This is a genomic window from Galbibacter pacificus (assembly GCF_029603165.1).
Lineage (GTDB): Bacteria > Bacteroidota > Bacteroidia > Flavobacteriales > Flavobacteriaceae > Galbibacter > Galbibacter pacificus.
This window is the reverse complement of the sequence record NZ_JAQSVC010000003.1, coordinates 346,029-403,699: the sequence shown is the minus strand read 5'-3', so window position 1 is coordinate 403,699 and position 57,671 is coordinate 346,029. Positions and strand designations below refer to the sequence as shown.

Below are 57,671 nucleotides of genomic sequence, written 5' to 3'. Positions count from 1 at the left end.
ATGGCAACTCCTTCATTCTTTTTGCGGGTTAAAATGGCAATATCCTTAAAATTAAAGCCTTTGGCAATGCATTTGTTTATAGCGTCTAGGGTAATATTGCAATACGGATCTTCGTCGTTTTCGCTACCTTCCTCTTTATCGATAAAAGAAATATTGATATAGCCTCCCGGCTTATCGTTGGTTTGTTGTGTGCTCTTTTCTTTGAATAGGTCTCTATAAGTGTCGTTTTTTAAATTTTGGGAAATGTGCTTAAAAAACTCATTGTTAAACGTTACAATCTCGTCAAAGCTCCTGTAGTTTTTCGGCAGGTTTTCCACAAATTGTTCTGTTTGGAAGGGCTTGCTTTCTTTATTGTAAAGTGCTATAAATTGTTCTGCTTTCCCGCCCCTCCAACGGTAAATGGCCTGTTTTGCGTCGCCCACAATGAGCAGTGTTCCGGTTTTTTCGTTCGGTAGCATGGTCTCGAGCGCATTTGAAACCAATGGTTGTATGTTTTTCCATTGCATTGTGGAAGTATCCTGAAACTCGTCTATAAAATAATGTTTGTATTTTTCGCCAATACGCTCGTAAATAAACGGTGCGGGTTGGTTGGCAATAGCCGAAGAAATAAGCTTGTTAAACTCGGAGATCAATAAAAGGTTGCGGTCTTCTTTTATTTTATTTAGCTCTTGATTGATGGCACTCAACAATGAAAGCGGCACCAGGTTTTTATAAAAATCTTGTAAAAATTCAAGTTGAAATATTTCCTGTTTTATTTTTAAAAATGATGTGGCAATCTCCGGTTGAAGCATATCGATTAAAGTGGCCTTGCTGTCTGGTATCCTTTTTGGGTATAAAGGCTGGTCGGCTATGTTTTCTTGCCAGTTTGCGGTAAATTTTAAGTTGGAAAAGTCGTTTGAGGCAATTTTTCGTAAAAATTTTGGCAAGTACTTTCCTGTAAAATCGGTGTCTTCAAGCCCTTTTTCTGAAAAAGCATGCAACAATGCTGTTGCTTTATCAACAATACTTTTATGCAGGCTGTTGTTCATTTCCTTCAACTGAAGCCCTAGTTTTTTAAAATCTTCCAGGGTTTTATCTTCCAGCAATTGAACGTGTTCAATGTAATCTTCTTTTGTAAGCAATTTGGCAATGCCCCTTAAATCGCGGGAAATATCCCAGCTTTTATCGTCATCGGTTTTTTCTAATGCAAAATTTATAAGTATTTCGGTAAGCAGTTGGTTGGAACCTGCCTGAAAAATGAGATTGTCAACGGCTTCGTTTATAAGCGATTCCTCATCCAGTGAAACCTCAAAGTTAGTGGGAAGTTTTAAATCGAACGCAAATGTCCTAAGCAGCCTATGGTTGAACTTATCTATTGTAACAATATCAAAAAAGGCATAATTGTGCAAAATACGGGTAAGCACTTTTTTTGATTTTTTGTGCAATTCCATTGGGGAAACATTAAGCTCCTTAACAAGGCCTTCAAAAATGGGCGTTGGTTTTTCAAGAATGGTTTCGCCCGAAAACTCGTGCAGGTTTTTAAGCACCCTTTCCTTCATCTCGTTTACGGCTTTGTTGGTAAATGTAATGGCCAGCACCTGTTTAAAGGCATCCAAATTGTTTGAGCCCAATAAAATGGACAGGTATTTTTTTACCAGAGTGAAGGTTTTTCCAGAACCTGCCGAAGCATTGTATATTTGAAAGGCTGAAGAATTCAACATAAAAAGTTTATTGCAAAATAGGGAAACTCTATGAGTTATTAACAAATTATTATCATGTTTTCGGTTGCTTTTACTTAAATTTGGAATACTAAAATTATTAACTAAAAAAAGAAAGAAAAATGGCTTTTGATTTACCAAAATTACCGTACGCATACGATGCATTAGAACCACATATAGATGCGCGTACTATGGAAATACATCATACAAAACATCATCAAGGATATACAACAAAACTTAACGGTGCCATTGAAGGGACAAATTTAGAGGGAAAATCTATTGAAGACATCCTTAAAAACCTGGATATGGGCAACGGTGCTGTTAGAAATAACGGAGGTGGTTTTTATAACCATAGCCTGTTTTGGGAAATAATGTCTCCAAATGGAGGCGGAACACCTTCGGGAGAACTAGCTTCTGCAATCGATTCGGCTTTCGGTTCTTTCGATAAGTTTAAAGAAGAATTTACAACCGCTGCCGGAACCCGTTTTGGTTCGGGATGGGCTTGGCTTTGTGTGCACAAGGGAGGAAAACTGGAAGTTTGCTCTACACCAAACCAAGACAACCCCATTATGCCGGATACCGGTTGTGGAGGAATTCCAATTTTAGGATTGGACGTTTGGGAACACGCCTATTATTTGAACTATCAAAATAAGCGCCCAGACTATATTTCTGCATTTTTTAATGTAATAAACTGGAATAAGGTAGCAGAATTATATGCTGCAAACAAATAATGTTTTGGCCATGTGCCGGAATATTAATCCCGAAATTTCGGTTTTGGGATTGCTTAGTGAGTAAATAACGAGAATTTTATAGGTAAAAAAACGTTATTGAAAAACAGTCGCTCTTTTGAGTGGCTGTTTTTTTATAGCCCATATTTGTTTTCAATTTTATCTATTTTATCAACCCATTTTTTGGGGGCATCAAAACGGTAACCAACATGGAATTCCAAGAAGCTGTGCTGGTCTTTTAAATTATAACTGCTGTCCGTATTATGGTAAAAAGACCTATAGTTATAATGAATGCCCGTAAAAAAGCTGTCAATATTATAACCCAGCCCCAACTTAACATCGGCTTGGTAATTTATGCCACTGTAAGTTTCATGGCTCGCCTGCGAATGGGTGTTGGTATAGCCTATGCCGCCATGTACACCGCCAGACACCAAAAAACGTTTGTTAATAACCCAGTTGTAGAAATAAGAAGGCCCTATGGTTATATCAAAAGATTTGTCTTCTCCCGAGTCTTCCCCATTAGAGATTTCGGTATAAAAATAAGTTAATGTAGGCACAAAACTGCCTTGGCTTATACGTTGCCATTCATTTTGTTTAAAAATTGCCCTAAAGGAGAAAGAATCATTAAAGATATATGAAGTGGTTCCACCAATTCTAAAAATCTTAAAGTCGGGGAACAATACATTTTCATTAATTCCGGGAAGGTCTACATAATATCCCTTTGTACGGGACCACTCCAGGCTTTGCATCCATTTTTTAAAATAAAAACGCGTGCCAAGGTTAAAAAAGGTTGTTTTTCCCTTGCTATCGTTGTCGTTATTAAAATCAAGAAAAGAAGGGATAAAGCCAATATTTAATTCAATAAACCTAAACAATACCGAAAAGTTGGTTTTGAGCTCTTGATTGGGCTCTATGGTAGCACCAAACCCCGTAGAGGGGTCTTTAATTTCAAACGAATTAAAATCATTGTTCAGGGCAAGCCTAAAACTAATTTTGTTGGGATAAGTAATTATTGCCTTTTCTTGATTTGTATCACTACTGTCCGGCGTTTTTTCTTGTGCATAGGCACAACATACACTTGTATAAAAGAGTACAATACAATAAAATCTTTTGAAAAATAGAAGCATAGCGCAAACAATTTATCTTCTTTTTTCTAAAAATAAGAAGATAAACCATTATTTGTATTGCTGTTCTTGATAAATTGCTGCATTTACCTGCATTTTTTCAAGCAATTCAATTATAGATCGATGACAAATGGCCGAGGAAGATTCCACTCTCAAAATACGGTCGCAGTCTTCAAGGTCGAAATTTGCACTGTAATCCTTGAAAATAGTATGCAGTTCCTTGAGAACATGTTTTGCACTCGATTCGTTTGTGACATCTGTAACAAATATTTCAACCATACATGGGAAAGGTTTAATTTTTAGGAAACTTGGTCATATCGGCATGTATTAATTCCCATAAATGACCATCAACATCCTCAAAGCTTCGTTGGTATGTCCAACCATGATCTTGTGCAGGTTTGGGTTCATTCCCTCCAGCTTCGATTACTTTTTTTAAGAGCATATCTACTTTCTCCCTGCTTTCCACAGAGATGGCGTTTATAACTTCGGTATCGATAGAAGAATTGCAAACAGATTTATTGGTAAATGTTTCAAAAAAAGGAACTGTCAACAACATGGCGTATATATTGTTCCCCAAGACTAAACATGCTGCTTTTTCATCTGTAAATTGTTCGTTAAAAGAAAATCCTAAATGCTTAAAAAAAGTAATGGATTTGCTAAGGTCTTTCACTGGAAGGTTTAAAAAAATTTCTGTTACCATGAGTATTAATTAAATGATTTTTACAAAATTAAGGAATGCTTTTAGGATTTCTCAGGTGTCATTACGACAATAAAAAGGGTTGATTGCGACAGGGTAATTCAATACCTTTATAAAGGTAAAAAAAAGACAAAAACAAATGAAGCACATATCAATATTAATTCCAGAAGGAGATACCAGTTTGAGCAATTTAGAGGCCACTCACAAAATGTTTAGCATGACAAACAATGCCTTGCAGAAAATGGGAGAACCGCCTCTGTTTAAAATACAGCTGGTAGGCGCCACAAAAAAAAGTAGTCACAGTTACGGGATATTTAGCATCCATCCAGATATTACCATAGACCAGTTGAATAAAACAGACTTAATTATTATCCCGGCAATTCATGGCGACTACCGTAAAATTGTTGAGGCAAATTCGCTTTTTGTCCCTTGGATTATCAAGCAGCACCGTAATGGGGCCGAAGTGGCAAGTTTGTGTATTGGAGCCTTTTTATTGGCCAAAACAGGATTGTTGAACGGAAAAGACTGTACCACACATTGGCTGGCTGCCGAGGATTTTAAAAAAATGTACCCCGAAGTTAACCTGGTAGACGATAAAATTATTACCGACGAGCAGGGTATTTATACAAGTGGGGGCGCCTATTCCTCACTAAACCTAAATTTGTATTTAATAGAAAAGATGGCCGGACGCGAAATGGCCGTATTATCGTCCAAAATATTCGAAATAGACATCGATAGGGACAGTCAATCGCCTTTTATCATTTTCAAAGGCCAGAAAGACCATGAAGATAGTTGCGTTAAAAAAACGCAGGAATATATTGAACAAAACTACCATGAAAAAATAACCGTGTCAAAATTAACAAAGATCAGTGGCATAGGAAGAAGGAGCTTCGAGCGCAGGTTTAAAAAAACAACCAGCAATACCATTATCGAGTACTTGCAGCGCGTGCGGGTAGAAGCTGCCAAAAAAAAGCTGGAAAAAGGCATCAAAACAGTAAACGAAGTAATGTATGATGTGGGTTATTCCGACAATAAATCGTTTAGGGACATTTTTAAAAGAACCGTTGGAATGACGCCAGTTGAATACAAAAACCGCTACCGAAAAGAGCCTGTACTATAACATATGCAACAGGACCGGAAATTTTTAAACGGCTATCGGGAATTTACAGTTCCTAATATTTTGTTATAATTAACAGAAAACTGTTAACTCATTGCCAATCATTAGATATCATTTACTACAAATTTTTTATTTTTAAGATTGAAAGACTAATCCTGCTTACTAAAAAAGACTAATCCTGCTTACTAAATGTATGTTGATGGCTACTTTTTTTGAAAGAAGTCATTGTAAGAAAAATCAGCTACTCAAAAAGCATCGATGCTATGATGAAGAAAAGTAAGTACAGAAAATTTGCATTTCCTTTTTTTAAATGCATGTCAATAATTATGTTGGGCATAATGGTTTCCTGCGGAAGTCAAAAAATGGCACAATCAACCCCTGAAGGATTGTCGTTTACCCCCGCAGAACCATACGAGGAGGTAATTCCCGAAAACGCACAGACCAAAAAGGGGCTTTTTGACGTCCATAAGGTAAACGACCACTATTACTTTGAAATTCCAGACACCTTGTTAAGCCGTGAAATACTGGTGGTAACTAGGTTTGTAAAAACACCCGGCGGCGCTGGAAATTATGGTGGGGAAGAAATTGGAGAGCGAACCATTTTTTTTGAAAAAGGCCCTTCAAACAAAATTTTTCTCCGCATAGCAACATTTGTAAGCCATGCCGATAAAGACGATGCCATTGCAAAAGCAGTGCAGAACTCAAACATTACCCCGATCCTCGAAGCTTTTGACGTTAAAGCCAGAAATAAAGACAATAATGCCTCGGTTATTGAAGTAACCGATTTTATCAACAGCGAAAACAATCTTTTGGCATTAAGTTCGGGGCAAAAGGAAACCTACAACTTAACTTCATTAGAAAAGGATAAATCGTACATAAAAGAAATAAATACCTACCCAATAAATACCGAAGTAAAAACGGTAAAAACATACAAGGCAAAGGTTTCTCATGGAAACGATAAAAACTTACAGGCGGCAATTCTGTCGGGAGTTGTAACCGTTGAGCTCAACAACTCTTTTATTTTGCTCCCCAAAAACCCCATGCAAAAAAGGCTTTACGACCCCCGGGTGGGGTATTTTGCCAGTTCTTATCTGGAATATGGAGATAACCAGCAAAAGGTAAACAAAAATATATATATCCACCGTTGGCGGTTGGAGCCCCGGCCGGAAGACATGGAAAAATGGAAAAATGGCGAGCTGGTAGTGCCCAAAAAGCAAATAGTTTACTACATAGACCCGGCCACGCCAAAAAAATGGCGCCCTTATCTTATTCAGGGCATCAACGATTGGCAAAAGGCTTTTGAACAGGCAGGGTTTAAAAATGCCATTATTGGTAAAGAATGGCCGGTGAACAATGATACTATGAGCTTGGAAGATGCGCGCTATTCGGTTTTGCGTTATTTTGCCTCCCCTTCTAAAAATGCCTACGGACCAAATATTATCGATCCACGCAGTGGCGAAATCCTTGAAAGTCATATGGGGTGGTACCATAATTTAATGAACCTATTGCATAATTGGTACATGGTGCAGGCTGGAGCAGTAGATGAACGGGCGCGTAAAATGACTTACGACGATGAGCTTATGGGAGAGCTTATCCGTTTTGTGTCCTCGCACGAAGTTGGGCATACGCTTGGGCTGAGGCACAATATGGGCGCTAGCTATGCAACCCCGGTAGAACGTTTAAGAGATAACGATTGGTTAACCAAGCACGGGCATACCAGTTCGATAATGGATTATGCACGTTTTAACTATGTAGCCCAACCGGAAGACAGTGTTGAGGTTAAAAACTTAATGCCCCGTATTGGTGATTACGACAAATGGGCCATTCAATGGGGGTATTCAAAATTTCCAGTCAGCACAACATCAGAAGAAGAAAAAGAAATATTGAATAAATGGGTGATAGATAGCATTGCAGCAAACCCAAGATTGTGGTTTGGTGGCGAAGGAAGGGATTTCGATCCGCGCTCCCAAACAGAAGATCTGGGAGACAATGCCATGGTAGCTTCCTATTACGGAATTAAAAACTTACAACGGATATTGCCAAATTTGGCAGAATGGACCGAAGAAAAAGGAAGCGACAATTACCAAAACCTAGATGAAATATACCAAGACGTAATTAAGCAATACAACAATTACCTATTTCATGTGGCCAAAAATATTGGGGGCATTTACGTTACGCCAAAATCCCGGGAAGAAGATGGCGATGTTTACAGGCCTGTATCTAAGGCCAAGCAAAAAGAAGCACTTATGTTCCTTAATAAATATGTTTTTACCGAGCCTGCTTGGCTATTAAATGATAGTATTTTGAATAAGGTGGAACAACCAAAGACCAAGGATCCGGTAACGAACATGATGGAAAGCATGATGTTAACGCTTATTGGCGGAAGCCGGATGAGCAGGATGTCTTTTATTGCTGAAAGGTATAATTTTAACGACCCCTATACCCCAGAAGAATATTTAAACGATGTAAGCGCATATGTTTGGAGTGATCTGGATATTTTTTACAATCCAAGTGATTACGAACGGAAGCTTCAAAAAACCTATGTAGCCGACATGATTGCCCTGTACGATCCCGATAAAGCCCAAGGGCCCATAGCTGGTTTAATGGCAAGATTGTCTGAAGAAACCACGTCTAATACAGATATCCGTTCTTTGGCATTGAATAATTTAATTACCATTCAGCAAAAAATAAAAAGGGTTTTACCACGGGTTTCCAATAGTATGGCAAAAGCACATTTGCTGTACCTCGCCAAAGAAATAGATGACGTTGTTGGGGAAACACCTTCATTTGAAAGGGAATATCGACCCATAACCGATTAATTTTTTTGTAAGGGGTTTAGTTTTTAAACGACTTAAAATTTTTCATTTTAATTAAAAACGAACAAGTGCATGTCACATCAAAATACATTGTCCAACACTAAATTCTCTGTGTTGGACCTGGTTCCCGTTCCTCAAGGATCCCACCATAAAACGGCAATGAATAACAGTCTGGATTTGGCCCGACACGCTGAAAAATATGGGTATGAACGCTTTTGGGTTTCCGAACATCATAATATGGAAAGCTTGGTAAGCTCTGCAACGGTAGTTTTGTTGGGCTATATAGCACAAGGAACCACCAAAATAAGAGTAGGGTCGGGAGGAGTAATGTTGCCCAATCATGCCCCGCTTATCGTAGCCGAACAATTTGGGACCTTGGCTATTTTGTACCCAAACAGAATAGACCTTGGACTTGGAAGGGCGCCCGGGACAGACCAATTAACTGCGCAAGCATTACGAAGGGGCAAGCAGGAAAGTGTTCAGGATTTTCCTAACGATATAAACGAATTGCAACAATATTTTTTGGAAGAAAACGAGAACGAACGTGTCCGCGCCATTCCGGGGGAAGGATTGGAAGTTCCCATTTATTTATTGGGCTCCAGTACATTTAGTGCACAATTGGCCGCCCAAAAAGGACTTCCATATGCGTTTGCAAGTCATTTTGCGCCCGGACAACTATTCAGTGCCCTGGACATTTATACCGAAGGATTTAAGCCTTCAAAACAACTGGAAAGCCCATACCCAATGGCTTGTGTGAATGTAATCGCAGCCGATACCGATGAAGAAGCACAACGTTTGGCCACAAGCCTTTATCAATTTGCAATGGGCATCGTTACAAACCTTCGTAGGCCTTTGCCGCCACCAATAGATTCTATGGAAGGAATATGGACCCCAGAACAAGAGGCAATGATAAAAAACATGATGTATTTCACCTTTATTGGTTCTAAAGCCACTATAGAAAAAGAGCTTTCCAAATTTATTAAAACGACTCAGGTGAAAGAAATTATAACGGTTTCTCATATTTTCGACCATCGGGAGCGTATAAAATCGTATAAAATCTTAAGCGAAGTTTTTAATTCATAAGGGGGTATTATTCATCAACGAGTGAATTATTTTAAATTGTTGTTTTTCAAATTCGACCAAAATAAAATTTTTATGCCTTCAATTTTGTTTAATTGGTTAAAACTTATGCTATTTTAGTATCGATTAAACAACTTTTTAAAATTTATAATTACTCTCTTACGAATGATTTCAGCAAAGAAAATCGCTTTTCTATTGTTGGGCCCATGCATGTTTTTGATACTTCAGCTATTGGACGGCCCAAAGGGAATGCCCGAAAATGCATACGACATGCTTTCCATAGCCATATGGATGGCTATTTGGTGGATTACCGAGGTGATTCCCATTGGTGTGACGGCTTTGTTGCCCATTCTATTATTTCCCCTTACCGGGGCTGTAGATATTTCTGCCACAACAGCAGCTTTTGGGCACAAATATGTTTTTTTGTATATGGGTGGCTTTATATTGGCCATAGCGATAGAAAAATGGGGTCTTCACAAGAGAATAGCATTGCATATCATTAAAATAATTGGCACAAACGTATCCAAAATAATTTTAGGGTTCATGGTCGCTACCGCATTTTTGTCGATGTGGATATCCAATACAGCAACTTCTGTAATGATGTTGCCCATAGGCATGTCTATAGTTTTCCAATTAAAGGACAACCCACATACGGAAAAAAACGAGCACTTAATTTTTGGCAAGGCATTAATGCTATCTATTGCCTACAGTGCTTCTATAGGAGGCATAGGAACATTAATTGGGACTCCGCCAAATTTGGTATTGGCAGGATTTGTGGAAAAAACCTACGGCATAGAAATTACATTTTGGCAATGGGCAAAGTTTGGTTTTCCTATATCCATTGTTTTATTGTGGATAGCTTGGTATTATTTAACAAATGTAGCCTTTAAGTTTAAACAAAAAGAATTCCCTGGCGGGAGGGAGGAAATTAATAGGTTGGTAAGTAAGCTGGGGCCTATGAAAAAGGAAGAAAAGGTGGTATTGGCCGTTTTTTTTCTTACGGCATTTTTTTGGATTACGCGCTCTTTTATATGGCAAAGAATAATCCCGGGAATAGACGATACCATTATAGCTATTGCTTCTGGAATACTATTGTTTATATTGCCATCGACCAAAAAAGACGAGCCTATAATTAATTGGAAAGAGGCCGTTAAACTACCTTGGGGGATTATTTTATTGTTTGGGGGTGGAATGGCGCTTGCAACAGGATTTGAAATAACAGGGTTGGCCAATTGGCTTGGTGCCCAGGCAGGATTATTACAAGATCTGTCTTTATTGCTACTTATTTTTGTGGTAATAACGGTTGTGAATTTTTTTACTGAAGTCACCTCAAATTTGGCTACCACGGCCATGCTATTGCCCATTTTGGCACCCATTGCCATTTCTCTTGAGGTCAGCCCCTATATGTTGATGGTCGCAACTACGGTGGCTGCATCGTGTGCATTTATGTTGCCGGTTGCTACCCCGCCCAATGCTGTTGTTTTTGGTTCGGGTTACTTAAAAATTCCCGATATGATAAAATCGGGTTTCTGGATGAACGTTATCTCCATTTTGTTTTTAACGGTGGCAGTTTATTTATTGTTGCCTTTTGTGTGGAATTTTGCCCCAGAAAATTTCAGGAAATTTCTTGAAAATATAAGATAATAAAACTCAGGTTAATAATACAGGGGAGTGTTTTTATGGGCTTGCAACAGTAGTTTCATCTTCCGAAAAGATGTTTTCGTCTTCAGAAAAATCCAAGGTTTCTGCCTTTGGGACAAACGTTAAAATTTCATCGATGCCTTTCTCGAGCATCCGTTGGGTGGAGTACTTCCTGCTTGTCGCCAATACCAGTCCTCCTTTGGACAGCCTAAAGAAATATTTTCCCGACGGGGTGCTTTTTTTGGTAAAAGCAAACTGCTCAAGCGAATCCCTAATGGCAGCAATTATTAACTCGCAATCTGTTTTATGTTTACACGCGATGCTGGTAAAGATAGTTTTGCCCCTTTTGGAAGTAAAAACAAATTTATAATCCCCACTGTTACGTTTGCTAATTACAAACATATACTAATTTTAATTCCGGTTTTATTTTTGTTGAACAAAACTAAGGGAAAAATTCCTTTATTCTTATATGACTGAAGATTTCTTCTTTTTCTTTCGTCTTCCCCACCATATTAAAAATCCTGTTATGGGGAGCGATGTCGCTACGATGCCGGCTAAAAAAGTAGACAATTTGCCAAATTGCCCCCACCATTGTCCCATATGTAATTGCCATACAATATTTTCGGTAGTTTCGTGTTTTATTAACTTTTCACCTACGTTTATTTTTTCACCTGTATACCTGTTGTATATAGCCAAGTCGGCATTTTCTATACTCTTTAAACCTACTTTTCCCGAAGTAAATACATAGGCGCCCAGTTTTTGTTGGTCGTAATTCCAAATGCTTACCATTTGTTTATTGTTGTGCTCTTTTTCCAAAACTTCATACGCAAAAGGCACCATGTTTTTTGATACTTTGGTAGTGTCTTGTTTGGGCAAAACATCTGTTAAATGTGTTAATTCTCCTCCTGTAGCTTTAATGGTTAAATTGGATAACGAAGGAAAGAAAATAATAAGTCCCGTTACACTTAAAACCAGACATAAAAGCAAAGAATAAAACCCGTATACATTGTGCAGATCATAGTTGAGACGTTTGAATTTTGCTTTCCATTTTATGGTAAAGCTCGCTTGTCTGGTGGTTTTGTTCCAACGTTTTGGCCACCATAAAATAAGTCCGGTTATACAGCTAATTACAAAAATAATGGTTGAAATAGTTACGATCCAATGGCCAACTTCCCCGGCCAATAAAGAAGCGTGTAGATGAGCAGTTACAAAGAAGAAGTGAATGGTGCTGTCCTTTTTTAGAATTTCTCCGGTGTATGGATTCATATAAATCATTGCCAGACTCACTTCTTTTCTGTTAAAGGCCCTGATGCGAATACTTCTTTCGGGATCTTTAAAAAAAACATATTCAGAAATCATATAATCGGGATACTCTTTTTTTAAATTCTCAACAATTTCTTCTGAAGATATCCTGCTTTCTCCTGCCTCGACATATTTGGCATCACCTGCTGTAAAGTCCATAATTTCATCGCCATACACAATAATAGTTCCGGTGAGGCAAACAAATACCAAAATAATACCCGAAACAATGCTTGGCCATAAATGAATCCAGGCAACGATACGATTGAATAAACTCTTTTTTTTCTTCTTTTTTGACGTGGTTTTCTTCATTTTAATTTATAACTCTTGATTCATTTTTTGAAGTTGTTTGCTTTCAGGATACATTTGCAATGCATCTTTTAAAAGTTTTTTGGAACTTTCGCTTTGCCCTGTGCTTTTTGTGTATTGAATTAATTGATAGAAAAGAGATTCTTCAGGGATGAATTCAAAATCTAATTTTTTTGACAATGCTTTATAGGTTTGTTGTACCAATTCTGGGTTTTGTGGCACTTCTTTCACCGGTAATTGGATCCCGTCAAACAAAAACTTCAATGCATCAAGTGTTGCAGGAATGGGGATGTTTCCATGATCGTATTCGGGATAATACTTCCAGTTACTTATCAAATGGTTTTCAGGACTTTCAGATAAAATGGTTTCGCAAAATTTCCGGATTGTTTTTCCGTGTTCAAGACGATCTTTAGCATTTTCCTCCGACTCAAAAGCAAGCCCTACAAATAGCATTTTTCCTTTAAAATTAGCTGTTTTCCATTGCTCTTTTGCCGCTTTAAAAACATATTTTCCATCCCACCACAAGCTAGGGTCGATGGCCATATAACCTTGAAATAAAGCTGGCTTCTCCAACAAAGTATACAAGGTAAAAAGGCCTCCAAAAGAATGCCCTAACAAAATATTATAGCCATTTGTTCTGTATTTTGAATTGATAAAAGGCAGCAATTCATCTTGAAGAAATTGGATAAATTTATCAGCCCCTCCGCTATTTTCAAATCGTTTTTCTCCGTTAGGCCCTGTAATAGTTGCATTTGTTGGAGTGAAATCTCGCGTCCGGTCGGTGTTTCTAATTCCAACAACAATCATTTCTGGGTGTGGGCGGTATAAAAATTTAGTATCAAACCTTTCTAAAGCTGCTACAAATTGAAAATTAAAATCGCCATCGAGCACATACAAAACCGGATACTTTCCTTTGGCAAAATCGGCATTGCTATAATTTTTAGGTAATTGGATATCAATAGTCCGTTCTTCGTTTAAAATCGATGAATTGATTTTATACGAATTTCCAATGGTGATAGGCTCTTGTGCAAATAGTATGTTTACAAAGATGGGAGCAAGATAAACAAGTAATTTTCTAATCATAATCCACATATGAAAAAATCAAGCTGATGAGCAATTGAAAAGCGTCATCAGCTTGTTAGTATTTTTAATTAAAATCTAAATGTTAGATTTGCCAAAAAGGTTCTTGTTTGTTGTGGTATTGCCCAGTAGGTTGCTGTCCAGTATTCTTCATCGGTTAAGTTGTTTAACTTTAACCCGATTCTAAACTTAGGTTGTTCGTAAAAAACGGAAGCATCTAGCGTATGAAAACCTGAAACTGTAACAGTATTAGCATCATCAAAATAATAATCGCCTGTATAATTACCTCCAAAACCTAACCCAAACCCTTGTAAAGATCCTCTTGTAAATTTATAACTCGCCCAGTAATTTGCAGAATTCATTGGTGTAGCCAACGGATGATTTCCTTCAATCCCAGCCTGATTATCGCCAACTTTGGTATAACGACTATCGTTATATCCGTATCCAGCAATTATGTGGAATCCATCGAAAGGATTTGCAATCAAATCAAATTCTATCCCTTCACTGGTTTGTGCACCGTCTTGAACGCTTATCAATTCATCATTTTCATCAAAGACTGAACGAACTTTATCCTTTACTTCAATGTTATAATAACTTACGGTTCCATTTACTTTTCCATTGAGCAATTCAAACTTCACTCCTCCTTCTATTTGGTTAGCGTGCTCTGGTTTAAATACTTGTCTTGTATCATCCGAAAGCGTATTAGGGGCTACGTTTCTAAATCCGTTTTGATAGTTTACAAATGCTGAAAGTTGGTTTTCGATTACGTGGTATACCAATCCGGTTTTAGGCGACCAAGCTGTTTGTAAATAATCATTTGCCCTGTCGTGAAAACGATCTACTCGAAGCCCCATCATAATATTCAAGCGGTCGTAAAGCGTTACTACATCTGACACATACGCACTATAGGTTTGTGTGTCTCTTCGGTTGGCAGCCCGGCTTGTAGTAGCCAAACCTGCTTCGTAAGTGCTTACGTTTAACACGGGAGAATCTTGATTGATAACGGTAAACTGGTCGTTTGTAGGATCATCGTCTAAGCTATTCACATAAGCATCATAATCATTAATCATTGTTCGCGAGTCGGTTGTTTGTAATTGTGTATAGTCAACCCCGATAAGAAATTTATTATTGATGTTTCCCCAATTATGAATTCCGGTTACGTTTTGTTGTACTTGTATTGTATTGAAGTTACTTGGCAAATTCATCAAGCGTCTTTGAAGCAATCTTTCTCCTTCATAATCTCCTTCTCCAGCTTTTACCAAAAGAAATAAATAATTGGCATTGTTATCGGTATTCGAATAAGATACACGTGTATCAGATGTCCAATGTTCGTTTATCTTGTATTCGGCATTTGCAAAAACATTCAACACTTCTGCTTCGCTGGTAATGTCATTGGAGGCATATGAACGTTTAAAATCCCAATTCAAATCATCAAAATTTGTAATGTTTGCAGTGGGGGTCAACCCGACATAAGTAGAATTTCTATTCGATCTAAAAAACTCAAAATCCAGGTTTACGGTTAACTTCTCATTTACCAAATACTTAAATGCCGGAGCAATCATAAAAGTTCTATTGATTCCTTGATCCTGAAACGACTTCTCACGATGAATCGCCGAATTTATTCTGAATAAAAAAGTATTATCTTTATTTAAAGGCGTATTATAATCGATTGTGACACGCCCTAAACCATAAGCTCCTACGGAAAAGCCCACTTCTCCTTTTTCATAAGCCATCGGTTTTTTGGTAACGCGGTTTACCAGACCACCGTAAGATATTAAAGTAGAACCAAATAAAGTAGATGAAGGACCTTTGATGATTTCCAGACGCTCTAAGTTTACCGGATCTGATAAGGACACAAAATTCGTTGCCATTCCATTACGAATAGAACCTGCACCATCGGCCCCAGAAAAACCCCTCATGCGCATTGATAAACCTGTTCCTCCAGAGCCAACACCCAACATTACGTTGGTAACACCCGGCGATGACATTAAAGCACCACGAAAATCGGTTGCCATTTGTTCGTTTAGTAATTCTTTAGGGACTACGGTATATACTTGTGGGTTGTCCAGGTTCTTTAGCGGAAGCCTTGCCACCATTTCCGTTTTCTTTTCTGCAAAAATTTTAGCAGCCGACGTTAAGGTAATCCCTTCTAGCTCTTGGGTATTTTCACTTAATAAAATTTCGGGCACCGTTGTTGTTTGGTTTGATTCTACAGTAACTTGACGTAATTCGGTATGATATCCTACGTAAGACACTACTAAAGTATATGAACCCGGGCTCACTCTACTAAGCTCGTATGTTCCGGTTTCATCGCTTACAGTACCTATTCGGGTTCCTTTAAGACTGATAGTTACATGTTCTACTGGAACACCATCTAAAGTGTTTATATTACCAATAATAGTACCGGTACTTTGTGCTTTTACTCCTATGAAAGAAAACATCATAAGAATTAAAAAAGCCATTTTTTTTGCAGTCATATCGCTTCTTATTTTAATTTAGACTTAGTTTAAATAAATGCAAATGTAATTAAAAAAGACTTCTAAGAAAACAATATTCAATTTTTAACGAAATAGCTTCTAAAGTATAAAAACATAACCTTTTTACTTGGTTTTATTAGTATATGAATAATAAAAAAGACCGTCTAAAAGGCGGTCTTTAAGTTATAGTTAGTGATATATTTTCAAGTTAGTCCTGATAAAAATTAGGACCTGGCCAAGCATCGTTGGATGGGTTTACATCGGGCAAAACCTTATCAGGGTCAATTTCAATGCTTGTTGGAAGTACGTCTGTTTCCAACAAGAAACTCCATGTATCGCCACGTTGCCATATTTCAACAGGGAGTATTTTTTCTTCCGATGTCCCGTCGCGGTACGTAATTTTCATTTTTACGGGCATTGGTACTCCTCCTTTATTGGCAACAGTAACTATAAATGCCGTTTTTTCTTCATTTTGCCTTACACTTTCTATGGCCAAATCGATATTTCCGGTGCCGTAAAACCAATTTTTAAAGAACCAAGAAAGATTTTCACCACCAACATTCTCGATATGATTAAAGAAATCGGCTGGTTGTGGGTGCTTGTACGCCCAGGTTTTTATGTATGATTTAAAAGCATTATCAAATCGTTCAGGCCCTAAAATATACTCCCTTAAAAGTAAAAGTCCGATTGCCGGTTTCCGATAAGCTGTCATCCCTAAATTCCTCAAATTGGTTACATCCGGGTAAGTGTCGATTCCTTCTCGCGTATCGCTGTTAAACCAGCCTGTCATGTTTCTGGTTTTATTAAGCCCGGCGGGATATTCACCAAAATCCAAAGTACTGTAATAATTGATAAAAGTATTGAAACCTTCGTCCATCCAGGCATACCTTCTTTCGTTAGAACCCACAATCATCGGGAACCAGTTATGTCCAAATTCATGGTCGGTCACCCCCCAAAGCCCGGCTCCGGTACTGGTCCATCTGCAAAAGTTCAGTCCGGGATATTCCATGCCCCCAATATCGGCGGCCACATTAGTAGCGACAGGATATGGGTATTCGTACCATCTGTTTGAATAATTTTCAATGGCCTGTTTTGAATATTCCGTAGAACGGCTCCAAGCATGAGATCCAACGCTCTCTTTTGGGTAAACTGATTGTGCCAGGGCCTTTTTCCCACTAGGCAAATCTATTTTAGCGGCATCCCAAATAAATGCTTTGGATGAGGCAAAAGCAACATCCCTAGAATTTTCCATGGTAAAGTGCCAAGTAAGGGTTCCACTTTGTTTGGCCCTTATGGAAGTGTCGTTTACCTCTTCCGGTTTTACGATATAAACGGTTTCATTACTTTCTTTGGCCCTATCCATACGGTCTCTCATGGTAGTGGACATTACTTGGGTGGCGTTTATCAACTGACCAGAACCGACTACAATATGATTGTATGGGGCCGTAATTTCGTAATCGAAGTTCCCGTATTCCAGATAGAATTCACCAGCCCCCAAATAAGGCTCAACATTCCATCCCTCAATATCATCGTATACAGCGGCCCTTGGATACCATTGCGCCATGGCGTATATGGTACCGTCTTCAACCTCCAGCCTTCCCATGCGGTCCATTCCCTTTTCAGGTACCTTATATTTAAAATCCATGGAAACCGATGCAGTTCCGCCATTTGCCTTGATAGGTTCATTAAACCATACTTGCATGCGGGTATCGGTAATGATATGTTTTGTAGAAGTGTTCCGTCCATTTTTAGCCTGAAGGTTTGTTATTTCGTATCCGCCGTCGGTGTCTCCAACATAACGGTTTCCGCCAATGGGGGTGGTTAATGTGCCCCTAGAATTTTCGGTAAAACGATTTTGTTCCAAATACAACCATATAAACGGAAGTGCATCCGGACTGTTATTGGTATAGTTAATGGTAATTTGCCCGGTAAGCGTATGTGCTTGGTCGTCAAGTGCTGCTTTAATTTTATAATCAACCCTGTTTTGCCAATAATCAGGGCCGGGAAGCCCCGATGCAGAACGGTAACGGTTTCCTGTACGGTTCATAAACTCACTAAATTCACCTTGGTTGTTTTCCACCACTTGCGCTACAGAAATGCCCGTAAATGCAAGAAAGAAGAAAAGCAATATTCTACTTTTTTGATACAACGATTTGTTCTTCATCCTAAAAAAATTAAATTAAATGTAATTTGATTATCATCACGAAGCAACAAAACTAATGATTTGAATGAAAAAAGCTTGTGGTTTTATACGAAAACTCTAAAAGCAGCTGGCTGAAATCGAAGAAGCTTTTATGGGAAGTCATTACGATGAGTTTGAAAATAAACAATATTTATTAATGCAATGTTGTCGCATTAATGAATAATTCACTATGTTTGCTTCTTTAATTTAATTTTCGTTTTCATGAAGGAAAAATACATTGATTTAATAGGAATGTATGCAGCAATATTGTGCTTGATACATTGTTTGCTTGCTCCATTACTGTTTTTGTTTTCCATTGGAATTTCACATAATGGCTTTATCGATTTAGGTTTTCTATGTATCGGGGGATGGCCCGTTTATAGAATTGTAAGGGGCAACGCTCCATATTATTTAAAGGCCTTGGTCTGTATATCCTTGATTTTGATTGCTACATCCATTGCCATGGAAATGCTGCTCCATGTTCATACCAACTTGATATTTATTGGGGCATTCGGGCTTATTGTGGGGCACCTTATTAATTTCAGGTCGCATAAGCATTGTTAGTATACAGTCAAAATAGAGGGCTGTCTTTCTATGTCTTTAAGATTTTTAAGAATAATATTGCCAAAGATTTAATTAACATTAATAATTAAAAGCATTTTTCTTTTCATCGGATAATCTTTTGTATGTTTGTATGGCAACTATGAAAAATCGTCTAAAACATAGTATTACTTATTTGTTCCTAGCTCTATTCGTTACGGTGAAATTGGCTGGGTTGCATGTAATACTCCATAGTGACGACAAAGACCACTTGGCGCATTGTATTGTTTGTGACCATGCCGTTGCAAACGAGCATACGCCGGTCCTTCCTGCGCAAACAGAAGAAATTACATTTGAGAATGTTGAGGTTTTTGTTGAAAGACCGATAATTCAGGGGCATTATTTCCATTATTGTTCCCAAGGCATTCCTAACCAGCTTTTCTCCAGGCCTCCGCCTATTTCTTAATACATTTTCATTTTTAATATATCGTTTCAGTTGCCATAACGGCAATTAATACCGCCGTTCGTTAAACTAGGGTTGTCTAGAACGCTGGCTAAATTAGTTTAATGGCCAAGCACTTATTAAATGTGGTTATGATTTTCTGAAGATATATCCCAAAAGTAAGGTCCGTACTCTGGACTGTCTACAAATTTTAATATACCTGACATTCAATGTTATATAAATTGTTAGGAATATGTTTAAGCATCGGCTTATGTTCGTATTCCTATGCGCAAGAAACCTATTCAATCAGTGGGACTGTTGTCGATGCACGTACCCAAGCGCCCATTTCGGGGGCAAATATTGTTGGAGCCAGTGCCTATGCAATATCAGCCATCGATGGTAGCTTCATTGTAAAGAAGTTGCAAAAGGGGAGCCATATGTTTAAAGTGACCTATCTGGGATATGCCCCAAAGGAAATGACTATAGAGGTTAGCAAAAACATCAGCGGGATACTCGTGGAATTAAACGAAACCGATATGGTGCTCGAAGAAGTGGAACTGCATGGTAAAACCAAAAATCGCCAGGTTATGGAATCCCCGATCGTAACCATTGAGGCCTCAAAGGAATTTATGGATTCCAACAGGGAAAACAGCCTTATGCAGACCTTGGACAAGATTCCCGGCGTCAGTACCATAAATATCGGTTCGGGGCAGTCCAAACCTGTAATCCGTGGATTGGGCTTTAACCGTGTAGGCGTAGTACAAAACGGTATCAAACACGAAGCGCAGCAGTGGGGGAGCGATCACGGACTGGAAATAGACCAATATGGGATTGACCGTATCCAGATTGTTAAGGGTCCCGCATCCTTGATGTATGGCTCGGATGCCATTGCCGGGGTTGTGGACATAAAGCCTTCACCCGTGCCCGAAAAGGACACGCTTCAGGGCGAGGTAAACCTTTTGGCAGAAAGCAACAACGACCTTTTGGGTATATCGGGGGGGATATATTCCCTAAAGGACAACTGGTTTTACCGGGGCCGATTGACATATAGGGACTATGGGGATTACAAGGTTCCAACAGATAAAATAAATTATGAGAATTACATATTTGAACTGTATGACAATTATTTAAGAAATACGGCGGGACGCGAAGCAAATGCAAGTTTTAGCCTGGGTTTTATTTCCGGTAAGGTGAAGACCGAGACTTTTATAAGCAATGTAAATGCCAAGAACGGATTTTTTGCCAATGCCCATGGACTGGAGGTTAGGACCTCGAGCATAGATTACGATACTTCCAATAGGGACATTGATCTGCCTTTTCATAATGTAAACCATTTTAAACTGTCCAACAGTACAACGATAAGTTTGGACGGGCATTTGCTGCATTTTGATGTAGGCTTTCAAAACAACTACAGGGAAGAGCATTCCGAGCCCGTGCCCCATGGGTACATGCCTAAGCCACCCAATAGTAAAGAAAGGGAGTTCAACAAGAACACCTATACTTTTAATGTGAAAGATGACCTCAAAGCAATTGGGGGGCATGCAATTGAAACCGGGCTCCAGATAGAATTTCAGGATAACGGTATTGGCGGATGGGGTTTCTTGATCCCGGCATACAAACGTTTTATGGCTGGCGTATTTGTTTACGACCAATATGAAATACAGCCCGATTTCCATTTACAGGCAGGGCTGCGTTATGATTATGGATACATAAACACGCAGGCTTATTACGATTGGTACCCCTCCACAATAAACAACGGAGATGGCTCCACTTCTTATGTTTACTTACAAAGGGCCCAGGACAAGGATTTAAACTTCGGGAACTTTAGCGGTTCCGTCGGTTTGAGCTATATCCATAAGAATACCACATATAAGCTGAACCTTGGGAAGAGTTTCAGGATGCCCTTGGCCAATGAACTGGCCTCCGATGGGGTAAATTATCATATGTACCGCTATGAAAAAGGGAACCTGGAGCTGGATCCGGAGGAGTCATACCAAATTGATGTTGAAATCGGCCATGATGCACCTCTTTTTAATATCAACATGAGCCCGTTCGTGAACTATTTCAACAATTTTATTTATTTAAACCCAACGCCCAATTATTACGAAACTTTGCAGATATATGAGTATACACAAAGCAAGGTCTTTAGGTATGGCGGAGAAGTGCAGGCCGGTACCAGGTTATTCAACAGACTAAAATTGGAAGCTTCTGCCGAATATGTGCATTCCGAACAGGTAAGTGGTGAGAAAGAGGGCTTTACCATACCATTTTCGCCGCCATTGTCCGGTTTGTTTTCTGCGAGTTACCAATTCTACAAAATCCTATTCCTTCAAGACCCGGTATTTACCGCCAATTATAGGATTACGGCAAAACAGGAAGAGATTGTTCCCCCGGAAGAAGTGACCGATGGGTACCAGGTATTAAATGTATCGTTGCAAACAAAAATAAACGTCTTAAAAAATACGGCCCCGCTTGAAGTCCGCTTTAAACTGAACAATGTGTTCGATACAAAATACTACAACCATACCAGTTTTTACAGGCTCATCGATGTGCCGGAAGCCGGAAGGAACATCTCTATTTCACTAACACAAACATTCTATTAACATTAATATTTTAAACATGATTATTATGAAATTAAACTTTAGATTTTTAGCAATTGCCGCTTTTTTAGGAATTGTATTATCCTCATGTAGCAGTGATGACGACAATGGCCTAAGCTTAAAAGCACCCGAAATTTCAAATTTTGAATATGGAGAGGGGAGCGAGCACTCTACGGATCAGGTTGCCTATAAAGGCTCTGATGTGCACATGGAAGCAGAAATCAACGCCGAGGCTACGGTAAGCAGTATTGTAGTCTCCATTCACTCCCACGATTTAACGCCTACTGAAGGGGAAGAAGAATGGGACTTTGAACAGACCTTTACAGACGAAAAATACCTTGTAATCAACCCGACATTCCACGAACACATAGACGTACCCGAAAATATACCTTCCGGGGAATACCATGTTGTTTTAACGGTTAACGATGAGGCTGGCAATAGTACAGAGGTGGAAGGGCACCTGCAAATAATGGCCCCCATTACCCTTAGCGATTATTCCATTGATACTTCTGTTGTAAGGGGAAGTGATTTTCATGCCGAGTTCATGATCAACGCGCTTCATGGAATTCATAACATTACGGTGGATGCGCATGCACATGGGGTGACCCCGGGAGAAGGGGAGGCCGAATGGCATTATGAAGAAGCTTTTGAAGAAGGCTATCATGGAGAGACAGAGGTTGAGTTTCACGAACACATAGACGTGCCCGCTACAGCACCTGCCGGAGAATACCATGTAGTCTTTACAGTAGAGGACGAGGAGGGAAATGTTGTTGAATACGAAACACATATCGATGTAACCGCCTCCTAAAATATTAATATACCGCATGGTGTTTTCGCCATGCGGTTTAAAACCTTTTTTTAATGAAACGCTTTTATAAATACTTAATGCTCTTTCTTGTTCCTGTCGTCCTGTTTTCTTGTTCAAGTGACGATAGTGCTGATAAAGATGAAGAGAAACCGGAAATTACCGTCAAATACAACGATGGGTTTCCTCAGGCATGTGCCGAATTGGCAAGGGGAGAAACCTATCATTTTAAGGCCATGGTTACCGATAATATGGAGCTGGCTTCATATAGTGTGGACATCCATAACAATTTTGATCACCATACACATGACGACCAAGGTGCCCAATGCGAACTGGATCCCGTTAAGGAATCGGTGAACCCAATGATATTCATGGAAAACCATAGTATTGAAGGAAGTCTGACTTCATATGAAATAGACATGGAGATTTCCATCCCCGAAGATGTGGACGTCGGTGATTATCACTGCCAGTATTCGGTAACCGATCAAACTGGCTGGCAATCCAGAACCTCTATCGATATAAAGATTGTAGAATAAGTAAATCCCGACCATGAAAATATTTTCTTATAAAAGAAGCACTTGCTCGTTGCTTACCGCATTTTTGGCCACCTTATTATTGGTTTCCTGTAGTCAAGATGACGATCAGACCATTGTTGAGCCACCAAAACCTACTATTGAGAACATTGAAATCGGTTCCGGAAATGACGGTGTAGGTGTCATTGGCAGGGATTTTCATTTTGAAATGGATGCTGTGGCGGGAGACCTTCTTGAAACAGTCCAGGTAAAAATATGGCCGCAAAGCGGTGAAACCTATTCCCACGATTGGGATTTTGAGACAACTTGGGATGACTATCAAGGCCTAAAAAACACCAATGTCCATAAACATTTTGATATTCCTGAAGATGCCGCTGAAGGGGTATACGACTTTATCATCACGGTAAACGACCAAAATGGGGCCAAAGTGGAAGAAATAAAGGAAGTTGAGCTGGTCGATCCGGCAAACCTGCCCGTAGACCCCTTATTGTACCTCTGGACCATGGATACGGACCAGGGCGACTCTCATTATGTTAACGAATTGCTGGAGAGCCCGGAGAACGTTGAATTTTCAAAAAATGAGGTATTAAATTCCATGGTTTTTATCCAAAACGTAAAGGGTGACGGGCAAGTGTACCTGCTTCTTGTTAAAAAAAGCTTGAACTATTTCCCCGAAACCGTCGAAGACATCGATTTTTCAAAGGTGATAGTATACGATGTTTTTCAGCATGAAAATGAAGAAGACGTATATACCTTCAGCAATGTAATATTTGGCGAGAACGGCGTTCAGGAACGTCCGGCACCCGATTTCACCATCGGGGCTTCCATGGACAACAACGTTCCGCAGCCCAATTCCATAACAAACGGGAAAGCTTGGGAGACAGGGGCGTATTACTTTGGTGTGGTCTATACCAATTTTACACATAATATTAGCCTTCATTATTATTTCGAACTTAATATTGATGGGTTTTAAGATGCGTATATATGGATGTGACAATAAGAATTCAGTGTACAATTTCGATTTTGAATATTGGAATGAATTTGAATTTGTTTCTTATCTGTATGGAAAGGTAGCGCTAATATTTCGGCGCTACCTTTTATTATTATCATTAATGTAAAGTAAATGTAAATGGAAACATGATTCACTCTCAGAGCATTACATATCGGTATCCAAAAAAAGGGGATGGTTTTAGTTTTCCCGATATTTCCCTGAAAAACGGAGAACATTTATTGGTGTTGGGCGCATCTGGAATAGGCAAAACTACATTATTGCATTTAATTGCCGGTTTGCTCACACCCAATACCGGCTCCGTATTTATAGAAAAAACTTGTTTGCAGACGCTAAAAAGTAAAGAACTCGATAGGTTTATCGGTCAAAACATAGGGTTGGTCTTTCAACAAAATAGGGCCGTTACTTCCTTAAATGTGATGGAGAATATCAAGACACGGCTATTTTTTAGCAATGTTGATTATAACCACGATGAAGTTTCAGCGTTACTCGGTCAGTTGAACTTAGAGGATTGTAAGGATAAAAAAATAAACGAGTTGAGCGTTGGCCAATTACAACGGTTGGGAATAGCTTTAGCAGTGGTGCACCGACCTAAAGTGATATTGGCAGATGAGCCCACCTCCAGTCTGGATGATAAAAATTGTCATTCGGTACTGAATTTATTATTGCAACAGGCCGAGATAAATAATGCCAACCTTATAGTAATTACGCACGATCATCGTATCAAGCCTTTCTTTCAAAAAAGTATAATGTTATGAATATCGGTAAGCTTAGTATTAAAAACATATTTCATAAGCCCTTGTATTCATTGTTGAGCCTTATTTCGCTGGCCATTAGTATCGGGCTTTTAATCGGGATTAGGCAGATGGATACCTCCATAAGAAGGCATTTTGAGAATAGTACCGGTAAAATAGATATGATTATCGGGGCAAAAGGGAGCCCGTTACAGTTAGTATTGTCCTCTGCTTTACACATTGACAACCCAACGGGAAACATTCCTTATCGGCAGGCAAAAAAAATAGCCAAAAACCCGTTGATCAAGTCGGCCGTTCCCATATCGTATGGCGATAATTATAAAGGATATAGAATTGTCGGCACCACCCAAGGGTTTGCCCCATTGTACAATGCCGAGCTCCAAAAGGGGAGAAGCGTTCAAAAACCCATGGAGGTGGTTTTGGGCCATTCGGTGGCAGAAAAACTTAAACTTAGCATAGGCGATACCTTTTTAAGCTCTCACGGATTGGTAGAAGAAGGGGCGCACCAACATTCTGAACCACTCACCGTCGTGGGAATTTATAAACCTGCCTATAAAGTAATCGATCGATTGATTATTACAGCATTAGAAAGCATCTGGGAGGTGCATCACCACGGTCATCATGATAATGAACATGATAAACATGAAGAACATGAAGAAGAGGGGCACGAAGAAGATGGCCATAAAGAAATTACTTCAATGTTGGTCTCTTTTAGAAGCCCGTCAGCTTTTCTGACCCTGCCAAGGCAGATAAACGAAAACACCAATATGCAGGCCGTACTGCCTAAATATGAAATGGAACGTTTGTTTCAATATACCGGAGTGGGCGTACAGGCAATAACTTGGTTGGCGTACACGGTACTTGTTATTTCGTGCATCACTATTTTTATCAGTCTTTTTAAAATGGTAAAAGAACGCGCTTTCGATCTGGCACTGCTCCGAACGTATGGGGCCAGTAACCTGCAATTGGTCAAAATAGTAGCTTACGAAGGATTTTTAATAGGGCTAATAGCTTGGATGGTGGGAGTTTTACTTTCTCAAATGGGGATGTACTATATTTTTGAAATACTGCAAGAAAACTTCAAACAGATAGATATTCAAAAATTCCCCTGGCAAGAAGCATTGCAGATTGGGGTATTAGTACTGTTTATGATAATGCTATCAATAACAATGGCCATTCCACCTATTTTAAAGATGAACATATCTAATATATTAAGCAATGAAAAATAATAAAATCTTGTGGTGCCTGCTTTTATGTACTTTTTTATGTTCCGCACAGCAAAAGGTGACATGGGAGGACTTGGGAGCCGTTAATTATTCGGAAAAGTATTTTTCGGCATACGATTCCTATTTTTTATACCCTCATTTTGAAAAATCAGTTAAAGCCTTGGAGGGCAAACGAATAACAATTTCGGGGTATTTTTTAAATATCGCTCCAGATGAAAAGATATATATCTTATCTAAAAGCCCAATGGCCTCTTGTTTCTTCTGTGGCATGGCGGGGCCGGAAACCGCAATAGAATTACATTTTACATTCAAACCAAAGTTTGCAACAGATGAATTGGTCACCATATCCGGGATATTGAAACTGAATGCAGACGATGTGGAGCATTTTAATTACATCCTGACAGATTGTAAAGGCGCAATCGTTCAATAATACATTAACCGCTATTAAATACTAAAAAATGAAAAGAAGAGATTTTTTTAAAAACGGGACCCTTACCGCTATCGGGGCCTCATTGTTAAGTCCCGCAATGCCGGGATATGCAACAGAAAGAAACCTGCGGGACACCCATAAGCGAGCAAAGAATATTATTATGCTGGTGAGTGACGGGATGAGTATCGGTACCTTGAACATGGCCGATTTATACCTTAGAAGAAAAACGGGACAAGCAAGCCATTGGTTAAGGTTATACCAGGAGGATAAAGTATCCAGGGCATTGATGGATACCGCTTCGGCAAGTTCTTTGGTTACCGATTCGGCAGCTGCCAGTTCTTCATGGGGAGGCGGGGTACGTGTTCCGAACGGATCTTTAAATGTAAGCGGGAATGGGGAAGCACATTTGCCTCTATGGCAAAAGTTTAAAAAGGCGGGAAAAAAAGCAGGGGTCGTTACCACCGTACCGGCAACCCACGCTACCCCGGCAGGTTTTTGCATCAACTCGAAATCAAGAAATGCCCAGGAGCAAATTGCTGAGGATTATCTGAAACAAGGGATCGATGTGATCATGGGAGGCGGGAATAAGTATTTTTCATCCGATAAGCGAAAAGATAAAACAGATATGTACAGGCAGTACAAAACTGCGGGATACAATGTGGTAAAGACTCGTAACGAACTGCTTCATGCCGATGCCAATAAACCGCTGCTTGGTATTTTTGGGGAAGAATCATTGCCATATACCATAGATTACAACAACGATACGGCTCTTCAAACCGAATTTCCCACTCTTGAAGAAATGACCCGTAAAGCCATCGATACAATGAAACAGCACCAAGAAGGTTTTGTACTTTTAGTTGAAGGGGGAAAAGTGGATTGGGCTGCACATGGTAATGATATAGCTGGATTGATATACGACCAGGCAGCGTTTGATGCGGCCATTGGAGCAGCGATGGAATTTGCAGAAAACGACCAAGAAACATTGGTTATCATTACCACAGATCATGGAAATGCAAATCCGGGCCTGATTTATGGGAAGGATGTAAATAAAAATTTTGATTCAATTCAAAATTATAAACACTCCAATGAATGGATTTTAAATGGGATTAATGCAAAAACGAACACCTCACAATTGAAGGAGCGTGTGGCGTATGCCAATAATATAGCACTAACCGATCAAGAGGCTAGTAAATTACTGGGATATTATGCTAATTTGAACCAAGAAGATGGTTTGTACAATCCCAAACATTTGCCTTTTAGTATTTTAGCCGAGATTCAAAAGCAGCATAATTCCGTAGGATGGATAAGTATGAACCATTCGGCAGATTATGTCGAGCTGGCAATGTATGGCCCCGGCAGTGATTTATTAAAACCTTTTGTTAAAAATACAGCGTTGCATTACCAGATGTTGCAAGCTGCTGAAGTTGCAAATATTTTTTAACGATCATTACAAAATTCATTATAAATATGGTGCAATATGTTCTGAACATTTTTAAAATAATTTTAATATGAATTTTTACAGTCAGTTTCTTTTACTCATTATGCTATTGATAGTTTCGTGCAAGGGAAAAACCGATAATGCTAACGATAAGCCATTCAGTAAAGATAAAATAGTAGAATATTTTGGTAAAGATGTATCAAAAGTAGTATTTAACCATCTGTATGTTGTAGTGGATAGTCTTTCCTATGCCAAATTTATGGAGAACAAAGAATGGCGTAACTCATACGCTTCTATGGACATGGGGCTGCCCAATTTTCAGGAAGCAAATAAAACCGCTGCTTCTTGCTATGTTAGAGGGCATAAACACTACATAGAAATTTTAGGTCCAAACAATATATTTAGCGAGCCTGTGGGCAAAAGCGGTTTGGGATATTCTTTAGAGAATAAGGATGAGCATTTTCATTTGGGAATTGAACCCAGATTAAAAGCAAATGGAACATCTTATCTATCGGCAAATGAAACTGTAGACATGCCTTTTGGCGATACGAAACAAACTTGGTTTAAGGCATTTTATACCCCAAGCCCAGGAACTGCATTATACACGTGGTATGCATTTTATAACCCATCGTTTTTAGAAGTTTTATATGGTGATGACTATACTACCTATTCAAGGGAAACATATCTTAAGGGAAGTTACACCAACGAAAAGCTTTTTCAAGGCGTGGAAAAATTGGAATTAATTTGCACGATAAAAGACTATAACCGTATTGCACAAGAAATGCGTCATTTAGGCTGTGAACTTATAAAAAAAGAGAATGAGACACTCAGCATTGCTAGTGGGGATATTGTAATTTCTATTTCACCATCTACTAAAGTGGAATTTAGTAGAGTTAACAAGTTGTATTGTAAATTAAACAATTTAAACTATGAACAAGTCGAGTTGGGAAATTTATTGATTAAAAACAATGGTAAAGAGTCAGTATGGGACTTTTCCAAGCTTTACAAATAAAAAAATAACCCTTAAAAATTAAATTTTATGAAAAGAAGTAAAATAAATCTAATTATAGCTGCATTGGTAGCTACATTAAGCATTATGGCTTGCAAAGAACAGAAGAAAAGTGATCATAAAGAAGCTGTTAAAACTGAAAATGAAGTTACTGATATGAAGGCTAAAAATAAAATTACCCTCCATAAGCTAGATGGTTCCCCGGCCTATTCTGATGCGGTGCTTTCAATGGACGCTCCTCAAAGTGGAAAGATTGCTAAAAGTGGAGAAGTTGATTTTTCATTTACCGTAAAGAACTACAAATTGGGGGCGCAGACAGAGAGTTCCAATACAAATTTACTAGCTAACTCTGATAAGGGGCAACATATTCACTTTATACTAAATAACCAGCCCTACTCGGCACATTATGAAGCCAATTTCAGAAAGGAAATCCCTGATGGTGTACATTATTTAGTGGCGTTTTTAAGCCGGTCGTACCATGAGTCGGTTAAAAACGACAATTCTTTCGTGGTAAAAAAACTAGAAGTAGGAACCAATCCTAAAGATACTTTACAAATGGATATGGATGCACCAACATTAATTTACAGTCGCCCCAAAGGGGAGTATGCTGGCAAAGATACCGAAAACTTGTTGTTGGATTTTTTTGTGTTGAATACAGAACTTTCCGAAGATGGAAACAAAGTGAGGGCTACTATCAATGGAGATGAGTTTTTAATAACTCAATGGGCTCCTTATGTTATCAAGGGGTTGCCAAAAGGAGAAGTCATTATTAGTTTAGAGCTTGTTGATAGTAATGGCAATTTGATTCCGGGCCCTTTCAATAAAGTGACCAGAACAGTGATTTTGAAAAACTAAGTTGAACAATTGGCATACAATTCAGTTTTGAAAATGGGAACCTAATTAGGAACCTAATTTCTCCCAAAAACTTGACAAGTTGACTTTTCAATGGAAATGCATATAGGTGCAGTAATTGTAGCTAAACATGCATTGTATATACTTATAAATCAAAAAATCCAGTCTATTTTGTAGACTGGATTTCTAATTTTGCTCCCCCTCTTGGGCTCGAACCAAGGACCCTCTGATTAACAGTCAGATGCTCTAACCAACTGAGCTAAGGAGGAATTTTATTTTAATTTGCTCAACGAGCTTTAATCGGGCTGTTGAGAAAGATTTTATTCCTTTTTTGCGGATGCAAATATATATGTTTTTTTCGGTAAGGCAAACAAAAAATATCTTTTTTTATTTTATTTAAAAATCGCCTTGTATATATCGTTTCCGTTGGCGTACAAAAGTAAGGCAATTAATAAAAAGAACCCAACCATTTGTGCATATTCCAAGAATTTTTCACTTGGTTTTCTGCCGGTGATCATTTCATATAACAAGAACATCACATGGCCCCCGTCCAGTGCCGGAATGGGTAAGATGTTCATAAATGCCAAAATAATAGAAATAAAGGCCGTTGAAAGCCAAAACCCTTGCCAATTCCATGTGTCGGGAAATAGTTTGGCAATGGTGCCAAAACCACCTACTTCGGTAGCTCCTTTTTTGGTAAATATAAATTTCATGGAACTTATATAGTCCCTTAAGGTCCAATACCCGTATTCGATACCTGCCGGAATTGCTTCTGTGAAAGAATATTTTTTCTTGGTAATGTCTTTAATGGTAAAAGAGGCCTTTGGGTAAACGCCTATTGTTTTATTTTCGCCGGGGGTAACCGAAATAGTATCTGTTATTTTGTTCTTCTTTATTACCAGATGAATCGGTGTGTTTTCATTTTGCTTTACAACGTCTGTAAACTCGTCCCAAAAAGTAATGGCAGTTCCGTTCACTGAAACAATTTCGTCGTTTGCTTCTAGCCCTGCCTTGGCTGCGGGGCTATCTGGTACAATGCTGTCCAGAACCGGTGCTATTCTCGGGGTAAAAGGTCTTATAGCCCCTTCCTTGTACAAATAGGTGCCCAGACTGTCCGGTACACTTAAAATTTCGGTCTTGCCATTGGCATGGGCCACTTCTACATTTTCGATATCGCGTACTACAATAATCCTCCCGACATCCATAATGTCTTCAGGTTTTTTGCCGTCTATCTTTAGAATTTTGTCACCGTCCCTAAAACCGTATTGCTTTAACTGTTCGGCTACCTTAAATCCATTGGGATAAATATCCTGTGGAAATTCATTGCTTCCCCATACGTATAAGACCATGGCATAAATAAAGAATCCTAAAATAAGGTTTACCGTTACGCCCCCCAACATAATTATAAGCCGTTGCCATGCCGGTTTAGAGCGAAACTCCCAAGGCTGTGGCGGTTGTGCCATTTGCTCTTTGTCCATGCTTTCGTCTATCATCCCAGATATTTTCACATAGCCCCCCAGTGGTAGCCAGCCAATACCATAAACGGTCTCGCCTATTTTCTTTTTAAACAAAGCAAACTTTACATCGAAGAATAAAAAGAATTTTTCAACGCGGGTCTTAAATAATTTTGCAGGGATAAAATGCCCTAATTCATGCAGAATAATTAATATGGATAAACTTAAAAAAAGTTGTAATGCCTTAACTAAAATCGGACTCATAAAAATGGTTTCAATTTGAAATCGCACAAAAGTAATGTTTTCAATCTATTTGGCACAATGAAAATAGATAAGCAGTTGATTTTTATGACGCTTTTATGATAAAATTGCCTTTTTTAAATGCTATTGTTGTACTTTTGCAACTCAGAAAAAAACATAAATGCTTCAGTTTTTTAGCAAGTTCAAATATCTCTTCATTACACTTCTAGTGCTTTCGGCCATCATTGTAAGTTTAATATACCAAGCACTAAAGCCAAAGGAGCGCCTGCCGGTTTATGAGCCATCCATGGTAAATGCATCACTGGTAGATACCAGTATTCAATACATAAGGAAATACCACAAAATAGCTCCCTTCAAGTTAATCAATCAAAATGGAGACACCATTACCGAGGCCGATTATGAAGACAAAATTTACGTGGCCGATTTCTTTTTTACCACATGTCTGTCAATTTGCCCGATCATGACCGACAACATGGTTAAAATTCAGCATAAAATTATAAATGATCCCGATGTTAAGCTCTTGTCCTACTCGGTAACGCCAAAAATAGATTCGGTGCCGCGCCTTAAGGCCTATGCCAAAGAAAAAGGGGTAATAGACAGTAAGTGGAATATGCTTACAGGTGATAAGAAACAAATTTACGAGCTTGCCCGAAAAAGCTACCTAGCGGTTAAGACCGTTGGCGATGGCGGACCTTTCGACATGATACATACCGAAAATTTTGTCCTGGTAGATAAAAAAAAGCAGATCCGCGGGTTTTACGATGGTACAAAACAAGAAGAAATAGATAAACTGCTACACGACATTCAGGTTTTAAAAAACGAATATGCCAAGTAGTACAAGGGCATATCAGAAAAACGCCAGCTTTTTCCTGCTTTTGCAAATAGGGCGGTGGAATCTGTTCGATTCAGGGCTGGCAGCTACTGTTTGTACGTCTTGGCAAACATTTAACTTTTAAAACCAGCAAACTAAATTTAATTTATTTCCTCAAACCTAAATTTTATCTTACTTTTGCTTACTTAAAATCAATCTAAATAAGGTTTTGAAGTTGACGATTGCAAATTTAAAGAGGGGCCAGCGGGCCATTATCAAAGAGTTTTCCACAGATATTATTCCTATTAAACTGTTAGAAATGGGATGCCTGCCGGGCAATGAGGTAGAATTATTGCAAATTGCACCGTTCAAAGACCCCTTATATTTAAACATAAACGGGTCATTTTTGGCAATCCGCCGTGAAACGGCCCTTCAAATAGAAATCGATGTAATTCCAGAAAGTCAATCCGTATGAGTAAGCAGATCAATGTAGCCCTCATCGGGAACCCCAATACCGGAAAAACATCCATCTTCAACCAATTGACCGGGCTCAACCAAAAAGTTGGTAACTATCCCGGCATTACCGTAGAAAAAAAAGAAGGCGTTTGCAAACTTCCGCGAGGCGTAAAAGCACATATTATAGATTTGCCCGGGACCTATAGCTTAAATGCCACTTCGTTGGACGAAAATGTGGTAATTGAATTATTGCTCAACAAAAAAGACAAAGATTTTCCAGATGTTGCTGTGGTTATTACCGATGTGGAAAACCTAAAGAGAAACTTGCTGCTCTTTACACAAATAAAAGATTTAAAAATCCCGGCCATTCTTGTTGTCAATATGGCCGACCGCATGGAACGTAAGGGCATATCCCTTGATATAGATACACTGGAAGAACGCTTGCATACTAAGATTGCGTTGGTAAGCACGCGTAAAAAAACGGGAATAAACCAGTTAAAAGAACTTATTGCCAATTATAAAAACCTTTCAACAACACCATGTGTGGACACCACTTTGGTAGATACCGATTATTTTAACGGATTAAGAGCTGCCTTTCCAAATCAGGATATATACAAACTGTGGCTGGTAATAACCCAGGATGCCAATTTTGCCAATTTAGACCGTAATTTGATTAAGGATACATCGGCATTCTCCACAAAATCCCAGTCCGAACTCAAAAAAATGCAGCATAAAGAAACCGTGCTGCGTTATCAGTTCATCAATGGCGTTTTAAAAGAAGGCTATGAAGTGGACATTAATGCAGCGAAAGGCTTCCGTGCTACCATAGACCGCATTTTAACCCACAAAATATGGGGCTATGTTGTCTTCTTTTTAATTTTACTTACCATTTTTCAAGCCATATACGATTGGAGCAGCTATCCCATGGATTTTATAGATGGGCTGTTTGCTTCTTTTAGCGAATGGGCCAAAGAAACGCTTCCGGCAGGCGCACTAACCGATTTAATAGCAGAAGGGATTATTCCCGGACTTGGCGGGATTGTTATATTTATACCACAAATAGCCTTTTTGTTCCTTTTCATTTCCATTTTAGAAGAATCGGGCTACATGAGCCGGGTTGTTTTTTTAATGGACCGCATAATGAGGCGTTTTGGCTTGAGCGGAAAAAGTGTTGTGCCCTTAATCTCCGGAACGGCCTGTGCAATTCCGGCAGTTATGGCCACCCGAAATATAGAAAGCTGGAAAGAACGGCTTATCACCATTTTGGTAACCCCTTTTGTTACCTGCTCGGCACGTCTCCCGGTATATCTTATCATTATTGCTTTGGTAATTCCAGATAAACGCTTTCTGGGCATGAACCTACAAGGCATTACACTTATGGCCTTGTACTTGCTTGGCTTTTTAACCGCGGTATTTTCGGCTTGGGCATTGAATAAAGTTTTAAAAGTAAAAAGCAGGACCTTTTTTGTAGTAGAAATGCCCAATTATAAATTGCCATTGGTAAAAAACGTATTGATAACGGTGGTAGAAAAAACCAAAAGTTTTGTTTTTGGGGCAGGAAAAATCATCTTGGCAATTTCTATCATTTTATGGTTTTTGGCATCCAATGGACCTTCAGAAAAATTCGATAATGCCGAAGCTGTAATAACTTCGCAACCCGATAGCCAAAAGCTTACCGAAGAGGAGCTTTCAACAAAAATAGCAGCTTACAAGCTTGAAAATTCATATATTGGTATTGCAGGTCATGCCATTGAACCCGCCATAAGGCCTTTGGGTTACGATTGGAAAATAGGCATTGCGCTTATAAGTTCGTTTGCCGCAAGAGAAGTTTTTGTTGGAACACTGGCCACTATTTATAGTGTGGGGAGCGACGAAGAAGAAACCATTAAAAACAGAATGGCAGACGAGCGGAACCCGATTACCGGCGGACCATTGTTTAACTTGGCTTCAGGAATTTCTTTGTTGTTATTTTATGCTTTTGCCATGCAGTGCATGAGTACGGTAGCTATTGTAAAAAGGGAGACCAACGGCTGGAAATGGCCCATGGGACAATTGGTATTTATGACGTGTTTTGCTTATATTACAGCTTTAATAGCATATCAATTAATTAAATAACAAAAGAATGGAGTTGCAGACTATCTTGGTGTATCTGGTTGTTTTTATGGCAGTTGCTTATTTGGTTTTAAAATTTGTTTTCCCAAAAACATTGTCCTTTTTAGGAGGAAAAAAGGGCGGAAATGCCTGTGGCGACGACGATTGTAAATGTCATTGATATGTCCAAACGCGACCTAAAGAAATACCTGGAAACATTAAAGAAAAAGGAATTAGAGACGCAAATAATAGAATTGTACAATCGGTTTAAAGAAGTAAAGGTTTACTACGATTTTGTTTTTAACCCGAAAGAAGATAAATTAATAGACGAATGTAAGGCAAAAATTGCCAATGAATACTTCCCTATAAAAAGAAAAAGACCCAAAGCAAGGCGGTCTGTAGCACAAAAGTATATTAAACATTTTATGGATTTGGGGGTGAACCCCGTAATGATAGCCGATGTGATGTGGTTCAATTTAGAAATAGCCCAAACATTTAACAAAGAAAAGGCAGTAAAACAAGATGCATTTTACAAAAGCATGGCCAAATCTTTTGACGAGGCTGTTAAATTTACCTTGGTGCATGGATTGATAGACGAATTCAAGCAGCGTTTATTGGCTGTATATCAAGAAGCGCAAATACAAGAATGGCCATTTTTGTACACGATGGAACGCTCTTTGGATATGGTAGATTGATATAATAAAAGTAACTTTCCTAAATTTGAATGCATTATGAAAAAAAAAGATTTCCTGAATTTACTTATGAAGAAAAAGAAGACCATGGACTGTTCCTTTTAATGCAACAGGCAAATAGAAACAAGACTGTGGAAAGAGATGAGATTATGGATATATTGAACAAGTAATAAAAAGTATTATTTTTAAGGCAGCTACCATAAAAAACATAAAATGACAAAATGCATAACCTTGCTTTTTCTAATTGTAAACCTGGGGATTTCTTCTGCTCAGGAAAAACTTTCTGCCATAAATGAATCGGAGATATTAAAAGTCTTTTACAATCAAGAGGGTGCATGGAACCGTGGCGATATCCCTGCTTTTATGGAAGGCTATTGGAAGTCCAAAAACTTGGCTTTTGTAGGTTCTTCAGGTGCTGTTTTTGGTTGGGAGGCTACCAAAGCGCGTTATTTAAAAAGTTATCCAGACACAACTGCTATGGGAAAATTAACCTTTAAAGTCATTAAACTTCAGCAGGTAAAAGAAGGCGTTGCCCAAATGATAGGTTCTTTCCATTTAAAAAGAAGCATTGGCGACCTTCACGGTTATTTTACCCTTGTTTGGCATAAGTTCGACAATGAGTGGTTAATTATAAGCGACCATACCTCGTCGGCGAATTAAGCTAACAAATTTTTTACCCCAAAGCCACATCCAATGTCATCATGACAATAAATCCGCCCATAAAACCCAGGGTGGCAATATCGGTATATTTATCTTGTTGGGTTTCGGGAATAACTTCTTCGACCACTACAAAAATCATGGCGCCGGCCGCAAAAGCAAGTGCATATGGCAAAACCGGTGTAAAAAAGCTTACCGCCAAGGCACCTACAACTCCGGCAATGGGCTCGACAATGGCAGAAAGTTGCCCGTAATAAAAACTTTTTTTTCGGCTTAACCCTTGTCGGCGCAACGGCATGGAAACGGCAATTCCCTCGGGGAAATTTTGGATTCCTATCCCTATGGCCAAAACAACGGCTCCGGCAATGGAAGCTTCGGGAATCCCGGCCGCTACTCCGCCAAATAATACGCCAACCGCCAATCCTTCAGGAATATTGTGCAAGGTAATTGCCAGGACTAGTAAAATGGTACGGTGCAAGTTGGTTTGCACACCTTCGCTTTCACTGGGCTTAAAGTTAATATGCAGGTGCGGTAAAAATTTGTCCAAACCAAAAAGGAATAAAGCGCCAAGGCCAAAACCGATTGCTGATGGAAGTACTTTGGCAAATCCATCGCCTGTGCTCATTTCTATAGCGGGGGCCAATAAGCTCCAAAAACTAGCGGCCACCATGACGCCTCCGGTAAAGCCAAGCATTCCGTCGAGCACGCTTCGTTTCATCTCTTTAAAAAAGAATACAAACGATGCCCCCAAAGCCGTTATCAGCCATGTAAAAGTGGTGGCCAGCAACGCACCGATAACAGGATCTATTTCTTCAAAAAAATTTATAATCGTTTCAAACATAATGGTTAGTTAAATTATTGTTTTACAATTAATACAGGGGTTTTTACGCGGTGTCTTACTGTATTTACGGTAGTACCGAAGAGGATGTCTTTAAAAAAATCATGGCCATGGGCTCCCATAATCAAGAGGTCGTATGTTTCTTCGTTTACAAACTTCGGAATTACTTTTTTGGGCCTTCCAAAACCTAATTTAATAGTTACGTTATAGCCCATGTCGGTTAGTATTTTTTGGTACGATTCCAAATACTTTTTATCGCTAGAGGCTTCATGGTCGTTAATCTGTTGCCCATAAATCAATGCCCCGGCAGTCTCAACCACGTGGATAAGCGTATATTTTGTGTTTTTTTGACCAATTTTTAAGGCAGTGTCAATACCAACTTTGTCCGCCTGTGAAAAGTCAATAGCGATGGCAATTTTGTTGTAGGACAAGGTACTGGGTAGCTTGTTGAACAATACTTCGTCTATGTGAGGCACATGTTTCTCCTTTCTTGTTTTTTTATGAATATTGGGACTAAAAATTATATAAACCAACAATAATAAAGCAGCAATGGCAAGGGGAAGCACCACGGCCCAAATATAAAAAGGGTGTTCGGCCGATGCTAGCCAGCCGGAAACTTCTTCAAAAACAAGTTTTATATTAAGTGACACAATAATTAAGGCAATAATCCATGAACAAATTTTTAATGGGAATTTAATAGAAAAATCGCCCATTAATTTTTTATTGCTTACAAAATGAATTAATGGAATAATGGCAAATCCAAGTTGAAGGCTTAATACTACTTGACTGAGGACAAGGAGCTTTCCCGTGGCTCCTTCACCTAGAATTACAATGGTGAGAATAGCAGGGATAATTGCAATAATGCGTGTAATTACCCTTCTTACCCAAGGCTCGATTCTTAAGTTTAAGTAACCCTCCATTACAATTTGTCCGGCAAGCGTTCCGGTAACGGTAGAGCTTTGTCCGGCAGCAATAAGTGCCAATGCAAAAAGTATGGATGCCCATTTAGAACCTAATAAGGGCGATAATAATTGGTGTGCATCCTGTATTTCTGCAATGCCAAACATACCATTTTTATAAAAAGTGGCAGCGGCCAGAATTAAGATAGCAGCATTTACAAAAAAAGCCAAGTTAAGGGCAATGGCAGAGTCGACAAAATTATATTTAAGCGCCTGCTTTATGCCCTTGAAATTTTTGTTGAATTTTCTTGTTTGCACCAAAGACGAATGCAAATAAAGGTTGTGCGGCATTACGGTAGCCCCTATGATGCCAATTGCAATATAAAGAGCATCACTATTGGGGATAGAAGGGATGAGGCCACTGGCTACTTCATGCATGTCCGGCTTGGCAAAAAACATTTCAAATAAAAAAGAAAGTCCAATAATGCTAATGAGGGCAATAATAAAAGCCTCCATTTTCCGTATCCCCTTATTTATAAGAAAAAGCAATAGAAAAGTATCCAAAACCGTAAAGCAAACGCCCCAAATTAACGGAATGTCCAATAGGAGCTGTAAACCAATGGCCATGCCTAAAACTTCGGCAAGGTCTGTTGCGGCAATGGCTACTTCGGCCAATAGGTACAATATAAAATTAACAGGTCGCGAATAGGTTTCCTTAGAAGCTTGTGCAAGGTCCTTGCCCCTTACTATGCCCAGTCGTGCACTTAAACTTTGAAGCAATAAGGCCATGATATTGGACATTAACAGGACCCAGAGTAAGCTATAGCCAAATTGGCTCCCGCCTGCAATATCGGTGGCCCAATTTCCAGGGTCCATGTATCCCACGCTAATTAAATAGGCAGGGCCAAAGAAAGAGAGAATCCGCTTCCAAAAGGATTTTTTGGTAGTAGTGTTTATACTTTCATGAACTTCTTCCAATGAATGATGGCCGGGTTTAGGCATGATTAGCTGATTTTTAGAAAAATATTGTTGGCAGTCATAGACGAGATGTTTATTTCCTTATGATTGAGTTGGATTAAAACAGAATTATCGAAAGGCTCTTTGTTGAGGATAATAATTTTTTCGCCTAAGGCAATATTGAGTTTGTCTAAATACCTTAAAAAGTCAGACGAGGAATCTTTTACACCCACCACAATGCCCTTGTCTCCTTTTTTTGCGGAAGAAAGCAATACTTTTTCAACTTTTGTAATATTTCCGTCTTTGTCAGGAATCGGGTCGCCATGCGGGTCAATTCTCGGGTAATCCAGAAAGGCATCTAGTTTTTCAACAAGTTTTTCGCTTTTTATGTGCTCTAGTTCTTCGGCAATGTCGTGAACTTCATCCCATGAAAAATTAAGTTTTTCCACTAAAAAAAATTCCCATAAACGGTGTTTTCGTATAATTTTGGCGGCATATGTTTTTCCCTTGTCGGTCAACCGGGCGCCTTGGTATTTTTTATAATGAACCACGTCTTTTTCGGCTAGTTTCTTAATCATGTCGGTTACAGACGACGCTTTGGTGTCCATCTGCATAGCAATTGCATTGGTAGAAACTCCTTTTTGGTCATCCTTCGAAAGATGGTAAATGGCCTTTATGTAATCTTCTTCAGAAAGCGTCATGTTTTTTATTTATACAAAAATACATTTTTATTTGTAAAAACAAATTTTTAGTTTTGTCTAAAAATAAATTTAAATAAAGCTAATAATGAAAATAAAGCTGTTTTTTCTCTTTTACCTGATATGTTTCTCGGTGCTTGGACAATATGTGGAAGGACGTGTTATGCATAAAAATGAAGCATTGCCGTATGCAAACGTCTCTGTATTTGGAACAAACAAGGGAATCGCCACTGATGAAAATGGATATTTTAAATTGTTTTTAGAAGAAGGTAATTATACTTTATTGGTTTCTTATACCGGGTTTTCTTCAGTAACCAAAAAAATACGAGTTGATGATAATACTATTTTTGTTGAATTTAATTTAAGGGAAGAAAGCAAGCTTGACCAAGTGGTAATTACCGGAACGTTAAAGCCAGTAAGCAGGATGGAAACTCCCGTTCCGGTAGAAGTTTATAAACCTGCTTTTTTTAAAAAGAACCCTACTGCCAATGTTTTTGAAGCCTTGCAGAACGTTAATGGTGTACGTCCGCAATTAAATTGTAACATTTGCAATACGGGCGATATCCATATAAACGGTCTTGAAGGTCCCTATACCATGGTTTTAATTGATGGGATGCCAATTGTAAGTGGCCTGTCTACGGTTTACGGGCTTTCGGGAATTCCAAATTCGTTGATAGAACGTATGGAAGTGGTAAAAGGGCCGGCATCGTCTTTGTATGGAAGCGAAGCCGTGGGCGGATTGATAAATATTATTACCAAAACCCCAGCATATGCGCCAAAATTTACCATCGATGCTTTTGGGACCACTTGGGGAGAATTTAATCTGGACATGGGCTACAGGGCATTGTTGGGAGAAAAGATTTCCTTTTTATTTGGTGCGAATTACTTTAATTATAGCAACCCCATAGATAATAACAATGATAATTTTACCGATCTAACTTTGCAAGACCGCATTTCACTGTTTCAAAAATGGGATTTTAAACGAAAGGAAAACCGACTTTTCTCACTTGCTACGCGTTATTTTTACGAAGACCGCTGGGGTGGCGAAATGCAATGGGCGCCCAAATATCGGGGCGGGGATGAAGTTTATGGCGAAAGCATTTATACGTCCCGTTGGGAATTTTTAGGGAAATATCAACTTCCTTTTAAGGAGAAAATGTTGTTTACATTTTCGTATACCGATCATGACCAGAATTCTGTATACGGCGATGTTCCGTATTTGGCGCAACAGCGTATTGCTTTTGGGCAACTTACTTGGGATAAAAAATGGGGAAATCACGATTTGCTGTTTGGAACAGCATTGCGGTATAATTATTATGACGACAATACCCCGGCGACAGAAAATGGATTGAAAAACATTCCTGACGCAACAACCATTCCCGGCGTTTTTGTCCAGGACGAAATAAAATTCAATAAACAACATACCTTGTTGCTGGGGATGCGTTACGATTACGACAACCGTCACGGAAATATTTTCACGCCACGCCTTGCCTATAAATGGAGCTTCTCGCCAAACGATATTTTTAGGATCAATGCAGGCACCGGTTTTCGGGTGGTAAATTTGTTTACCGAAGACCATGCCGCGCTTACCGGGGCAAGGGAAGTGGTTATTGCAGAAGAATTAGACCCCGAGCGCTCGTATAATGTTAACATTAACTATCTAAAGAAAATCTATACAGGAAATAATAATTTTATCGGGCTCGATCTTTCTGCTTGGTATACCTATTTTACCAATATGATTGTGCCCGATTATGATACCGACCCCAATGAAATTATTTATGATAATTTGGATGGATATGCCGTTAGCAAAGGAATAAGTGCCAATGCAGATATTGCTTTTTACAACGGATTGAAATTGATGCTTGGTGCAACCTTGATGGATGTTTCGCAAACGGAAAATGGCGAAACTACCAGGCAAATGTTAACCGAGCAATTTTCGGGAACTTGGGGTGTTTCATACAAAATAATGCCATGGCATTTGAATATTGATTATACGGGAAATGTATACGGACCCATGCGTTTACCGCTTTTGGGCGATTTGGACCCCCGTAAGCCAAATTCACCTTGGTGGAGCATTCAAAACATTCAGTTTACGTTTAATGGATTTAAAAAGTTTGAATTGTTTGGGGGCATTAAAAATTTATTGAATTGGACCCCCAATAAAGGCAACCCGTTTATCATTGCCAGGGCCAACGACCCTTTTGATAAAAGCGTACAATTTGATGCTCAGGGAAATGTAATGGCAACGCCCGATAATCCATATGCGCTAACTTTTGATCCATCTTATGTATATGGGCCAAATCAAGGAATACGAGGGTTTTTGGGAGTGCGGTTTCAACTAGATTAAAAAAGGGCAGTATGTTTTTGCGTTAAAATTTTTACATTTAACAAAAATCTTAAGCCATGCGCATTATAACATACTGCTTTTTGTTTTTCACCGGTGTAATGTATAGCCAAACCAATATTCATGAAGAGGTAATGCTTGGCCCCAATAAAGAAAAAGAATTTTTTGTCGCGGCCAACATGGACGACCTTATCCAGTTTGAAGTTAAGAGGACCGACGGCAAAAAAATATCTCATTTTTCATTAACGGCACTTCAAAGTAACAATACTGTTTTTACCGAAAGGCGTTTTAGAAAATTTAAAAGTGGTATTACTTCATTTGAAAAAAGCGTGTATCGATTACTTTTTAAAAACAACACTCAAGATCCTGTTGCTTTTGATTTGGATGTAGATATTAATTCTTATAATAATCAGCCTGCTGTAATGGCATACCGAACAGTTTATGATACCGTTTATGGCGAAGAAAAAACCATCATGGAAACTGTTGAAAAACTGGAAACCAAAACACTGCAAAAAGAAAAGTTTTATCTAAACAGTAAATCCAATGCCTTGGTAAAGGGCGGGAAAGACCGAGCTGTTTTTCCGGTGTACTTGCCTAAAAACACAGCCGAATGGTTTTATGTTTTAACCGCTAATAGAGATGAAGAAGCCATAAAGGCCACTGCAAAAACATTTAGCCTAGCCAGTGAGCTGTCTAAATATATCGAGACGGAAAAAAATTCACTGTCAACGGCAGTAACAAATTTAAATGCACCTCCTGGGGCTAATATTTGCGATATCTATTTAATGAATAAAACAGAAGCTACAAAATTTAGGGCAGGCGAAGATTATGGGTTTGATATTGAAGGTTCGAGAGAAAATTATAAATCGGGAATTGTTGGGGTAAAGGGCACACAATCCAAAGCCTATTTTATCGGGGTGAAAAACCCGGACAATTTATATGGAATTCATGTTGGTATTGAGGTTGTGGCCATTGTAAAAGAAGAAAAAAAAGTTCCTAAATTAGTTCGTAGTCCAACAATAACCGCAAAACAGGTTCCGTATGTATCAGAATGAGTTTTTTATACTTCCCTTCCCATTAGTATATTGGCAAAAGAAACCAATGTTTCCTTCTTTTCGGCGCTAATGTTTAGCCCGTTCAGGATATCCAGTGCTTTTTTTGTATAATTTTCTATTGCTTTCAAGGTAGCATCAACAGCCCCGCTGGACGCCATTAATTCTTTTACGGTTTGAATTTTTGCCGAAGGGTCGGCTGGGGCGATAGCATATAAATGAAGGAGTTGCTCGGCTTCATCGTTGCCTAATTCTTCAATGGTCTTAAGGTAAAGAAAGGTCTTTTTATTTTCAATAATATCCCCGCCAATTTGTTTCCCAAAGCTTTTTGGGTCTCCAAAGGCATCCAGATAATCATCTTTTATTTGAAAGGCAATCCCTAAATTCATGCCAAAATCGTAAATAGCTTTTGCATCATTTTCATCAGCATGCGTAACAATGGCGCCCATTTCCATGGCAGCTCCCACCAAAACGGCAGTTTTATAGGTAATCATTTTTAGGTACTCATCAATGGTAACATCGTCACGGGTTTCAAAATCAATATCATATTGTTGTCCTTCGCATACTTCAATAGCGGTTTTGCTAAATAGTTTTGCCAGTTTATGAAAAACTTCAGGGTCGTAACGTTCAAAAAACTGATAGGCAACAATAAGCATAACATCACCAGAAAGAATACCGGTGTTTAAATCCCACTTCTCGTGCACGGTTTCTTTTCCTCTTCTCAGCGGCGCATCGTCCATGATATCGTCGTGGATCAACGAAAAATTATGGAATATCTCTATTGCCATTGCTGCATTCATTGCCTTTTTATAGTCGTTTCCAAAGATATCGGCAGTCATCAAAGTTAAAACAGGGCGTAACCTTTTGCCTCCCAATCCTAAAATATAATTCATTGGGTTATAAAGATTAACAGGCTCCCGTGTAACAATATGCTGTTCTAAATGACTAACAAATGCGTCTCTATAAGCATGAATGGATAACATAGGGTTAAATTTTCGGCTAAAATACCATATTTAAGAAAGTTGCCAACGGGTTTTTTATGTTAAATAATTGTAAATACTTAGGAAACTTTTATTGTTTTTAAAGTTTCCTTGCGTATATTTGCCCCCAATTATGAAGGAAAAAATATTAGATAAGGCTACTGAAATGTTTTTGAATCTAGGTTTTAAAAGTGTCACAATGGACGACATAGCAACAGAACTTGGGATTTCTAAAAAAACGATATATCAACATTTTAAAACAAAGACAGAATTGGTGGAAGCGGCTGTTTTTTACCTTTTTGAGTCGATTAGCAGTGGAATTGATTTTATTTGCGAAGCATCGCATAATCCTATAGAAGAGCTTTTTCATATTAAAAAATTTGTAAGCGATTACCTTAAGGACGAAAAATCTTCCCCGCAATTTCAACTTAAAAAGTATTATCCAAAAATATACAACCGTTTGTTCTGGAAACAGTTTGAGGTAATGAACGAATGCGTTATGGAGAATATAAAAAAAGGCGTTGACAGCAAATTGTTCAGAAAAGGAATTGATATAGATTTTATAGCCAGAATTTATTTTAGCGGAATGTTAAACATTAAAGATCCCGATATTTTCCCTGCTACAGATTTCAAACCGTCAGATTTGGCAACAAAGTTCCTGGAATATCATATTCGGGCAATTGCCACAGAAAACGGACTTAAAATTTTAAATGAATTTATTAACCAAAACAACGATTAAACGATGAGGAACTTATTAATCATCGCTGCTTTTTTAACAAGTATATCTGGATTTTCTCAAGAAAAAAGTTATAGTTTTTCCATGGAAGAGGCTATCAATTTTGCATTAGATAGTAGTTATGCCGCTATAAACTCCAGGCGTGAAATAGCAAAATCTTTAAAGAAAAAATGGGAAACAACCGCAGCAGGTTTGCCACAAATAGATGGTGTTGTAGACTACCAAAACATGTTAAAGCAACCAGTAACGTTAATTCCGGGCGAAATAGCTGGTGGCGAGCCCGGCACATTTGTACCGGTTAAATTTGGAACCAAGCAACAAATGTCGCTTACGGGAACCTTGACGCAGCTAATTTTTGACGGATCGTATTTGGTAGGGTTAAAAGCCGCAAAAGTGTTTGTTGATTATAACGAAAACACCAACGAAAAAACGCTTCTGGAAGTTAGGGAAGGCGTAATTAATGCATATGGTGGGGTTTTGCTTACCCAAGAGAGCGTTGCAATTTTAGAAAAAAACCTTGCAGCCCTGGAAGATAATTTAAAAGAAACCCAGGCCATGTACGAAAACGGGTTTGCCGAAGAAGAAGATGTAGAACAGTTACAGATTACAACCCTGCAAATTAAAAATCAGTTAAGTAATTCCAAAAGAATGGAAGGCATTGCTGTTCAAATGCTCAATTTGGCATTGGGTGTTCCTATTGATGCCGAGGTGAACCTAGAAGATAATTTACAGACCTTAACAGAGGAGAGCGTAAGCCTGGCCCTTACCGAAACAGCCTTTAACTTCGAAAATAACGTAGATTATAGAATCGCACAAAACTTGACTAAACAGCGCGATTTGGAATTAAAACTGGAAAAAAGTAAAGCGCTGCCAACCATAAACGGGTTTATTAATTACGGCACCTCAGCCTTTGATAACGAATTTGTGTTTTTTGATAGTGAAACTTCTTGGTTTCAATCGTCTATATTGGGAGTGAGTATGAATATCCCTATTTTTAGCTCCTTACAACGTAGCGCCCGGACCCAACAGGCAAAAATAGCACTGGACCAGGCAAAAACAGACTTTATTCAGACAACACAACAAATTAATTTGGACCTGGACAGGGCTAAAAGTAATTACAGGTTTGCTATTGAAAACTACCATACATCTGAACAAAACCTGAAATTGGCAGAGCGTATTGAGAACAAAAATCAAATTAAATATAGAGAAGGGATTTCAACAAGTTTCGACTTTAGACAGGCACAAACACAGCTTTACACCGCACAACAAGAATACATAGAATCTATGTTGGAAGTAATTGAAGCAAAAGCTGAGCTTGAGACAATATTGAATACCCCTGATGTTTTAAATAAAAATTAATTGGCATAAACTAAATCAACAAACAATGAAAAAGACATATTTAATCATAATTTCAGCATTGGTCCTAGCTTCATGTGGGGGCGGGGGAAAGCAGTCTGTAGATGAGGTTATAGAAAATGGTAATTTGGAGGCGATAAAACAAAAACGTGAAGAATTATCCCTTCAGCACGATGCCTTGGGTGCCGATATAAAAAAATTGAACGATGCAGTTAAGAAACTGGATACCACCAAAAATTATGTGTTGGTAACTGCATTTACGGCAAAAGATACACTGTTTAACCATTATATTGAACTTCAAGGAAATGTAAGTACCAAGGAAAACATTGTAATTAATGCCGAATATTCCGGAGCCCTTCAGCAAGTGGTGGTAAAAGAAGGCCAGAGCGTACACAAAGGACAAGTACTGGCACGTATAGACGAAGGGGGCTTAGGTGCTCAGTTGGCACAGCTTAAGGCACAGGAAACCTTGGCCAAGACAACTTATGAGCGTCAAAAAAGACTTTGGGAACAAAATATTGGCTCCGAAATGCAATATTTACAGGCGCAAACGCAATACGAGTCCAATAAAAGTGCAGTTTCGCAACTAGAAAGCCAATTGTCAAAAGCTACTGTAGTAGCGCCTTTTTCAGGTACTATCGAAGAAATTATTTCAGAGCAAGGTACCAATGTGGCCATGGGAACCCCTATTATGCGTATTGTGAGCCTAAACAATATGTACATAGAGACCGAAGTGCCCGAAAAATATTTGCCTAGCATCAAAAAAGGGACCAATGTTATTGCCGAGTTTCCTGTAATTGGCGAAAAAGTAGAAACAGACGTCCGTCAGGTAAGTAATTACATCAATCCTTCCAACCGTTCATTTAAAATAGAAGTGGGCGTGCCAAACAAAAATGGGATGATAAAACCAAACCTTACGGCCAAAGTTATAATTAACGATTACACCAGCGAAAAAGCCTTTTTAATACCTCAAAGCGTTATTTCAGAAAACGCCGAAGGAAACCAATATGTTTACATCGCTTCCAATATTTCCGATAATGGAGAGGCAGAAGTACATCAGGCCGTTATCCAAACAGGGAAAACCCAAGGAAACCTCGTGGAAGTTGTAAAGGGTATAAATGCTGGAGATTATGTTATAAAAGAAGGAGCGCGCAGTGTTCAGGAAGGACAAAAAGTAAAAATACTAAAGAAATAGTCCATGAGTAAAATTAATAAAAACGCTGATAAAGAATTTAGACTGTCGTCTTGGGCTATAGAAAACAAGACAACAATCTATGTCATGATTGCAATAGTCCTCATATTGGGGGTATCGGCTTATTTTGGAATGCCCCGGGAATCTTTTCCCGAGGTAAAAGAAACCAAGATATACATAAGTACACCTTACCCGGGGAATACCGCTGAAGATATAGAAAGGTTGATTACCGATCCGCTTGAAGACGAACTTAAAAACGTGAGCAACGTAGTGGAAATTACATCAACCTCTCAAGAAGATTATGCAATTATAACCGTGGAGTTTGATGAAGACATTACCGTAGAGGCTGCCAAACAAAAGGTGAAAGATGAAGTAGATGCCGAAAAGGCCGGCGAGGATTGGCCGGTGTTCAACGGGGCTAAGGTAGAGCCCAATGTGTTCGATCTAAACCTATCGGAAGAAATGCCCATCCTAAATATCAACATAAAAGGGGATTACCCGGTTGAAAAATTAAAAGAATACGGTGAATATTTAGAAGATAGAATTGAAGACCTTCCGCAGATAAAACAAGTTGATATCCGCGGAGCGCAAGAAAAAGAGGTAGAAGTTGCCGTGGATGTCTATAAAATGATGGCCGCCCAGATTAGTTTCGACGATGTGCTTAATACCATAAGGAACGGGAACGTAACAATGTCGGCCGGAAATATGATTGTAAGCGGACAAAGACGAACAATCAGGATTCTTGGAGAAATAGAAGACCCACAGGAACTTCAAAATTTTGTGGTAAAATCTCAAGACGGAGTAGTGTACTTAAGAGACATTGCTTCAATTTCCTTTAAAGAAGAAGATAAAACCACTTTTGCACGCGAATTTGGAGAAAGTGTTGTGATGCTCGATGTGAAAAAGCGTGCCGGAAAAAACATGATTGAAGCTTCAGAGCAAATTGAAGAAATTATAAAAAAGGCTGAAAAAGAATATTATCCGCCCGATTTATCAATAACCGTTGCCAACGACCAGTCTTCGCAGACCTTAAATCAAGTAAGCGACTTGGTAAACAACATAATCTTCGGTATTATTTTGGTTGTAGGTGTGTTAATGTTCTTTTTGGGCTTCCGGAATGCATTGTTTGTAGGTTTTGCAATTCCAATGTCAATGTTTATGTCGTTCATGATTCTTCAAGGGCTTGGATATACACTAAACACCATGATTCTTTTCGGACTCATTATGGGTCTTGGTATGTTGGTAGATAACGGGATTGTTGTTGTGGAAAATGTATACCGCTTAATGGACGAAGAAGGCATGTCCCGTATAGAAGCCGCCAAAAAGGGTATTGGTGAGATTGCATTTCCTATAATTATTTCTACAGCCACAACGGTTGCGGCATTTATCCCATTAGGGATGTGGCCGGGCGTGATGGGCGAATTCATGAAATTTTTCCCAATTACCTTGTCGGTAGTGCTGGGCTCCTCACTTTTTGTGGCCATTTTTATGAACTCCATGCTTGTTTCCCAGTTTATGGACACCGGAGAGAAAAAACTTACCAGAAAACAATTAATACGTTTAAGCATTATTTTGGGGGTTCCCGGTATTTTTATACTAATTTTTGGTGGCGCTGTCAGAGGGCTTGGAACTTTAATGATTGTTACCGCCATTATGTTCTGGATATACCGTTATTGGTTAAAAGGGGCCGCCGACTATTTTCAAGCACACACGCTTACATGGCTGGAAAAAAAATACCAAAGCTTCCTTAAAATGGCCCTTGGCGGATGGAAACCCTTGCTGTTTGTTGGCGGGACCTTTGCCCTGCTTATTATAGTTTTTATGCTGTTTGGCCAATCATTGGGAAGTGGGCGGACTAAAGTGGAGTTCTTTCCCGACAATAAACCAAACCAGATTATTGTTTATATTGAATATCCACAAGGAACCGATATAGACAAGACCAATGCCATTACCAAAGATATTGAAAAGCGGGTATATGCTATCCTGAACGATGGCGAATACATGGACAATGGTTATAACTATATGGTAGAATCGGCTGTTTCGCAAGTGGGGGAAGGTGCCGGAAACCCACAAACAGATGGGGGTTCCAGTGCCGAAATGCCACACAAAGGAAAAATTACCGCTACCATGCGGGAATACAAATACCGTCGGGGAAAAGACAGCGAAGTGCTTCGTAAAAAAGTACAAGAAGCTTTAAAGGGAATTTACCCCGGGGTTGCCATTTCTGTTGAGAAAGATGCCGTTGGTCCACCTGCTGGATACCCAATCAATATCGAGTTAAGTGGTGAAGATTACGACGAGCTTATTGTTACGGCCGAAAAAATGCGCGATTACATCAACACCAAAAATATAGCTGAAGTTGAAGAGCTCAAGATCGATGTGAACAAAGGAAAGCCGGCAATGGTAGTTGAAGTGGATAGGGAAAAGGCAGGAGAATTGGGCGTAGCCGTAGGCCAGGTTGGAAACCAGTTAAGACGTTCCATATTTGGTGAAAAAGCCGGGATTTACAAAGAAGGTGGCGATGATTACGATATTTATGTGCGATTTAACAAAGACTTGAGATATAATACAAGTGCTTTATTCGATCAGAATATAATATTTAGGGATCAGGCTTCAGGCCAGATTAAAGAAATCCCCGTTTCTGCTGTTGCCAAACATAAAAATACGTCTTCCTTTAGTGCCATCAAGCACAGAGACCTCAAACGGGTAGTTACCGTGTATTCTGGTTTGGCTCCTGGATATACCGATGCTGGGGCCGCAGTAGGGAAAATTCAAAAGGAAATGGGCAACTTCGATGTTCCCAATAGCATTCATATAGATTATACAGGTCAAATTGAAGAACAAAACAAACAAATGGCCTTTTTAATGAGTGCGTTTTTTGCAGGATTGGGGCTCATTATGCTTATTTTAATTTTTCAGTTTAGTTCTGTGTCCAAGCCTACTATTATCATGTTGGCGATATTCCTGAGTTTTATTGGGGTATTTGGTGGTTTGATGATTACGGGATGGTCTTTTGTTATCATGATGACCATGATGGGGATTATCTCACTTGCGGGGATCGTGGTAAACAATGGTGTTGTATTATTGGATTATGCACAAATATTAATAGATAGGAGAAAGATTAAGTTAGGGCTTACGGAAGACAGCGATTTGTTGCCAAAAGCCGATATGAAAGAAGTATTGGTAATGTCTGGCAGGGCTAGGTTACGTCCTGTATTGCTAACGGCCATAACAACCATTCTTGGGTTAATTCCTTTGGCAATAGGTTTAAATATCGACTTCTTTTCCCTGTTCTCGCAATTTGATGCACAGATATATATGGGAGGAGATAACGTTATTTTCTGGGGACCTTTGGCTTGGACGGTTATTTTTGGCCTCTTTATAGCTACTTTCCTTACACTTATTATTGTTCCGTTGCTATTTTACATAGTATATTGGGCAAAATTAAAATTCAGAAATAAAAAAGAGGAGGTTGTGGAAAAACTAGACGACATAGCTCCAATATAAAATAATGCTTAAATTTGGTTAATTGCTAAAAACGGTTATGCGGACGTTCGCATAACCGTTTTTTTCGTTCGTTGAATCTTTCAACCTAGTTTAAAGTGTTTCATCACTCAAATAGATTCATTTGCCCTGGAGGGGAATTTTTAAAGAGCTCCCGTTGCATATTAAATAGGCTTTTGTTTAATTGTGGCATTTGGATATCGCTAAAATATTGCTGTCGTGCTATTTTTATAAGTGCATGGATTTGCTCTGCTATCTTTCCTTCACCTGTTTTTCTTACGCCGTACCTACTGTCGTTTAATGTGCCGCCATGACATTCGGCAATTTGGTGTAGTACCTTTTCGGCTTTATCGGGCAATGTTTTGTGTATCCAATCGGTAAAAATTTCACCAATGGCACCATTGAGCCTTACCACGGTAAACCCAATGGATATGGCTCCGTGTTTCCTAACGGTTTTTGCTAACGGAAGGATTTCATGACTATTAATTGAAGGGATTATGGGGGCCATCATCACATTTACAGGCACCATATTATCAGATAATGTCTTTACGGTTTCCAAGCGTTTTTTTATGCTTGCCGTACGTGGCTCCAACACCCGGCGTGTGTCTTCGCTTAAGGAAGTAATAGAAACGTTTACGGCAATTAATCCTTGAGAAGTAAGTTCTTTTATAATGTCCAGGTCGCGCAAAATAAAGGCGTTTTTTGTAATAATGGCAACAGGATGCTTGTATTTTAAAAATACCTCAAGGCATTTTCTGGTAATCCTGAATTTTTGTTCTGCCGGTTGGTAACAATCGGTGTTTCCTGCCATTACAATAGTTTTTGCCTGCCAATTTCTGCTTAAAAGTTTCTTTTCCAATAATTGGGGGGCATTTTTTTTAACAAGTATTTTTCTTTCAAAGTCCAATCCGGCACTATAGCCCCAATATTCATGAGAATTTCGCGCATAACAATAAATGCAACCATGTTCGCACCCTTGATAAGGATTCATGGAATACCCCATGCCAACATCGGGGCTGGTTACTTTGTTCACAATAGTTTTGGGAAAGACTTCTAGGTAACTGGTTTTGTTTTTGTCGGCAATTTCTCCTTCGAGCCGGCAATATTCAAGAAAGTCTTCCCTCATTTCATGGGAGAGTTCCAGAAATTTATTACGGACATTTATTTGTGCGCCCCTTCCTTTGCTATTTTTTAGATTATCGGACATAATCCAAAATTATGGAATAATTCCATTTCATCAAAAAGAATTTCTTCAAAAAAAATGCGTAACTTTTTTGCGAAATAAACATTAACCTTTTAAAAATATTAACGATTTGTCAAAATGAAACGTAGAAACTTTATTAAGAACGCAGCCGCTGCGGGAAGTGCACTTTATATTGTGCCTTCGCATGTTATGGGCGGTGTTCATGTCCCTCCAAGCGACACTTTATATATGGCCGGATTTGGAGTTGGAGGAAGAGGTGGCCAAGTGATCAAGGAATTGGGAAACACTAAAAAAGTTAAATTTGTTACCCTGTGCGATGTGGACGAAGTGCGTGCAAAAGACACCTTTAAAGCACATCCAAAAGCAAAAAAATACAAGGATTTTAGAGAAGTTTATGATAAGCACTTAAACGAAATAGATGCTTTTATGGTGGCGACACCCGATCATAACCATGCTACCATTGCACTCCCGTTTATGAAAGCCAAAAAACATGCTTATGTTGAAAAACCGCTAACGCACAATATTGCTGAAGCACGATTAATGGCCAAAGTTGCCCAAGAGAACAGTATTGTTACCCAGATGGGGAACCAAGGAAGCTCTTCGGATGGTGCCCGGACTACTCAAGAATGGATTGAAGCCGGTGTCATAGGGAAAGTAATAAAAGTAGATTGCTGGACAAATAGACCGGTTTGGCCACAGGGAACCAAAGGAAGGCCAGAGGGAGTGCCAGTGCCCGGTACGTTAGACTGGGACCAATGGTTGGGCCCTGCCGCATTTAGGCCATACAACCCCGCTTATCTGCCATTTAAATGGAGGGGATGGTGGGATTTCGGAACAGGAGCACTTGGAGATATGGGATGTCATATCATGGAGACACCTTTTAGGGTATTAAAATTAAATTATCCTACCGAAGCAGAAGCAAGCTGTACAACAGTATGGTCTGGAGATTTTGTAGAAGCCGACTATAGCGAAGCCTGTCCGCCTTCTTCAATTGTCCGTTTAAAATTCAATACAGAAAATCATGGAGATATTGCCCTTAGCTGGTACGATGGCGGCATAATGCCCGACATTCCAGATGGGCTACAAGAAGGAGAAACCATTGGAGATCCCGGGGGAGGCTCCATTTTTTATGGTGAAAAAGGAATTTTAATTACCGATGCATACTCTGAAAACCCTAGAATTTTAAATGCTTATAAAGATAAAGTAGGCGATTTCCCTACCGAAAAAAGATTGAAAAGGATTGACGGAGCCATTTCGGGGCACTACAATAATTTTGTTGACGGATGCTTAAAAGGTATTGAAACCTCTTCTCCATTCTCCTATGCCGGACCTTTAACCGAAACGGTACTTATGGGCAATTTGGCAATAAAAGCTTTTCAGTACAAAGTATTGAAGCCAGGCAAGAAAATAGGAGACTGGGATCCATATGATTATCCCGGAAGAAAGAAAATTATGTGGGACGGAAAAAACATGCGGGTTACCAATTACGAAAAAGCGAACGAATGGATCAATGGCTCATACAGAAAAGGTTGGGAATTGAGTTCATAGGGACATATTGTAAAATAATGTTTGAAAAAGCGGCTGTAATTGCAGCCGTTTTTGTTTGGGTACAATTGAAGAAAAAAAGCTTAAAAATAAAAAGGGCGGAATTAATCCGCCCTTTTTGCCCCAAATCTTACCATGAACTTAACCTACTTATGCTATGGTGATGCGAATATATGTTGAGGTGCATTTACGACAAAATCAATTGGTTGTAATGCACGTTTTTTAGTTAAAGTGAAAGATGCTGTTTTAAATTTTAAATCGAAGGAAATTTTGATTCTAATTGAGGATTGGTATAAAATAAAAAAGGTGGAAATAAATCCACCTTTTTTGCCCCAAATCTTACCATGAACTTAACCTACTTATGCTATGGTATTGTCAAAGATAATATTTGAAAGTTATTTATAAGTTAATAATCAGTTAAAATGCATATTTTACCGATAAAACGTATATTCGCTTTTTAATAAGCTCTTCCAGTAACCCCTTCGTAAAAATTCATAAAGGCTCTGTTCACTACCCGGTTGCCTCCAGCTGTTGGGTAATTGCCCGTAAAATACCAATCGCCAAGGTTTTTGGGGCATGCCTTGTGTAAATTGTCAACCGTTTGATATATTATTTTTACTTTTGCATTAATACCTTCGGGGCATAAAAGTTCGGAAATTTTCTCAGAGATTTCTTCGTCGCTAAATGGTTCATAGAATTCTTGAACTGCATTTTTTACTTCAGCATCGGGTAAATCAGCTTGATCCTTGCAATTTTTGTAAATAGCCTCTACTATTTCTTCTTTTGTCCCCCTGTCTTCATGTAGGGCCAGTGCCGCTTTAAAAGCAATAAGGTCTTCCATGCGGGCCATATCAATTCCATAGCAATCGGGGTAACGTATTTGCGGAGCAGATGAAACTACAATAATTGTTTTTGGGTGCAACCTGTCGAGAATGCGGAGAATGCTTTTCTTTAAAGTGGTCCCCCTTACAATACTGTCATCAATAATAACAAGGTTGTCTGTTGGTTTTACCGATCCGTATGTAATGTCGTAAACATGTGTTACCAAATCGTCACGGCTACTGTCTTCGGTAATAAACGTGCGGAGCTTGGCGTCTTTTATGGCCACTTTTTCGATTCGTGGCCTTTTGGACAGGATTTCATGAAGGCGTTCACTTGTAAGCGATGCCCCTTCCTGCAATATTTCCTGCTCTTTTTTATCGTTTAAAAAGTCCTGGGCCTGTTTTACCATTCCGTAAAAGGAAGTTTCGGCCGTATTTGGGATGTATGAGAAAACAGTATTCTCTATATCATCATCAATGGTCTTGAGTATTTTAGGCAATAATAGTCTTCCCAAGTTCTTTCTTTCCTGATATATTTCTGCATCGCTTCCGCGGGAAAAATAAATACGCTCAAAAGAACAGGCTTTACGCTCAAGAGGCTCTAATATTTTTTTTGCTTTTACGGAACCGTCTTTTTTTATGATAAGGGCCTTTCCGGGGTCCAGTTCATGTACGTTTTCAATATCGACATTAAAAACGGTTTGAATTACAGGTCTTTCTGAAGCAACCACAACCACTTCATCATCTTGGTAATAGTAAGTAGGGCGTATTCCCGCTGGATCCCGAAGCACAAAAGCATCCCCATGTCCTAAAAGTCCGGCCATAGCGTAACCACCATCGAAATTTTTTGCGGCCTTCCTTAATATTTTGGCAACGTTAAGCCTTTCTGCAATAATTGGAGAAGCCTCCATTTTGGTATATCCTTCCTTTTTTATTTGCTTGTATAGCTTGGAAACGGCATCATCTAAAAAATGTCCTATTTTTTCCATTACGGTAATGGTATCGGCTTTTTCTTTTGGATGCTGGCCCAAACGGATAAGATTGGAGAAAAGCTCGTTTACATTGGTCATGTTGAAATTTCCGGCAACAATTAAGTTTCTGTGCATCCAATTGTTTTGCCTTAAAAACGGATGGACGCTTTCAATACTATTTTTGCCAAAAGTACCATAGCGCACATGCCCCAGCATAAGCTCCCCGATATACGGAATATTCCGTTTTTGCAATTCGATGCTGTCGTTGTATTCGGGGTACTCTTTTAATTCTTCGTTAATACGCCCATTTATTTGGTTAAAGATGTCTTGAATGGGCTGGGCTTGATTGGAGCGTACCCTGCTCATGTAGCGTTCCCCGGCTTGCATATTTAACTTTATGCTGGCAAAACCTGCACCGTCTTGCCCCCTGTTGTGCTGCTTTTCCATCATGAGGTACATTTTATTGATGCCATAAAATGCACTCCCGTATTTTTCTTTGTAGTATTCCAATGGTTTTAATAGCCTTACTAGGGCAATTCCACATTCGTGTTTAATAGCGTCACTCATTATTATTCTAATAAAAAACCCCGAAATTATTCAGGGCAGTGGTTATTTACGTAAGTTTTATATCAAATTGCGTTAAACTCTTAAACTGTTCCAACCTTTTGTAAACAGCATCGTGCTGTAATTCCTGTAGCCTTTTGGTTCCAAATTTTTCCACACAAAATGATGCAAGGTTCGATCCATGGATAACGGCTGTTTTCATATTGGCAAACGAATAGTCTTCTGTTTTGGCGATGTATCCAGAAAAACCGCCTGCAAAGGTATCACCGGCACCGGTCGGATCGAATACTTCTTCCAGGGGAAGTGCAGGGGCAAAAAATATACTCCCTTTGTGGAACAATAGAGCGCCGTGCTCCCCTTTTTTAATAACAATGTACTTTGGTCCCATTGCTTGTATTTTTTCGGCGGCTTTTACCAAAGAATATTCGCCGGATAATTGCCTTGCTTCTTCATCGTTTATGGTGATTACATCTACTTTGGCGATTACCTGCATTAGCTCGTCCAGGGTATTGTCCATCCAAAAATTCATGGTGTCCAAAACAATGAGCTTTGGCTTTGTTTCCATTTGTTCAATAACACTTAGTTGGACGGACGGATTTAGGTTTCCTAACATTAATACTTCGGCATCTTTATAATTGTCCGGAACTATTGGGTTGAAGTTTGCCAGGACATTAAGTTGCGTTTCTAAGGTATCTCTGGAATTTAGGTCGTTATGGTATTTTCCCTTCCAGAAGAAGGTTTTTCCGCCTTTAACAACCTCTATGGCATTAATGTCGATGCCTTTTTTCGAAAAAAGGTCGAGGTATTCTTTAGGAAAATCGTCGCCTACTACAGAAACAATGGCGCTCTCTACATTAAACTGAGAAGCAGCTAACCCTATAAAAGGAGCGGCGCCCCCTAAAATTTTATCAGTTTTACCAAAAGGAGTTTCAATAGCATCAAAAGCAACGCTTCCTACAATTAGTAATTTCCCCATGCAATAATTTTTGTGCAAATATAAGCTTAGTTTTCCAGTATTTCTTTCAGATTTTCAAAAGAATGGTAAGGAAATGTAACAAGAATTGAATTTACAAGCCATGACGGAATGGTTCCTTTTGGGTCTCCGTACATTTGCTGTGTAATCTCCACAGAATCTTTCCCTATTTCTTTAATGAGCCAATAACCTTCAAAATTATCCATTCTTATAATGTTCTTTTCTTTTTCCACATAATTGCTATCGGCTGGTTTAATGACTATTTTATATGTATTGGCCTCTGGTTGGGAAACATTTATGGATGAAACATGGTCCCGGTTGCTTATGGGCCAGGGAAGGTCGTTTTCCATCCAAAAAACAAATTCGCTATCAGAAATCTTTTTTACAAGTTTGCTTTGCGGGGTCTTATAGTTCCATTTTTTTAAATTATCGGCATCCACAATTGTTTCCAGGGCCTTTTTTATGGATGTTCTTGCAATAAGCACAGCCTTGTATTCATTAAACTTGGTAGAGTCCAGTTCCCGGGTGTACACCTTAATGTTGTTGGTATTGCGTTTTAGGTTCCATTCTTGAGAGTGCGATGGAGCGGTAGTGGTTAAATAAACACAAAATAAAATCAAGAATTTCATGGGGGGTGATTTTTTGATATATTGTGAAAATAGTAATTTATAACGAATTATTTTCAAATTCTGTATCGATGGCCAGTCTTTTTTCTTGGGCGGCCTGTAC

The 57,671-nt window shown here is 39.0% G+C and carries 50 protein-coding genes and 1 tRNA gene (2 of these 51 cut by a window edge); 31 read left to right on the top strand and 20 right to left on the bottom strand.

The annotated features are described in order from the left end of the window. Positions 1-1,700 carry the 5' portion of a UvrD-helicase domain-containing protein gene (locus PSF86_RS10175; RefSeq protein WP_277899968.1) on the bottom strand. Its footprint begins 1,429 nt before the window's first position, so 1,700 of the gene's 3,129 nt are visible here — the first part of the coding sequence; its start codon is at positions 1,698-1,700; its stop codon lies off the left edge, out of view. A gap of 119 nt (positions 1,701-1,819) precedes the next feature. Between PSF86_RS10175 and PSF86_RS10170 the strand changes: the two genes are divergently transcribed. After that, on the top strand, positions 1,820-2,428 hold the full coding sequence (locus tag PSF86_RS10170) for a superoxide dismutase (RefSeq protein ID WP_277899967.1): 609 nt from the start codon (positions 1,820-1,822) through the stop codon (positions 2,426-2,428). Between the two features lie 131 nt (positions 2,429-2,559). On the opposite strand, the gene PSF86_RS10165 is transcribed toward PSF86_RS10170, so the two are convergent. From PSF86_RS10165 to PSF86_RS10155, 3 genes are read right to left on the bottom strand one after another with little or no spacing between them, the layout of a single operon-like run. Beyond that, entirely contained in the window at positions 2,560-3,552 is a 993-nt protein-coding gene (locus tag PSF86_RS10165; RefSeq protein ID WP_277899966.1) for a DUF4421 family protein, read from the bottom strand. Positions 3,553-3,600: 48 nt separating this feature from the next. Beyond that, the gene (locus PSF86_RS10160) at positions 3,601-3,828 is read right to left on the bottom strand and encodes a hypothetical protein (protein WP_277899965.1); all 228 of its coding nucleotides are present in this window, start codon (positions 3,826-3,828) and stop codon (positions 3,601-3,603) included. Between the two features lie 13 nt (positions 3,829-3,841). Further along, positions 3,842-4,249 (bottom strand): VOC family protein, encoded by a 408-nt coding sequence (locus PSF86_RS10155; RefSeq protein WP_277899964.1) that lies wholly within the window; start codon positions 4,247-4,249, stop codon positions 3,842-3,844. Between the two features lie 136 nt (positions 4,250-4,385). Between PSF86_RS10155 and PSF86_RS10150 the strand changes: the two genes are divergently transcribed. The 4 genes from PSF86_RS10150 to PSF86_RS10135 all read left to right on the top strand — a co-directional run bounded on the left by PSF86_RS10150 (position 4,386) and on the right by PSF86_RS10135 (position 10,903). Further along, positions 4,386-5,366: a GlxA family transcriptional regulator gene (locus PSF86_RS10150; RefSeq protein ID WP_277899963.1), complete on the top strand. Its 981-nt coding sequence runs from the start codon at positions 4,386-4,388 to the stop codon at positions 5,364-5,366. 359 nt (positions 5,367-5,725) lie between these two features. Then, entirely contained in the window at positions 5,726-8,182 is a 2,457-nt protein-coding gene (locus tag PSF86_RS10145) for a zinc-dependent metalloprotease (RefSeq protein WP_277899962.1), read from the top strand. A gap of 69 nt (positions 8,183-8,251) precedes the next feature. Continuing rightward, positions 8,252-9,262, top strand: a complete 1,011-nt coding sequence (locus PSF86_RS10140) for an LLM class flavin-dependent oxidoreductase (RefSeq protein ID WP_277899961.1) — start codon at positions 8,252-8,254, stop codon at positions 9,260-9,262. 162 nt (positions 9,263-9,424) lie between these two features. Continuing rightward, on the top strand, positions 9,425-10,903 hold the full coding sequence (locus tag PSF86_RS10135; protein ID WP_277899960.1) for an SLC13 family permease: 1,479 nt from the start codon (positions 9,425-9,427) through the stop codon (positions 10,901-10,903). Positions 10,904-10,936: 33 nt separating this feature from the next. Here the strand turns inward: PSF86_RS10135 and PSF86_RS10130 are convergent, their stop codons facing one another. From PSF86_RS10130 to PSF86_RS10110, 5 genes are all read right to left on the bottom strand, one after another. Further along, complete coding sequence (locus PSF86_RS10130) at positions 10,937-11,302, bottom strand: YegP family protein (protein WP_277899959.1); 366 nt, start codon at positions 11,300-11,302, stop codon at positions 10,937-10,939. A 63-nt stretch (positions 11,303-11,365) separates the two neighbouring features. After that, complete coding sequence (locus PSF86_RS10125; RefSeq protein ID WP_277899958.1) at positions 11,366-12,511, bottom strand: PepSY-associated TM helix domain-containing protein; 1,146 nt, start codon at positions 12,509-12,511, stop codon at positions 11,366-11,368. Positions 12,512-12,517: 6 nt separating this feature from the next. Beyond that, positions 12,518-13,591: an alpha/beta hydrolase gene (locus tag PSF86_RS10120; protein ID WP_277899957.1), complete on the bottom strand. Its 1,074-nt coding sequence runs from the start codon at positions 13,589-13,591 to the stop codon at positions 12,518-12,520. Between the two features lie 68 nt (positions 13,592-13,659). Continuing rightward, a complete protein-coding gene (locus PSF86_RS10115; RefSeq protein WP_277899956.1) occupies positions 13,660-16,065 on the bottom strand; it encodes a TonB-dependent receptor in 2,406 nt (801 codons plus the stop codon). A gap of 208 nt (positions 16,066-16,273) precedes the next feature. Next, the gene (locus PSF86_RS10110; RefSeq protein ID WP_277899955.1) at positions 16,274-18,229 is read right to left on the bottom strand and encodes a M1 family metallopeptidase; all 1,956 of its coding nucleotides are present in this window, start codon (positions 18,227-18,229) and stop codon (positions 16,274-16,276) included. A 240-nt stretch (positions 18,230-18,469) separates the two neighbouring features. On the opposite strand from PSF86_RS10110, the gene PSF86_RS10105 reads away from it, so the two are divergent. The 12 genes from PSF86_RS10105 (at position 18,470) to PSF86_RS10050 (ending at position 29,889) form a co-directional block, all read left to right on the top strand. Then, positions 18,470-18,811, top strand: a complete 342-nt coding sequence (locus PSF86_RS10105; protein ID WP_277899954.1) for a MerC domain-containing protein — start codon at positions 18,470-18,472, stop codon at positions 18,809-18,811. Between the two features lie 139 nt (positions 18,812-18,950). Then, complete coding sequence (locus PSF86_RS10100) at positions 18,951-19,253, top strand: hypothetical protein (protein ID WP_277899953.1); 303 nt, start codon at positions 18,951-18,953, stop codon at positions 19,251-19,253. Between the two features lie 206 nt (positions 19,254-19,459). Next, positions 19,460-21,832 carry a TonB-dependent receptor gene (locus PSF86_RS10095; protein ID WP_277899952.1) on the top strand — a complete coding sequence of 791 codons (2,373 nt, stop codon included), beginning with the start codon at positions 19,460-19,462 and terminating at the stop codon, positions 21,830-21,832. A 25-nt stretch (positions 21,833-21,857) separates the two neighbouring features. Next, positions 21,858-22,637, top strand: a complete 780-nt coding sequence (locus PSF86_RS10090) for a DUF4625 domain-containing protein (RefSeq protein WP_277899951.1) — start codon at positions 21,858-21,860, stop codon at positions 22,635-22,637. A gap of 53 nt (positions 22,638-22,690) precedes the next feature. Further along, entirely contained in the window at positions 22,691-23,170 is a 480-nt protein-coding gene (locus PSF86_RS10085) for a DUF4625 domain-containing protein (RefSeq protein WP_277899950.1), read from the top strand. Positions 23,171-23,183: 13 nt separating this feature from the next. Continuing rightward, on the top strand, positions 23,184-24,140 hold the full coding sequence (locus PSF86_RS10080) for a DUF4625 domain-containing protein (protein ID WP_277899949.1): 957 nt from the start codon (positions 23,184-23,186) through the stop codon (positions 24,138-24,140). A gap of 164 nt (positions 24,141-24,304) precedes the next feature. After that, a complete protein-coding gene (locus PSF86_RS10075) occupies positions 24,305-24,934 on the top strand; it encodes an ABC transporter ATP-binding protein (RefSeq protein WP_277899948.1) in 630 nt (209 codons plus the stop codon). After that, positions 24,931-26,160 carry an ABC transporter permease gene (locus PSF86_RS10070; protein WP_277899947.1) on the top strand — a complete coding sequence of 410 codons (1,230 nt, stop codon included), beginning with the start codon at positions 24,931-24,933 and terminating at the stop codon, positions 26,158-26,160. Before PSF86_RS10075 ends, PSF86_RS10070 begins: the two co-directional genes overlap by 4 nt. After that, positions 26,150-26,587 (top strand): hypothetical protein, encoded by a 438-nt coding sequence (locus PSF86_RS10065; RefSeq protein ID WP_277899946.1) that lies wholly within the window; start codon positions 26,150-26,152, stop codon positions 26,585-26,587. The genes PSF86_RS10070 and PSF86_RS10065 overlap by 11 nt, the downstream gene beginning before the upstream one ends. Positions 26,588-26,615: 28 nt before the next feature. Beyond that, positions 26,616-28,028, top strand: a complete 1,413-nt coding sequence (locus PSF86_RS10060) for an alkaline phosphatase (RefSeq protein ID WP_277899945.1) — start codon at positions 26,616-26,618, stop codon at positions 28,026-28,028. Between the two features lie 67 nt (positions 28,029-28,095). Further along, entirely contained in the window at positions 28,096-29,037 is a 942-nt protein-coding gene (locus PSF86_RS10055) for a DUF5829 family protein (protein WP_277899944.1), read from the top strand. 27 nt (positions 29,038-29,064) lie between these two features. Next, on the top strand, positions 29,065-29,889 hold the full coding sequence (locus tag PSF86_RS10050) for a hypothetical protein (protein WP_277899943.1): 825 nt from the start codon (positions 29,065-29,067) through the stop codon (positions 29,887-29,889). 192 nt (positions 29,890-30,081) lie between these two features. Here the strand turns inward: PSF86_RS10050 and PSF86_RS10045 are convergent. Together PSF86_RS10045 and rseP are read right to left on the bottom strand one after the other, a co-directional pair. Next, positions 30,082-30,155, bottom strand: a tRNA-Asn gene (locus tag PSF86_RS10045). Positions 30,156-30,278: 123 nt separating this feature from the next. Beyond that, positions 30,279-31,604, bottom strand: coding sequence for an RIP metalloprotease RseP (gene rseP / locus PSF86_RS10040; protein ID WP_277899942.1), 1,326 nt, complete (start codon positions 31,602-31,604; stop codon positions 30,279-30,281). A gap of 157 nt (positions 31,605-31,761) precedes the next feature. On the opposite strand from rseP, the gene PSF86_RS10035 reads away from it, so the two are divergent. The 7 genes from PSF86_RS10035 (at position 31,762) to PSF86_RS10005 (ending at position 36,311) form a co-directional block, all read left to right on the top strand. Then, complete coding sequence (locus tag PSF86_RS10035; RefSeq protein WP_277899941.1) at positions 31,762-32,436, top strand: SCO family protein; 675 nt, start codon at positions 31,762-31,764, stop codon at positions 32,434-32,436. A 205-nt stretch (positions 32,437-32,641) separates the two neighbouring features. After that, complete coding sequence (locus PSF86_RS10030; RefSeq protein ID WP_277899940.1) at positions 32,642-32,887, top strand: FeoA family protein; 246 nt, start codon at positions 32,642-32,644, stop codon at positions 32,885-32,887. Then, a complete protein-coding gene (gene feoB / locus PSF86_RS10025) occupies positions 32,884-34,983 on the top strand; it encodes a ferrous iron transport protein B (RefSeq protein WP_277899939.1) in 2,100 nt (699 codons plus the stop codon). Before PSF86_RS10030 ends, feoB begins: the two co-directional genes overlap by 4 nt. Before the next feature lie 7 nt (positions 34,984-34,990). Continuing rightward, the gene (locus PSF86_RS10020; RefSeq protein WP_277899938.1) at positions 34,991-35,140 is read left to right on the top strand and encodes a FeoB-associated Cys-rich membrane protein; all 150 of its coding nucleotides are present in this window, start codon (positions 34,991-34,993) and stop codon (positions 35,138-35,140) included. 1 nt (position 35,141) lies between these two features. Continuing rightward, a complete protein-coding gene (locus PSF86_RS10015; protein ID WP_277900215.1) occupies positions 35,142-35,654 on the top strand; it encodes a DUF6155 family protein in 513 nt (170 codons plus the stop codon). Between the two features lie 29 nt (positions 35,655-35,683). Further along, positions 35,684-35,821: a hypothetical protein gene (locus tag PSF86_RS10010; protein ID WP_277899937.1), complete on the top strand. Its 138-nt coding sequence runs from the start codon at positions 35,684-35,686 to the stop codon at positions 35,819-35,821. A gap of 43 nt (positions 35,822-35,864) precedes the next feature. After that, complete coding sequence (locus PSF86_RS10005; protein WP_277899936.1) at positions 35,865-36,311, top strand: YybH family protein; 447 nt, start codon at positions 35,865-35,867, stop codon at positions 36,309-36,311. A 13-nt stretch (positions 36,312-36,324) separates the two neighbouring features. Here PSF86_RS10005 and PSF86_RS10000 read toward each other — a convergent pair whose 3' ends face one another. Genes PSF86_RS10000 through PSF86_RS09990 form a run of 3 tightly spaced genes read right to left on the bottom strand, consistent with a single transcriptional unit; the run spans position 36,325 to position 39,703 of the window. Continuing rightward, positions 36,325-37,149, bottom strand: coding sequence for a ZIP family metal transporter (locus tag PSF86_RS10000; protein ID WP_277899935.1), 825 nt, complete (start codon positions 37,147-37,149; stop codon positions 36,325-36,327). 14 nt (positions 37,150-37,163) lie between these two features. Further along, positions 37,164-39,047, bottom strand: a complete 1,884-nt coding sequence (locus PSF86_RS09995) for an Nramp family divalent metal transporter (protein WP_277899934.1) — start codon at positions 39,045-39,047, stop codon at positions 37,164-37,166. Positions 39,048-39,049: 2 nt separating this feature from the next. Then, the gene (locus tag PSF86_RS09990; RefSeq protein WP_277899933.1) at positions 39,050-39,703 is read right to left on the bottom strand and encodes a metal-dependent transcriptional regulator; all 654 of its coding nucleotides are present in this window, start codon (positions 39,701-39,703) and stop codon (positions 39,050-39,052) included. 85 nt (positions 39,704-39,788) lie between these two features. Here PSF86_RS09990 and PSF86_RS09985 point away from each other — a divergent pair, with 85 nt between their 5' ends. Both PSF86_RS09985 and PSF86_RS09980 read left to right on the top strand, forming a co-directional pair. Further along, positions 39,789-42,047 carry a TonB-dependent receptor gene (locus PSF86_RS09985; protein ID WP_277899932.1) on the top strand — a complete coding sequence of 753 codons (2,259 nt, stop codon included), beginning with the start codon at positions 39,789-39,791 and terminating at the stop codon, positions 42,045-42,047. A gap of 56 nt (positions 42,048-42,103) precedes the next feature. Beyond that, the gene (locus tag PSF86_RS09980; RefSeq protein ID WP_277899931.1) at positions 42,104-43,099 is read left to right on the top strand and encodes a hypothetical protein; all 996 of its coding nucleotides are present in this window, start codon (positions 42,104-42,106) and stop codon (positions 43,097-43,099) included. A 5-nt stretch (positions 43,100-43,104) separates the two neighbouring features. Here the strand turns inward: PSF86_RS09980 and PSF86_RS09975 are convergent, their stop codons facing one another. Next, complete coding sequence (locus tag PSF86_RS09975; protein ID WP_277899930.1) at positions 43,105-44,079, bottom strand: polyprenyl synthetase family protein; 975 nt, start codon at positions 44,077-44,079, stop codon at positions 43,105-43,107. 130 nt (positions 44,080-44,209) lie between these two features. On the opposite strand from PSF86_RS09975, the gene PSF86_RS09970 reads away from it, so the two are divergent. Genes PSF86_RS09970 through PSF86_RS09955 form a run of 4 tightly spaced genes read left to right on the top strand, consistent with a single transcriptional unit; the run spans position 44,210 to position 50,867 of the window. Then, positions 44,210-44,815, top strand: a complete 606-nt coding sequence (locus PSF86_RS09970; RefSeq protein WP_277899929.1) for a TetR/AcrR family transcriptional regulator — start codon at positions 44,210-44,212, stop codon at positions 44,813-44,815. A gap of 3 nt (positions 44,816-44,818) precedes the next feature. Beyond that, positions 44,819-46,171, top strand: coding sequence for a TolC family protein (locus tag PSF86_RS09965; RefSeq protein ID WP_277899928.1), 1,353 nt, complete (start codon positions 44,819-44,821; stop codon positions 46,169-46,171). 25 nt (positions 46,172-46,196) lie between these two features. Beyond that, entirely contained in the window at positions 46,197-47,363 is a 1,167-nt protein-coding gene (locus PSF86_RS09960; RefSeq protein ID WP_277899927.1) for an efflux RND transporter periplasmic adaptor subunit, read from the top strand. Between the two features lie 3 nt (positions 47,364-47,366). After that, positions 47,367-50,867, top strand: coding sequence for an efflux RND transporter permease subunit (locus PSF86_RS09955; protein WP_277899926.1), 3,501 nt, complete (start codon positions 47,367-47,369; stop codon positions 50,865-50,867). A 103-nt stretch (positions 50,868-50,970) separates the two neighbouring features. On the opposite strand, the gene PSF86_RS09950 is transcribed toward PSF86_RS09955, so the two are convergent. Continuing rightward, positions 50,971-52,071 (bottom strand): PA0069 family radical SAM protein, encoded by a 1,101-nt coding sequence (locus tag PSF86_RS09950; RefSeq protein ID WP_277899925.1) that lies wholly within the window; start codon positions 52,069-52,071, stop codon positions 50,971-50,973. Positions 52,072-52,185: 114 nt separating this feature from the next. Here PSF86_RS09950 and PSF86_RS09945 point away from each other — a divergent pair, with 114 nt between their 5' ends. Beyond that, positions 52,186-53,616 carry a Gfo/Idh/MocA family protein gene (locus PSF86_RS09945; RefSeq protein WP_277899924.1) on the top strand — a complete coding sequence of 477 codons (1,431 nt, stop codon included), beginning with the start codon at positions 52,186-52,188 and terminating at the stop codon, positions 53,614-53,616. A gap of 454 nt (positions 53,617-54,070) precedes the next feature. On the opposite strand, the gene PSF86_RS09940 is transcribed toward PSF86_RS09945, so the two are convergent. The 4 genes in view from PSF86_RS09940 to rnhA are tightly spaced (at most 46 nt apart) and all read right to left on the bottom strand, a layout consistent with a single transcriptional unit that may run on beyond the window. Continuing rightward, entirely contained in the window at positions 54,071-55,972 is a 1,902-nt protein-coding gene (locus tag PSF86_RS09940; protein WP_277899923.1) for an amidophosphoribosyltransferase, read from the bottom strand. A gap of 46 nt (positions 55,973-56,018) precedes the next feature. Beyond that, a complete protein-coding gene (locus tag PSF86_RS09935) occupies positions 56,019-56,945 on the bottom strand; it encodes a PfkB family carbohydrate kinase (protein ID WP_277899922.1) in 927 nt (308 codons plus the stop codon). A 26-nt stretch (positions 56,946-56,971) separates the two neighbouring features. Beyond that, positions 56,972-57,571, bottom strand: coding sequence for an START domain-containing protein (locus PSF86_RS09930; RefSeq protein WP_277899921.1), 600 nt, complete (start codon positions 57,569-57,571; stop codon positions 56,972-56,974). Between the two features lie 37 nt (positions 57,572-57,608). Next, a protein-coding gene (gene rnhA / locus PSF86_RS09925) for a ribonuclease HI (protein WP_277899920.1) crosses the window boundary here: on the bottom strand, positions 57,609-57,671 show its final stretch. 411 nt of this gene lie beyond the right edge of the window; the window shows 63 of its 474 coding nt (coding positions 412-474); its start codon lies beyond the right edge, outside the window — the gene reads right to left on this strand; it ends in the stop codon at positions 57,609-57,611.

Bases quoted from the DNA above. Each gene is read 5' to 3' on its own strand.
- PSF86_RS10170 (WP_277899967.1), top strand. From the start codon at position 1,820: ATGGCTTTTGATTTACCAAAATTACCGTACGCATACGATGCATTAGAA.
- PSF86_RS10165 (WP_277899966.1), bottom strand. From the start codon at position 3,552: ATGCTTCTATTTTTCAAAAGATTTTATTGTATTGTACTCTTTTATACA.
- PSF86_RS10160 (WP_277899965.1), bottom strand. From the start codon at position 3,828: ATGGTTGAAATATTTGTTACAGATGTCACAAACGAATCGAGTGCAAAA.
- PSF86_RS10155 (WP_277899964.1), bottom strand. From the start codon at position 4,249: ATGGTAACAGAAATTTTTTTAAACCTTCCAGTGAAAGACCTTAGCAAA.
- PSF86_RS10150 (WP_277899963.1), top strand. From the start codon at position 4,386: ATGAAGCACATATCAATATTAATTCCAGAAGGAGATACCAGTTTGAGC.
- PSF86_RS10145 (WP_277899962.1), top strand. From the start codon at position 5,726: ATGGCACAATCAACCCCTGAAGGATTGTCGTTTACCCCCGCAGAACCA.
- PSF86_RS10140 (WP_277899961.1), top strand. From the start codon at position 8,252: ATGTCACATCAAAATACATTGTCCAACACTAAATTCTCTGTGTTGGAC.
- PSF86_RS10135 (WP_277899960.1), top strand. From the start codon at position 9,425: ATGATTTCAGCAAAGAAAATCGCTTTTCTATTGTTGGGCCCATGCATG.
- PSF86_RS10130 (WP_277899959.1), bottom strand. From the start codon at position 11,302: ATGTTTGTAATTAGCAAACGTAACAGTGGGGATTATAAATTTGTTTTT.
- PSF86_RS10125 (WP_277899958.1), bottom strand. From the start codon at position 12,511: ATGAAGAAAACCACGTCAAAAAAGAAGAAAAAAAAGAGTTTATTCAAT.
- PSF86_RS10120 (WP_277899957.1), bottom strand. From the start codon at position 13,591: ATGATTAGAAAATTACTTGTTTATCTTGCTCCCATCTTTGTAAACATA.
- PSF86_RS10115 (WP_277899956.1), bottom strand. From the start codon at position 16,065: ATGACTGCAAAAAAAATGGCTTTTTTAATTCTTATGATGTTTTCTTTC.
- PSF86_RS10110 (WP_277899955.1), bottom strand. From the start codon at position 18,229: ATGAAGAACAAATCGTTGTATCAAAAAAGTAGAATATTGCTTTTCTTC.
- PSF86_RS10105 (WP_277899954.1), top strand. From the start codon at position 18,470: ATGAAGGAAAAATACATTGATTTAATAGGAATGTATGCAGCAATATTG.
- PSF86_RS10100 (WP_277899953.1), top strand. From the start codon at position 18,951: ATGAAAAATCGTCTAAAACATAGTATTACTTATTTGTTCCTAGCTCTA.
- PSF86_RS10095 (WP_277899952.1), top strand. From the start codon at position 19,460: ATGTTATATAAATTGTTAGGAATATGTTTAAGCATCGGCTTATGTTCG.
- PSF86_RS10090 (WP_277899951.1), top strand. From the start codon at position 21,858: ATGAAATTAAACTTTAGATTTTTAGCAATTGCCGCTTTTTTAGGAATT.
- PSF86_RS10085 (WP_277899950.1), top strand. From the start codon at position 22,691: ATGAAACGCTTTTATAAATACTTAATGCTCTTTCTTGTTCCTGTCGTC.
- PSF86_RS10080 (WP_277899949.1), top strand. From the start codon at position 23,184: ATGAAAATATTTTCTTATAAAAGAAGCACTTGCTCGTTGCTTACCGCA.
- PSF86_RS10075 (WP_277899948.1), top strand. From the start codon at position 24,305: ATGATTCACTCTCAGAGCATTACATATCGGTATCCAAAAAAAGGGGAT.
- PSF86_RS10070 (WP_277899947.1), top strand. From the start codon at position 24,931: ATGAATATCGGTAAGCTTAGTATTAAAAACATATTTCATAAGCCCTTG.
- PSF86_RS10065 (WP_277899946.1), top strand. From the start codon at position 26,150: ATGAAAAATAATAAAATCTTGTGGTGCCTGCTTTTATGTACTTTTTTA.
- PSF86_RS10060 (WP_277899945.1), top strand. From the start codon at position 26,616: ATGAAAAGAAGAGATTTTTTTAAAAACGGGACCCTTACCGCTATCGGG.
- PSF86_RS10055 (WP_277899944.1), top strand. From the start codon at position 28,096: ATGAATTTTTACAGTCAGTTTCTTTTACTCATTATGCTATTGATAGTT.
- PSF86_RS10050 (WP_277899943.1), top strand. From the start codon at position 29,065: ATGAAAAGAAGTAAAATAAATCTAATTATAGCTGCATTGGTAGCTACA.
- rseP (WP_277899942.1), bottom strand. From the start codon at position 31,604: ATGAGTCCGATTTTAGTTAAGGCATTACAACTTTTTTTAAGTTTATCC.
- PSF86_RS10035 (WP_277899941.1), top strand. From the start codon at position 31,762: ATGCTTCAGTTTTTTAGCAAGTTCAAATATCTCTTCATTACACTTCTA.
- feoB (WP_277899939.1), top strand. From the start codon at position 32,884: ATGAGTAAGCAGATCAATGTAGCCCTCATCGGGAACCCCAATACCGGA.
- PSF86_RS10020 (WP_277899938.1), top strand. From the start codon at position 34,991: ATGGAGTTGCAGACTATCTTGGTGTATCTGGTTGTTTTTATGGCAGTT.
- PSF86_RS10015 (WP_277900215.1), top strand. From the start codon at position 35,142: ATGTCCAAACGCGACCTAAAGAAATACCTGGAAACATTAAAGAAAAAG.
- PSF86_RS10010 (WP_277899937.1), top strand. From the start codon at position 35,684: ATGCATTATGAAAAAAAAAGATTTCCTGAATTTACTTATGAAGAAAAA.
- PSF86_RS10005 (WP_277899936.1), top strand. From the start codon at position 35,865: ATGACAAAATGCATAACCTTGCTTTTTCTAATTGTAAACCTGGGGATT.
- PSF86_RS10000 (WP_277899935.1), bottom strand. From the start codon at position 37,149: ATGTTTGAAACGATTATAAATTTTTTTGAAGAAATAGATCCTGTTATC.
- PSF86_RS09995 (WP_277899934.1), bottom strand. From the start codon at position 39,047: ATGCCTAAACCCGGCCATCATTCATTGGAAGAAGTTCATGAAAGTATA.
- PSF86_RS09990 (WP_277899933.1), bottom strand. From the start codon at position 39,703: ATGACGCTTTCTGAAGAAGATTACATAAAGGCCATTTACCATCTTTCG.
- PSF86_RS09985 (WP_277899932.1), top strand. From the start codon at position 39,789: ATGAAAATAAAGCTGTTTTTTCTCTTTTACCTGATATGTTTCTCGGTG.
- PSF86_RS09980 (WP_277899931.1), top strand. From the start codon at position 42,104: ATGCGCATTATAACATACTGCTTTTTGTTTTTCACCGGTGTAATGTAT.
- PSF86_RS09975 (WP_277899930.1), bottom strand. From the start codon at position 44,079: ATGTTATCCATTCATGCTTATAGAGACGCATTTGTTAGTCATTTAGAA.
- PSF86_RS09970 (WP_277899929.1), top strand. From the start codon at position 44,210: ATGAAGGAAAAAATATTAGATAAGGCTACTGAAATGTTTTTGAATCTA.
- PSF86_RS09965 (WP_277899928.1), top strand. From the start codon at position 44,819: ATGAGGAACTTATTAATCATCGCTGCTTTTTTAACAAGTATATCTGGA.
- PSF86_RS09960 (WP_277899927.1), top strand. From the start codon at position 46,197: ATGAAAAAGACATATTTAATCATAATTTCAGCATTGGTCCTAGCTTCA.
- PSF86_RS09955 (WP_277899926.1), top strand. From the start codon at position 47,367: ATGAGTAAAATTAATAAAAACGCTGATAAAGAATTTAGACTGTCGTCT.
- PSF86_RS09950 (WP_277899925.1), bottom strand. From the start codon at position 52,071: ATGTCCGATAATCTAAAAAATAGCAAAGGAAGGGGCGCACAAATAAAT.
- PSF86_RS09945 (WP_277899924.1), top strand. From the start codon at position 52,186: ATGAAACGTAGAAACTTTATTAAGAACGCAGCCGCTGCGGGAAGTGCA.
- PSF86_RS09940 (WP_277899923.1), bottom strand. From the start codon at position 55,972: ATGAGTGACGCTATTAAACACGAATGTGGAATTGCCCTAGTAAGGCTA.
- PSF86_RS09935 (WP_277899922.1), bottom strand. From the start codon at position 56,945: ATGGGGAAATTACTAATTGTAGGAAGCGTTGCTTTTGATGCTATTGAA.
- PSF86_RS09930 (WP_277899921.1), bottom strand. From the start codon at position 57,571: ATGAAATTCTTGATTTTATTTTGTGTTTATTTAACCACTACCGCTCCA.